The 54,281-nt window shown below is 64.1% G+C and carries 62 protein-coding genes and 1 tRNA gene (2 of these 63 cut by a window edge); 34 read left to right on the top strand and 29 right to left on the bottom strand.

Going from position 1 to position 54,281, the window contains the following annotated elements:
* On the top strand, positions 1-12 hold the 3' portion of the coding sequence (locus tag QQL28_RS25465; protein WP_284269743.1) for a hypothetical protein. The gene continues 153 nt to the left of window position 1, outside the view; 12 of the gene's 165 nt are visible here — the last part of the coding sequence; its start codon lies off the left edge, out of view; the stop codon is at positions 10-12.
* A 70-nt stretch (positions 13-82) separates the two neighbouring features.
* On the opposite strand, the gene QQL28_RS25460 is transcribed toward QQL28_RS25465, so the two are convergent.
* Entirely contained in the window at positions 83-355 is a 273-nt protein-coding gene (locus QQL28_RS25460) for a hypothetical protein (RefSeq protein ID WP_284269742.1), read from the bottom strand.
* 294 nt (positions 356-649) lie between these two features.
* Between QQL28_RS25460 and QQL28_RS25455 the strand changes: the two genes are divergently transcribed.
* On the top strand, positions 650-880 hold the full coding sequence (locus QQL28_RS25455; protein ID WP_284269740.1) for a hypothetical protein: 231 nt from the start codon (positions 650-652) through the stop codon (positions 878-880).
* 221 nt (positions 881-1,101) lie between these two features.
* On the opposite strand, the gene QQL28_RS25450 is transcribed toward QQL28_RS25455, so the two are convergent.
* Together QQL28_RS25450 and QQL28_RS25445 are read right to left on the bottom strand one after the other, a co-directional pair.
* Positions 1,102-1,302, bottom strand: coding sequence for a hypothetical protein (locus QQL28_RS25450; RefSeq protein WP_284269737.1), 201 nt, complete (start codon positions 1,300-1,302; stop codon positions 1,102-1,104).
* 165 nt (positions 1,303-1,467) lie between these two features.
* A complete protein-coding gene (locus QQL28_RS25445; protein WP_284269735.1) occupies positions 1,468-1,818 on the bottom strand; it encodes a GrlR family regulatory protein in 351 nt (116 codons plus the stop codon).
* A 172-nt stretch (positions 1,819-1,990) separates the two neighbouring features.
* Between QQL28_RS25445 and QQL28_RS25440 the strand changes: the two genes are divergently transcribed.
* Both QQL28_RS25440 and QQL28_RS25435 read left to right on the top strand, forming a co-directional pair.
* Positions 1,991-2,443, top strand: coding sequence for a VOC family protein (locus tag QQL28_RS25440; protein WP_284269733.1), 453 nt, complete (start codon positions 1,991-1,993; stop codon positions 2,441-2,443).
* 298 nt (positions 2,444-2,741) lie between these two features.
* Positions 2,742-3,386: a glutathione S-transferase family protein gene (locus QQL28_RS25435; protein WP_284269731.1), complete on the top strand. Its 645-nt coding sequence runs from the start codon at positions 2,742-2,744 to the stop codon at positions 3,384-3,386.
* A 3-nt stretch (positions 3,387-3,389) separates the two neighbouring features.
* Here the strand turns inward: QQL28_RS25435 and QQL28_RS25430 are convergent, their stop codons facing one another.
* The 3 genes from QQL28_RS25430 to QQL28_RS25420 are packed head-to-tail and all read right to left on the bottom strand — an operon-like array spanning position 3,390 to position 4,119.
* Entirely contained in the window at positions 3,390-3,557 is a 168-nt protein-coding gene (locus tag QQL28_RS25430; RefSeq protein WP_284269729.1) for a hypothetical protein, read from the bottom strand.
* 6 nt (positions 3,558-3,563) lie between these two features.
* Positions 3,564-3,809, bottom strand: a complete 246-nt coding sequence (locus QQL28_RS25425) for a hypothetical protein (protein ID WP_284269727.1) — start codon at positions 3,807-3,809, stop codon at positions 3,564-3,566.
* 55 nt (positions 3,810-3,864) lie between these two features.
* Positions 3,865-4,119: a PilZ domain-containing protein gene (locus QQL28_RS25420; protein ID WP_284269726.1), complete on the bottom strand. Its 255-nt coding sequence runs from the start codon at positions 4,117-4,119 to the stop codon at positions 3,865-3,867.
* A gap of 210 nt (positions 4,120-4,329) precedes the next feature.
* On the opposite strand from QQL28_RS25420, the gene QQL28_RS25415 reads away from it, so the two are divergent.
* The 3 genes from QQL28_RS25415 to QQL28_RS25405 all read left to right on the top strand — a co-directional run bounded on the left by QQL28_RS25415 (position 4,330) and on the right by QQL28_RS25405 (position 5,563).
* A tRNA-Glu gene (locus tag QQL28_RS25415) sits at positions 4,330-4,404 on the top strand.
* 601 nt (positions 4,405-5,005) lie between these two features.
* Complete coding sequence (locus tag QQL28_RS25410; protein WP_284269724.1) at positions 5,006-5,263, top strand: hypothetical protein; 258 nt, start codon at positions 5,006-5,008, stop codon at positions 5,261-5,263.
* 39 nt (positions 5,264-5,302) lie between these two features.
* The gene (locus QQL28_RS25405; RefSeq protein ID WP_284269723.1) at positions 5,303-5,563 is read left to right on the top strand and encodes a hypothetical protein; all 261 of its coding nucleotides are present in this window, start codon (positions 5,303-5,305) and stop codon (positions 5,561-5,563) included.
* Between the two features lie 242 nt (positions 5,564-5,805).
* Here the strand turns inward: QQL28_RS25405 and QQL28_RS25400 are convergent, their stop codons facing one another.
* Together QQL28_RS25400 and QQL28_RS25395 are read right to left on the bottom strand one after the other, a co-directional pair.
* Positions 5,806-6,030: a hypothetical protein gene (locus QQL28_RS25400; protein ID WP_284269721.1), complete on the bottom strand. Its 225-nt coding sequence runs from the start codon at positions 6,028-6,030 to the stop codon at positions 5,806-5,808.
* Between the two features lie 215 nt (positions 6,031-6,245).
* The gene (locus tag QQL28_RS25395) at positions 6,246-7,397 is read right to left on the bottom strand and encodes an amidohydrolase/deacetylase family metallohydrolase (protein ID WP_284269718.1); all 1,152 of its coding nucleotides are present in this window, start codon (positions 7,395-7,397) and stop codon (positions 6,246-6,248) included.
* Positions 7,398-7,772: 375 nt separating this feature from the next.
* Here QQL28_RS25395 and QQL28_RS25390 point away from each other — a divergent pair, with 375 nt between their 5' ends.
* The 11 genes from QQL28_RS25390 (at position 7,773) to QQL28_RS25340 (ending at position 18,999) form a co-directional block, all read left to right on the top strand.
* Complete coding sequence (locus QQL28_RS25390; protein WP_284269716.1) at positions 7,773-9,332, top strand: ABC transporter substrate-binding protein; 1,560 nt, start codon at positions 7,773-7,775, stop codon at positions 9,330-9,332.
* A gap of 97 nt (positions 9,333-9,429) precedes the next feature.
* Positions 9,430-10,371: an ABC transporter permease gene (locus QQL28_RS25385; protein WP_284269714.1), complete on the top strand. Its 942-nt coding sequence runs from the start codon at positions 9,430-9,432 to the stop codon at positions 10,369-10,371.
* Positions 10,372-10,385: 14 nt separating this feature from the next.
* On the top strand, positions 10,386-11,228 hold the full coding sequence (locus QQL28_RS25380) for an ABC transporter permease (RefSeq protein WP_284269712.1): 843 nt from the start codon (positions 10,386-10,388) through the stop codon (positions 11,226-11,228).
* 12 nt (positions 11,229-11,240) lie between these two features.
* Complete coding sequence (locus QQL28_RS25375; protein ID WP_284269710.1) at positions 11,241-12,248, top strand: ABC transporter ATP-binding protein; 1,008 nt, start codon at positions 11,241-11,243, stop codon at positions 12,246-12,248.
* Complete coding sequence (locus QQL28_RS25370; protein WP_284269707.1) at positions 12,245-13,222, top strand: ABC transporter ATP-binding protein; 978 nt, start codon at positions 12,245-12,247, stop codon at positions 13,220-13,222. Before QQL28_RS25375 ends, QQL28_RS25370 begins: the two co-directional genes overlap by 4 nt.
* Positions 13,219-14,181, top strand: a complete 963-nt coding sequence (locus QQL28_RS25365) for a MurR/RpiR family transcriptional regulator (protein WP_284269705.1) — start codon at positions 13,219-13,221, stop codon at positions 14,179-14,181. Before QQL28_RS25370 ends, QQL28_RS25365 begins: the two co-directional genes overlap by 4 nt.
* Before the next feature lie 371 nt (positions 14,182-14,552).
* Positions 14,553-15,119, top strand: a complete 567-nt coding sequence (locus tag QQL28_RS25360) for a hypothetical protein (RefSeq protein ID WP_284269703.1) — start codon at positions 14,553-14,555, stop codon at positions 15,117-15,119.
* Between the two features lie 125 nt (positions 15,120-15,244).
* Positions 15,245-15,514: a hypothetical protein gene (locus QQL28_RS25355; RefSeq protein WP_284269701.1), complete on the top strand. Its 270-nt coding sequence runs from the start codon at positions 15,245-15,247 to the stop codon at positions 15,512-15,514.
* 484 nt (positions 15,515-15,998) lie between these two features.
* A complete protein-coding gene (locus tag QQL28_RS25350; RefSeq protein WP_284269777.1) occupies positions 15,999-17,030 on the top strand; it encodes a PrsW family intramembrane metalloprotease in 1,032 nt (343 codons plus the stop codon).
* A 70-nt stretch (positions 17,031-17,100) separates the two neighbouring features.
* Positions 17,101-17,679 carry an HdeD family acid-resistance protein gene (locus QQL28_RS25345; RefSeq protein WP_284269699.1) on the top strand — a complete coding sequence of 193 codons (579 nt, stop codon included), beginning with the start codon at positions 17,101-17,103 and terminating at the stop codon, positions 17,677-17,679.
* A gap of 234 nt (positions 17,680-17,913) precedes the next feature.
* The gene (locus QQL28_RS25340) at positions 17,914-18,999 is read left to right on the top strand and encodes a 3-deoxy-7-phosphoheptulonate synthase (protein WP_284269697.1); all 1,086 of its coding nucleotides are present in this window, start codon (positions 17,914-17,916) and stop codon (positions 18,997-18,999) included.
* A gap of 55 nt (positions 19,000-19,054) precedes the next feature.
* Here the strand turns inward: QQL28_RS25340 and QQL28_RS25335 are convergent, their stop codons facing one another.
* Genes QQL28_RS25335 through epmA form a run of 3 tightly spaced genes read right to left on the bottom strand, consistent with a single transcriptional unit; the run spans position 19,055 to position 21,481 of the window.
* Positions 19,055-19,306 carry a hypothetical protein gene (locus QQL28_RS25335; protein WP_284269695.1) on the bottom strand — a complete coding sequence of 84 codons (252 nt, stop codon included), beginning with the start codon at positions 19,304-19,306 and terminating at the stop codon, positions 19,055-19,057.
* 31 nt (positions 19,307-19,337) lie between these two features.
* Complete coding sequence (locus QQL28_RS25330; RefSeq protein WP_284269693.1) at positions 19,338-20,432, bottom strand: lysine-2,3-aminomutase-like protein; 1,095 nt, start codon at positions 20,430-20,432, stop codon at positions 19,338-19,340.
* Entirely contained in the window at positions 20,429-21,481 is a 1,053-nt protein-coding gene (epmA, locus tag QQL28_RS25325) for an EF-P lysine aminoacylase EpmA (protein ID WP_284269776.1), read from the bottom strand. Before epmA ends, QQL28_RS25330 begins: the two co-directional genes overlap by 4 nt.
* A 162-nt stretch (positions 21,482-21,643) precedes the next feature.
* On the opposite strand from epmA, the gene efp reads away from it, so the two are divergent.
* From efp to QQL28_RS25310, 3 genes are all read left to right on the top strand, one after another.
* Positions 21,644-22,210 carry an elongation factor P gene (efp, locus tag QQL28_RS25320; RefSeq protein WP_284269691.1) on the top strand — a complete coding sequence of 189 codons (567 nt, stop codon included), beginning with the start codon at positions 21,644-21,646 and terminating at the stop codon, positions 22,208-22,210.
* Positions 22,211-22,263: 53 nt separating this feature from the next.
* Entirely contained in the window at positions 22,264-23,871 is a 1,608-nt protein-coding gene (locus QQL28_RS25315; protein WP_284269689.1) for a M23 family peptidase, read from the top strand.
* A gap of 133 nt (positions 23,872-24,004) precedes the next feature.
* Positions 24,005-24,913, top strand: coding sequence for an amino acid ABC transporter substrate-binding protein (locus tag QQL28_RS25310; RefSeq protein WP_284269687.1), 909 nt, complete (start codon positions 24,005-24,007; stop codon positions 24,911-24,913).
* A 142-nt stretch (positions 24,914-25,055) separates the two neighbouring features.
* Here the strand turns inward: QQL28_RS25310 and QQL28_RS25305 are convergent, their stop codons facing one another.
* Both QQL28_RS25305 and QQL28_RS25300 read right to left on the bottom strand, forming a co-directional pair.
* Complete coding sequence (locus QQL28_RS25305; RefSeq protein WP_431309641.1) at positions 25,056-25,535, bottom strand: cupin domain-containing protein; 480 nt, start codon at positions 25,533-25,535, stop codon at positions 25,056-25,058.
* A gap of 56 nt (positions 25,536-25,591) precedes the next feature.
* Positions 25,592-26,071, bottom strand: a complete 480-nt coding sequence (locus QQL28_RS25300; RefSeq protein WP_284269683.1) for a carboxymuconolactone decarboxylase family protein — start codon at positions 26,069-26,071, stop codon at positions 25,592-25,594.
* 56 nt (positions 26,072-26,127) lie between these two features.
* Here QQL28_RS25300 and QQL28_RS25295 point away from each other — a divergent pair, with 56 nt between their 5' ends.
* Entirely contained in the window at positions 26,128-26,628 is a 501-nt protein-coding gene (locus QQL28_RS25295; protein ID WP_431309637.1) for a MarR family winged helix-turn-helix transcriptional regulator, read from the top strand.
* Here QQL28_RS25295 and QQL28_RS25290 read toward each other — a convergent pair.
* Positions 26,625-26,777, bottom strand: coding sequence for a hypothetical protein (locus QQL28_RS25290; protein ID WP_284269679.1), 153 nt, complete (start codon positions 26,775-26,777; stop codon positions 26,625-26,627). The genes QQL28_RS25295 and QQL28_RS25290 overlap by 4 nt on opposite strands.
* A 114-nt stretch (positions 26,778-26,891) precedes the next feature.
* Here QQL28_RS25290 and QQL28_RS25285 point away from each other — a divergent pair, with 114 nt between their 5' ends.
* Entirely contained in the window at positions 26,892-28,118 is a 1,227-nt protein-coding gene (locus QQL28_RS25285; RefSeq protein ID WP_284269677.1) for a lytic murein transglycosylase, read from the top strand.
* A gap of 12 nt (positions 28,119-28,130) precedes the next feature.
* On the opposite strand, the gene QQL28_RS25280 is transcribed toward QQL28_RS25285, so the two are convergent.
* The 3 genes from QQL28_RS25280 to recJ all read right to left on the bottom strand — a co-directional run bounded on the left by QQL28_RS25280 (position 28,131) and on the right by recJ (position 31,698).
* Positions 28,131-28,922, bottom strand: coding sequence for an aldolase (locus QQL28_RS25280; protein ID WP_284269675.1), 792 nt, complete (start codon positions 28,920-28,922; stop codon positions 28,131-28,133).
* 93 nt (positions 28,923-29,015) lie between these two features.
* A complete protein-coding gene (locus QQL28_RS25275; RefSeq protein ID WP_284269673.1) occupies positions 29,016-29,825 on the bottom strand; it encodes an SDR family NAD(P)-dependent oxidoreductase in 810 nt (269 codons plus the stop codon).
* A gap of 31 nt (positions 29,826-29,856) precedes the next feature.
* Positions 29,857-31,698, bottom strand: coding sequence for a single-stranded-DNA-specific exonuclease RecJ (recJ, locus tag QQL28_RS25270; RefSeq protein ID WP_284269671.1), 1,842 nt, complete (start codon positions 31,696-31,698; stop codon positions 29,857-29,859).
* A 267-nt stretch (positions 31,699-31,965) separates the two neighbouring features.
* On the opposite strand from recJ, the gene QQL28_RS25265 reads away from it, so the two are divergent.
* Positions 31,966-33,054 carry a methyl-accepting chemotaxis protein gene (locus QQL28_RS25265; RefSeq protein ID WP_284269670.1) on the top strand — a complete coding sequence of 363 codons (1,089 nt, stop codon included), beginning with the start codon at positions 31,966-31,968 and terminating at the stop codon, positions 33,052-33,054.
* A gap of 250 nt (positions 33,055-33,304) precedes the next feature.
* The gene (locus QQL28_RS25260; protein ID WP_284269669.1) at positions 33,305-33,664 is read left to right on the top strand and encodes a hypothetical protein; all 360 of its coding nucleotides are present in this window, start codon (positions 33,305-33,307) and stop codon (positions 33,662-33,664) included.
* A 65-nt stretch (positions 33,665-33,729) separates the two neighbouring features.
* Here QQL28_RS25260 and QQL28_RS25255 read toward each other — a convergent pair whose 3' ends face one another.
* The 3 genes from QQL28_RS25255 to QQL28_RS25245 form a co-directional block, all read right to left on the bottom strand.
* On the bottom strand, positions 33,730-34,464 hold the full coding sequence (locus QQL28_RS25255; protein WP_284269668.1) for a hypothetical protein: 735 nt from the start codon (positions 34,462-34,464) through the stop codon (positions 33,730-33,732).
* 482 nt (positions 34,465-34,946) lie between these two features.
* Positions 34,947-35,183 carry a hypothetical protein gene (locus QQL28_RS25250; RefSeq protein ID WP_284269666.1) on the bottom strand — a complete coding sequence of 79 codons (237 nt, stop codon included), beginning with the start codon at positions 35,181-35,183 and terminating at the stop codon, positions 34,947-34,949.
* A 208-nt stretch (positions 35,184-35,391) separates the two neighbouring features.
* Positions 35,392-35,808, bottom strand: coding sequence for an ASCH domain-containing protein (locus QQL28_RS25245; RefSeq protein WP_284269664.1), 417 nt, complete (start codon positions 35,806-35,808; stop codon positions 35,392-35,394).
* Positions 35,809-36,024: 216 nt separating this feature from the next.
* Here QQL28_RS25245 and QQL28_RS25240 point away from each other — a divergent pair, with 216 nt between their 5' ends.
* A complete protein-coding gene (locus tag QQL28_RS25240) occupies positions 36,025-36,630 on the top strand; it encodes a glutathione S-transferase family protein (RefSeq protein ID WP_284269661.1) in 606 nt (201 codons plus the stop codon).
* A 60-nt stretch (positions 36,631-36,690) separates the two neighbouring features.
* Here the strand turns inward: QQL28_RS25240 and QQL28_RS25235 are convergent, their stop codons facing one another.
* From QQL28_RS25235 to QQL28_RS25215, 5 genes are all read right to left on the bottom strand, one after another.
* A complete protein-coding gene (locus QQL28_RS25235; protein WP_284269659.1) occupies positions 36,691-37,410 on the bottom strand; it encodes a haloacid dehalogenase type II in 720 nt (239 codons plus the stop codon).
* Positions 37,411-37,548: 138 nt separating this feature from the next.
* Entirely contained in the window at positions 37,549-38,550 is a 1,002-nt protein-coding gene (gene glpX, locus QQL28_RS25230) for a class II fructose-bisphosphatase (RefSeq protein WP_284269657.1), read from the bottom strand.
* Positions 38,551-38,686: 136 nt separating this feature from the next.
* Positions 38,687-40,003: a homoserine dehydrogenase gene (locus QQL28_RS25225; protein ID WP_284269655.1), complete on the bottom strand. Its 1,317-nt coding sequence runs from the start codon at positions 40,001-40,003 to the stop codon at positions 38,687-38,689.
* Between the two features lie 27 nt (positions 40,004-40,030).
* A complete protein-coding gene (locus QQL28_RS25220; protein ID WP_284269653.1) occupies positions 40,031-41,251 on the bottom strand; it encodes an LL-diaminopimelate aminotransferase in 1,221 nt (406 codons plus the stop codon).
* A 282-nt stretch (positions 41,252-41,533) separates the two neighbouring features.
* Positions 41,534-41,821 (bottom strand): hypothetical protein, encoded by a 288-nt coding sequence (locus QQL28_RS25215; RefSeq protein ID WP_284269651.1) that lies wholly within the window; start codon positions 41,819-41,821, stop codon positions 41,534-41,536.
* Positions 41,822-42,071: 250 nt separating this feature from the next.
* On the opposite strand from QQL28_RS25215, the gene QQL28_RS25210 reads away from it, so the two are divergent.
* Together QQL28_RS25210 and QQL28_RS25205 are read left to right on the top strand one after the other, a co-directional pair.
* Positions 42,072-43,895, top strand: a complete 1,824-nt coding sequence (locus QQL28_RS25210; protein ID WP_284269649.1) for a PHA/PHB synthase family protein — start codon at positions 42,072-42,074, stop codon at positions 43,893-43,895.
* A gap of 65 nt (positions 43,896-43,960) precedes the next feature.
* Positions 43,961-44,359: an MAPEG family protein gene (locus tag QQL28_RS25205; RefSeq protein ID WP_284269647.1), complete on the top strand. Its 399-nt coding sequence runs from the start codon at positions 43,961-43,963 to the stop codon at positions 44,357-44,359.
* 174 nt (positions 44,360-44,533) lie between these two features.
* Here QQL28_RS25205 and argC read toward each other — a convergent pair whose 3' ends face one another.
* The 4 genes from argC to QQL28_RS25185 all read right to left on the bottom strand — a co-directional run bounded on the left by argC (position 44,534) and on the right by QQL28_RS25185 (position 47,558).
* The gene (gene argC / locus QQL28_RS25200; protein WP_284269645.1) at positions 44,534-45,517 is read right to left on the bottom strand and encodes an N-acetyl-gamma-glutamyl-phosphate reductase; all 984 of its coding nucleotides are present in this window, start codon (positions 45,515-45,517) and stop codon (positions 44,534-44,536) included.
* Complete coding sequence (locus tag QQL28_RS25195; protein WP_284269643.1) at positions 45,514-46,194, bottom strand: FMN-binding negative transcriptional regulator; 681 nt, start codon at positions 46,192-46,194, stop codon at positions 45,514-45,516. The genes argC and QQL28_RS25195 overlap by 4 nt, the downstream gene beginning before the upstream one ends.
* A 392-nt stretch (positions 46,195-46,586) precedes the next feature.
* Entirely contained in the window at positions 46,587-46,886 is a 300-nt protein-coding gene (locus tag QQL28_RS25190; RefSeq protein ID WP_284269642.1) for a chorismate mutase, read from the bottom strand.
* Between the two features lie 141 nt (positions 46,887-47,027).
* The gene (locus QQL28_RS25185; protein WP_284269640.1) at positions 47,028-47,558 is read right to left on the bottom strand and encodes a DedA family protein; all 531 of its coding nucleotides are present in this window, start codon (positions 47,556-47,558) and stop codon (positions 47,028-47,030) included.
* Positions 47,559-47,833: 275 nt separating this feature from the next.
* On the opposite strand from QQL28_RS25185, the gene parE reads away from it, so the two are divergent.
* The 6 genes from parE to QQL28_RS25155 all read left to right on the top strand — a co-directional run.
* Positions 47,834-49,879: a DNA topoisomerase IV subunit B gene (gene parE / locus QQL28_RS25180; RefSeq protein ID WP_284269638.1), complete on the top strand. Its 2,046-nt coding sequence runs from the start codon at positions 47,834-47,836 to the stop codon at positions 49,877-49,879.
* Positions 49,880-50,100: 221 nt separating this feature from the next.
* Complete coding sequence (locus QQL28_RS25175) at positions 50,101-50,865, top strand: outer membrane protein (protein WP_284269636.1); 765 nt, start codon at positions 50,101-50,103, stop codon at positions 50,863-50,865.
* A 246-nt stretch (positions 50,866-51,111) separates the two neighbouring features.
* Positions 51,112-51,747, top strand: coding sequence for an outer membrane protein (locus QQL28_RS25170; RefSeq protein WP_284269634.1), 636 nt, complete (start codon positions 51,112-51,114; stop codon positions 51,745-51,747).
* A gap of 583 nt (positions 51,748-52,330) precedes the next feature.
* Positions 52,331-53,122, top strand: coding sequence for an outer membrane protein (locus QQL28_RS25165; RefSeq protein ID WP_284269632.1), 792 nt, complete (start codon positions 52,331-52,333; stop codon positions 53,120-53,122).
* A 332-nt stretch (positions 53,123-53,454) separates the two neighbouring features.
* A complete protein-coding gene (locus QQL28_RS25160; protein WP_254095324.1) occupies positions 53,455-53,640 on the top strand; it encodes a hypothetical protein in 186 nt (61 codons plus the stop codon).
* Positions 53,641-53,797: 157 nt separating this feature from the next.
* On the top strand, positions 53,798-54,281 hold the 5' portion of the coding sequence (locus tag QQL28_RS25155; RefSeq protein ID WP_284269628.1) for an SDR family NAD(P)-dependent oxidoreductase. 287 nt of this gene lie beyond the right edge of the window; only the first 484 of its 771 coding nucleotides appear in the window; it begins with the start codon at positions 53,798-53,800; its stop codon lies off the right edge, out of view.

Below are 54,281 nucleotides of genomic sequence, written 5' to 3'. Positions count from 1 at the left end.
CTTTGGCCGTAAGGCCGTTTTGAATTGAACAAGCAGAAGCCCGGAGCGCTGCTCCGGGCTTTTTTCGTTTTGGCTTTTGGTTTTACCAGTGGCGCCAGTGATGGTGCCGGTAGTACACCGGACCGCCGTAATAGGCATAAGGACCCGGTCCGTAATAGCTCGGACCATAGTCATAGTAGCCCGGGCCATAATAGTACGGCTGGGACGCAGCGATCGCGCCCGCCGTGAGTGCGCCGGCCGCGAGCCCGAACGCGAGCCCCGGTCCGATGCCGCGACCGCGCGCCTCTGCCGGTGCCGCAATCGCGGTCGCGCCGACGGTCGCAACGGTGGCCAAAACTGCCAAACTCTTTCTCATGCGCTTTCTCCTCCATCGCTCGTGCAGGGACCAACGCCCGCGTCGTTCGATGGTTGCGGACGATCGACGCCGGCGGAACCCGGGCCATTCGAAAAAAGTCGAGCCATCGTGGAACAAACGGGCTCGCCGGCGCATTTGACCTCCAAGTGCGGGAGCCTCCGCCATCCGGGTCGAGGCGAAAGCACGAAGACCCCGTCAGCATCCTCCGTGGTGTTGGCGGGGTTTTCAGTTTCATGGCGCGGTGGCAGCAGAGGCGCCGCTTTGCCAATGGGGATGGCATTTGAGGAGGTCCGTTTGCCGATATCCGCATTGCTGGCCCGCATCCGCAGGCTCATCCCCAGACGCCAAGATGAACACTATGAGGAGATCGTCCGCAGCTTCGGGGTTGGCGCCTTGCGCCCGCCACCGACGCCGATGAGCGACGGCGAACTTGCCCGCGCAATCGCCGAGTTCCTGAAGGACTCGCCTTCGGCAACCTCGGTCTCGAGCCTCGGGCGGCGGCTGGATCCATCCTCCGGGACCTGAGCGACTTTCCGGTCGCCAAGTCGGGAACATAACCGCCCTTAGCGCGTTGGCCATCCTCGTTCGCGCAAAGAGGCTGCGATGCCCGCGTGGCTTGAAGTCGTGCTCAACCTGGTTGGCTACGCCGGATTCCTGGCGCTCGCCGCGCGCAGCACCTCACGGGCCCGCGGCCCCGGTGACGATTCACATTTGCGGCGATAGGATTCGAACGAGCGGCAGCGCGCTCAGTGCGTCTGCGGTGGTTGCCCCGCCGTCCGCACCAGCCGGTCGGCCTTCACGAGCACGTGCGAGCCGTCTTCCATCTGCGGACGCAGCGAGAAGCTGATCACCACGAAGGCGGCGCAGAACAGCATGCCGACGACCACGACACGACGAAAGGTCTGTCGGTCGGCCTGGTAGAAGGACGGCATCGAAGGTGGCGTCATGGCCATTGTGTCTGGCTCTCTCGTGTGGCTTTGCCTGCGAGCCGACACCTATCGCAATGCGCCGCAAGTGCAACGCGATCCAGCTTTTAACCTAACCGAATAGGGTTATCTGATCTTGCGCAAGCTTTCGTTAGGCTTTGCCGCGCGGCGTTTTCCGGCACGCGATCAGATGTCGGCGAGCCGCTTCAACGTCGCGCGGAAGCTCAGGCTGCGGTTGCCGCCGACCAGGACGGTGCCGAACACCTCCGCCTCCTTATCGGTGAACGTCCCGGAGAACCCGCTGGTGACCTCGTGCCCGCCGAACAGCGGCCGGACAAAGGGATCGGCAAACGGCGTGTGCTGGTTGGTGGCAAGCTCGCCCTTCCAGGTGCCGTTGCCGACCGTGTACGTGCCTTGTGACCAGAAATACGGCCCGCCGCCGAGCAACACCCCATCGCGCAGCACCAGCACGCCGCTGTCGCGGCCCCTCACGCCGTCGAGCATGTGGATGTGGATGGAGTAGAGCCCATTTTTCATGGCGGCCGCAACGATACAACTTGGCGCCGACAGCGTCGAGCAGCGGCGTGAAGCGCGAGCCTGCCATGCAGCCGGTTGCACGCTCCTCCCCCTGCCCTCGCCGCGCGTTTGCTGCTATGGAACGGCCGAACCAGCCCACCTCAGTCAAAGACCGTCTAGGGAGAAAAAGACCATGCGTTACCTCCACACCATGTTGCGCGTGCGCAATCTCGACGTCGCGCTGAAATTCTATCAGGACGCGCTCGGCTTGACGGAGGTGCGGCGGATCGAGAACGACAAGGGGCGCTTCACGCTCGTCTTCCTGTGCTCGGCGGACGATCTCGAAGCGCTCAAGAAGCTGCCGCAGACGCGCGGCGCGCCGCTGGTCGAGCTCACCTACAATTGGGACGAGGAGAAGTACGGCGAGGACCGCTATTTTGGTCACCTCGCCTACGAGGTCGACGACATCTACGCGACATGCGATCGGCTGATGAAGGCCGGCGTCACCATCAACCGCCCGCCGCGCGACGGCAACATGGCGTTCGTCCGCTCGCCCGACCTGCACTCCATCGAGCTGCTCCAGAAGGGCGATCCGAAGCCGCCGCAGGAGCCGTGGCTGTCGATGCCGAACACCGGTCACTGGTAAGCAGCACGCGAATTCCGTCTGGAACGAGCCCTGCCCGTCGGCGTTCACTCCTCAACGAGGACATCTGGAGGAGGACGCAAATGGCGCGAGGGCTATTGCTGTGGTTGCTTGGCGTGCCGATCCCGGTGATCATTCTGCTGTGGCTGTTCTTCGGCCACTGACGGCTGTCACCGTCATCGGGTGTGTCTGAAAGCTCCGCCCCGAGGCGGAGCTTTTTGCATGAGACGGCTTCGCCAACGCTGCTCGCGCGGCGCACGATATTCCGCTATCACCCGCCGCAAAGCATGGGAGGAGCAACGTGCCGGAGCAAAAGCCGCAACTGACGGTCTGGGGCCGCGCCAACTCGGTCAACGTGCAGAAGGTGCTGTGGTGCCTGACCGAGCTTGATCTTGCTTTCGAGCGCATCGATGCCGGCATGCAGTTCGGCCGCACCCGCGATGCCGAGTACCTCGCAATGAACCCCAATTCGCGCATCCCGACGCTGGTCGACGGCGACTATGTGCTGTGGGAATCCAACTCCATCATGCGCTATCTCTGCCTCGCCTATCGTCAGGACACGCCGATCTATCCGCAAGCCGCGAAACGACGTGCGGGCGTCGACCGCTGGCTCGACTGGACGCTCTCGACGCTCCAGCCGGCCGATCGTCCGGTGTTCTGGGGCATCGTGCGCACGCCGCCGGCCGAGCGCGACATGGCGCGGATCCAGAAGGATGCGGACGCTGCGGCCGAGGTCTGGCGCATCCTCGATCAGCAGCTCGCGACACGCCGCTTCGTCGAGGGTGATGACTTCACCATTGCCGACATCGCGCTCGCTGCCTATGCGCGGCGCTGGCTCGGCGTCGAGGGCATCACCCGCCCGACGCTTTCCAATCTGAATCGCTGGTTCGCAGAGTTCGCGAGCCGGCCGGGCTTCGATAGATACGTCGCACCGCCGATGTCGTGAAGGTTAGCGCCAGCCGCGCTCGACCAGCAGCACGCAGACGATTAGCGCGAGTGTGACGGCGGCGGTCGCGAGGCGCGCGGTCCAACTCATGCCGCGTCCGACCCACAACAACAGCGCGCAATACACCAGAATTGGAACGATGATGTCGAGCGATAAGACGTTCGCCGACACGCGGCGCTAACGCCGGCTGGATGCGGCAACGCCGATATCGATCGTGCCGCCGATCTTCACGCAGCTTCCGGTGCTCTCGACCTTGACGAAGCCCGGGCCGTAGGCGGCGCAGGCATTCGCGCTCCCCGTGCTCTTCAGCGGCACCACCTTGCCGGTCTGGGGAGATCGATCCGAGGTGGGCAGGCGCGCCGTCTCAGCGGAAGCCGACGAGATTGCGAGACAGCCGATGGCGATGATGGAGAGAGCGCGCATGCTGCCTTGTAGCGCGGGCTCGGTCCGCTTTCCATCCGGACCACGGGGCCGAAGGTCAGATGAATTTGATCCCGGCGGACTTGCCTCGCCGCCAGACCACCTGGCAGCTCCGGCCGGTCCGTGCATCGCGCGCGAAGGCTAGCCGGATGACGCCTGGCAGTTGAGCTGCGTCCTCGTCAAGCGTGATGCGAGCGCCCGAGGTGGAGATGTCAGCCACGAGGCAATGCCGCGCGGCGAACCCGCCCTCGAGCGTGATCCAGGCATGCTGGGACAGCAGTTTACGTGCTTCCCGCTTCTTGGCTGCGGCCATCGGTTGGAAATCTCCTGCTCTAGCGCTAGCGCAGGGAACCCTAAGAAACCGTTGAAATTGCCCCCGAACTTTCCCGGGGGCGGGTTTCTCCACCGGTCCGAAAAGACGTTCCCGAATGGCTTGCCCCACCCGCGAAAGGCCACTATACGTTCGCCCGCCGCAGGGCATTCCGGGCACGACTCGTTTGGGCCCCGGCACGGCGCAAGTTTTGCTCCCTTCGTCTATCGGTTAGGACGCCACCCTTTCACGGTGGAGAGAGCGGTTCGATTCCGCTAGGGAGCGCCAAAGGCCCCCAACCTGCGCCTGCAATGCGCCTTGACGAAGTTCGTCTGTGGCGCCGTGAACCGCGCCGCACCCGACCAATGTTCGCCTGAGACACCAACCATCAGTCGTGGCTGCCCCGGGTTGGACGCGCCTTCAGCCCAATTCCTCGCCGTGCCGGGCCCGCTGGCCTGCACGAAAGCGGCACTTATGTCCGGCTCTTGGCGACAGAGGCCGCCAACTCGCGCACGGATTGGCGATAGCCTCGCCAGTCCAGCAATCTGGCCTCAGCCCCGCCAGTTCGAGTTGGGGCCATTTTTGTGCGGCACTCGCGAAGGGCATTAGACTCGAAAGACAAACGACCCCGGCCGGGGGAAGCTGGGGTCGTAGGAGTTCGACCGCCTTCGGTCATGGTGTGTCAGGCAGGACCGAAGCATCAGAACGAACACGGCCCGTTGCCGCATATTCCTGGTCGCTATGACGAGGAAGAGGTACCTCTTCAGAGGCACGGCAGCGTCACAAGCCTGTGGCATCGTCATTGCACATTCGAAACCAACTGAGATTTTCAGTGCTCAGCAAAAAAGAGCGATGCCGGGTCAGAAAAGCTTACTTGAGGAGCTACCCCATGCCATCGACGACCATTGAATTGATCGTTTCCGCTTATGTGCGTTTGAAGAACCGGCGAGCGCTGGACGATATGCGTGAACTTCGGCACCGGCTGCTCAAAGATCTGCAGGCTGCATCCGGCTTCGATTCGCGTCGGGCCCGGGAGCAGGTCCAGAAGGACCTGCGAGTAATCGAGCAAGGGCTGGAGCAACTTCGACTGCCCCAAGTAACTGCCCGAGAACGAGTGGCGCTGAATAGCGTGAACCGACGGGCCTAGCCGTCAGTGCCGTACGATGCAGACCATGACACCTACATTGTGCTGGACGCCTCCGGCATTTGGGTGGGGCGCTGCTGGTGTGACGACGAGGATGATTACAAAACGCTGATCCGCGACCTCCTGGACGGCCGGTATAGCGACCCCGCGCGCATCGTCTGTTTCAACACCACCGAGGGATGGTCACGCGTCGTAACGATGGATATCGCCGGTGAGCTGCAGCGGCGCTGGGCGGAAGGGGAAGCCATGCCAGCCTCTCTGCAACATTTGCTAGAAATGACCATCTCTCCCCAGAAGCGCTGATCTGGCGGATTCTTGAAACGAGTGGCTTACATCCCCGGGACATCGCCCACCGGAATAGCCCAGGAACAAGAGAAACCTCGGCACGTTGAGCCGCCATCACCGGCCGAGGCTGTGCCCGTAAGCGTCTGTGGCTGAGAGACCGAGCGCCTCCCGCCTGCACAACAGGGAGTGCGGCGATGCCGGAGGAACAAGGGATCGTTTGAAGACCCGTGCTTTGTAGCCCCCAACCTGGTTTCGGCAAGCTAGCTCCTGCCAGCGTCTCCGGATTGCAGCAGATAAGCAAGGCTGGCTCTGGCTCGACCTATTCTGCGAAGCGTTTCTGCCTGCCGCACGCAGAAGCCAGTAATAGTGAGGTCACGCCGCGCGGCCTGCACCTCGTGCAACGCATCGTCGATTGCCCCGGTAACATTTGCTGCCTTCTGCAGATATTTATCGTCCAAAGGAATGACGGCATTCTTGATGGCCAAAACGTGTCCTCCCGTTAGGTCTCCTTGTTCTCATTTGCGCTCGTTTGCTGACCCGCAAATTTGGTGAGAATTGGAAAACACTGTGACGATAAACCAACGTATATGCGCCGAAGTCTGGCAGGCCGAGGGTCGAGGAGAACGATCGCGAGGGCGTGGCGTTCGAATACGAGGTGATCGGATGCAGCGAATGAACCGCCGCTGCACGCTCCTTGATCTCAGGCGCGGCCTTGAGCGCTCCACCACTTGCCGCCGATGACGAGGCCCGCGGCCAGCAGCCGTTGTTCGGCGCTGACGGTCTCCCCGACGGAATCGGTCAGCGCGAACCGTCCGGCCGAGAGGTCGAGGATCGAGGCTTCGCCGGGACCGCCGATCGCCAACGTGCCGAGATCCGGCCGTCGCAGGGCCGCCGCCGCCTTGCATGTCGCCCGCGCGATCACATCGGCGAGCGGCATGCCGAGAAACAGGAATTTCGACAGGGTGGTCACGAGGTCATAGGCGGGACCATCGATGCAAAGCGCATGCACGTCGCTCGAAATGGTGTCGGGAGCAAAGCCGGCTGCGAGCATCGGGCGCGCGGTCGAGAATGCGAAAGACCCCATGCCGTGACCGATGTCGAAAAGAACGCCGCGACCGCGCGCCTCAAGCACCGCGTCGAGGACGCGCCCCTCGGCGGTGACCGGCGCATTGGGGAAGGCCCGGAAGCAATGGGTGAGAATGTCGCCGGAACGCATGCGCGCGAGCACGTCGGGCAGCGTGGGCGGCGGCTCGTCGATATGCACCATCATCGGCATGCCGACCTCGTCGGCGACCTGGCGGGCGATGTCGAGCGGCACCAGCCCTGCCGTGCCGCTGGCGTTGCGGCCGACGCGCACCTTGATGCCCGCGATCACATCGCGGTTGGCTCGGATCACCTCGGCGGTGTCGATCGGCGCGAGCAGGCGCTGATCGCCGCTCTCGCCGACCATCACCCGCTTCGAGAAGCCGTAGATGCCGGCAAACGAGACGTTGATGTAAGGGATGATGCGCACCGGCGAGCGCTCGATGACATGGGTGCGAAAGCCGGCAAAATTGCCGGGCCCGGCGCTGCCGGTGTCCACGTGGGTCGCGACCGCGCCGTTCCTTGACAGGGCCACGGCATCGACGCCGAGCGACGTGCCACCCCAATAGACATGGGTGTGGAGATCGATGAGGCCGGGCGTGACGATCTTTCCGGAGACGTCGCGCACCTCGGTACGGCCGCCTGTGTCGAGGTTCTTGCCGAGCGCAGCTATGCGGCCGTTGGCAAAGGCCACGTCGAGGGTGTCGTCGACGGCTTGGGAGGGATCAATGACCCGACCACCGCGCAAAACAAGATCATATGTCGTCATGAGATTTACCTTTGGCCCGCACCGCGCATCGACGGGATCTTGGACGTCCACAGCCGGTCGTCGAATTTCGATGTGAATATTATTTACACGCGCGGCCATCGAGCTCGCAAGGCGATTTTTCGTCCGGAGTCCAGAAATGCCATTATTATAGTCATTTTTGTTATGTTACCGATCTGGGGATTCTTGCTGGGACACAAATTCGTCATTGACAGCCGCGAATTTGTGTAAGTAAATTACACCACATCACGCATTGCCGATGTGCAAACAGAAGAAGCTCGCCCTGATCGCGGCGCTCCTGGCGCCGCATGATCGGAAAAAGGCCGATCGGAGATGCTGCGGGAGTTGCATCCACGCCAACCGCCAAGGGGAGCTGACATGACTATCTCGGGGATCACACTGCCGTTCGATCGGCGCACGTTCTTCAAGCTCGGCGGCGGCGCCGCTGCGCTGACGCTCCTGCCGGACGGACTGGTCCATGCCGCCGGCGGGACCAGCGCCAACCTCGCCATGGTCGGCGAGCCGCAATCGCTCGATCCGATGGCCTCCACCGCCGACCTGATCGGCACCATCATGCAGCACGTCTACGAGACGCTCTACACTTTCGACGCCAATTGGGCGCTTCGCCCGATGCTGGCGGCGGACATGCCGACGATCTCGGCCGACGGCAAGCTCTACACCATCGCGATCCGCCCGGACGCGGTGCTGCACAATGGCCGCAAGCTCGACGCCGAGGATGTCGTCATCTCCCTGAAGCGCTGGATCGAGCTTACCCCGCGCGGCAAGTCGGTCGGCACTACCGTCGATGCGATCACCGCCAAGGGCGCGGCGACCGTTGAGATCGCGCTGAAGGCGGTCAATCCGTCGCTGCTCAGCCATCTGGCGCTGCCCTCCGGCATGGCTGCGATCATGGCCAAGGAGACGATCGCCAATCCGCTCACCGAATTCGTCGGCACCGGCCCCTATCGTTTCGTCGAGCGCAAACCCGACCAATACACCCTGCTCGTGCGCCACGACGGCTATGTCGGGCGAACCGAGGCGCCGAGCGGCTATGCCGGCAAGCGAGAGGCCAGGCTCACCGAGCTGCGCTTCATTCCCGTGCCGAACGCCAACACCCGCGTCGAAGGCGTGATTGCCGGCCAATACCAGTTCTCCGACCAGCTTCCGGTCGAGTCCATGAAGAAGGTTTCGGGCGCGTCCGGCATCCAGCCAATCCTGACCATGCCCTACGGCTTTCCCTATGTGGTGACCAATACCAAGCAGGGCCCGATGGCGAATCTCGGGGTGCGCAAGGCGTTCCAGCTCGCGCTCAGCGAAGCAGACATGCTGCTCGCGGCCTTCGGTGACGAGAAGTTCTTTGCAACCTCGGCCGAGCATTTCCCAAAGGGGTCGCCCTTCTACTCCGATGCGGGGGCCTCGTCCTACAACAAGGCGGATGCCGCCGCCGCCAAGAAGCTGCTCGCCGAAGCCAAGTACGACAACACGCCGATCCGCATCCTCAACTCCAAGCAGTACGAGTTCCACAATCGCATGGCGCTCGTGATGGCGGAGAACCTGAAGGAAGCCGGCTTCAACGCCACGCTCGACGTGGTGGACTGGGCAACGCTGATCCAGCGTCGCGGCGACGCCGCGCTTTGGGACGTCTATGTCACGCACTCGGCCTTCCTGCCGGAGCCGATGCTGTCGCCTCCGCAACTCAGCGACGGTGCGCCCGGCTGGTGGAAGACGCCGGCCAAGGACGCCGCGCTCGCCGCCTTCAACGGCGAGACCGACGCGGCCAAGCGCGGCGCGCTGTGGGGCAAGGTGCAGCAGGTCGTGTCCGACGAGGTGCCGTACATTCGCGTTGGAAATTTTGCAGCGTTGTCGGGCGCCACGGGCAAGATGAAGGGCTACAAGCCGATGCCGTGGCCAGCCTTCTGGAACGTCGACCTCGGTTAAGGTCGGCTCGCGGGCCTGGCCGAGCCGACGAGCGGAACATCGCTCCGCTCGTCGCCGGACCGGCCTGCCGCCTCTCTGGATGCTTTAAGGGGGTGCCATGGCAAGTCGCTTGGCGAAGAGATTGGGTGGCCTTGTCATTGTCATGTTCATCGTGGCCGCGATCGTGTTCTTCCTGACACGACTCGCGCCGGGTGATCCGGCTGCGCTCATGCTCGGCGACCAGGCGACCGCCGACGATATCGCGCGGCTGAGGACAACCTACGGCCTCGACCGGCCGCTCTTCATCCAGTTCGGCCTGTGGCTCGCCGAGGTGGTGAAGGGCAATCTGGGCCACTCGATCTTCCTGCAGCGCCCGGTCACGCAGGCGCTGCTCGAGCGCGCCGAGCCGACCTTCTTCCTTGCCCTGTTCGCGCTTGCGTTCGCCACCCTGATCGGCATCCCCTGTGGCATCGCCTCGGCGGTCTGGCGCGGGCGGCTCGTCGATCAGATTCTCAGCGCCATCGCCATGCTGTCGGCAAGCATCCCGAGCTTCTGGCTCGGCCTGCTCTTCATCCAGTTCTTCGCCGTTCGCCTCGGCTGGCTGCCTGTCGCCGGCTATGGCGATCCCGGCGCCCCGCTCGCCGAACGGCTTGCGCATCTCATCCTTCCGGCGACCGTGCTCGGCATCGTCAACTCCGCCCTGATCGTGCGCTTCACCCGCGCGAGCATGTTGGACGTGCTCGGCGAAGACTTCATTCGGACCGCCCGCGCCAAGGGCATTTCGGAGCGGCGGGTGGTGCTGCGCCACGCCTTCGGCAATGCCCTCGTTCCGATCGTCACCGTCGTGGGCCTGACCGGCGCGCTGCTGATCGGCGGCGCCATCGTGACCGAGACGGTATTCGGCCTGCCCGGGATCGGCAATCTGATCGTATCGTCGGTGCTCCGGCGTGACTACCCGGTCATTCAGGGCGCACTGATCGTGGTTGCCGGCATCTACGTGATCATCAACATCGCCGTCGACCTCATCTATGCGCTGGTCGATCCGCGCGTGCGGACCTGACGGAGGACGATGCAGTGTTGGGCTTCGGTCTCTTTCTTCGCCGCCTGTTCCGTCGCCGGATCGTGCTGATCGGCGCGCTGATCCTCCTCGTCCTCATCGTCGTCGCGCTCGCCGCGCCATGGATTTCGCCGTTCGATCCGAACGCGGTCAGGGTCGCCCGCCGCCTCAGGCCGCCGAGCGCGGTCAACTGGTTCGGCACCGACGAATACGGCCGCGACGTCCTCTCACGCATCATCTACGGAAGCCGCGCCTCGCTCGGCATCGGCGCATCGGTCGTGATGATGTCGGTCGCCTGCGGCACCCTGCTCGGTATCCTCGCCGGCTACTTCCGCCGCCTCGACGGTCCGATCATGCGCGTCATCGATGCCTTCATGGCGCTGCCAGACATTCTGCTGGCGATCTTCCTGGTGGCCGTGCTCGGCGCATCCGCCACAAACGTGGTCCTCGCGCTCGCCATCGTCTACACCCCGCGCGTGGCGCGCGTGGTGCGCGCCTCCACGCTGGTCGTCCGCGAGCTCCCCTTTGTCGAGGCGGCGCGGGCGCTCGGGGTCTCGACGTGGCGGATCATGAGCGTGCATGTCCTGCTCAACGTCACCTCGCCGGTGCTGGTCCAGGCGACCTTCATCTTTGCCTATGCAGTGCTCGCCGAAGCAGGCCTGTCGTTCCTCGGGGCCGGCGTGCCGCAGGAGGTCCCTACCTGGGGCACGATGATTGCCGCCAGCCAGTCCTTCAGCGACCAGGCGATTTGGCTTGTCGTGTTTCCGGGCCTCGCGATCGTGCTGGCCGCCCTGTCGCTGCAGCTTGTCGGCGACGGATTGCGCGACATGCTCGACCCCAAGCTGCGCAAGTCGCTGTAAGGAGGCGACATCTTGACCGACACATCGCCCCTTCTGGACATCGCCGATCTCAAGGTCGCCTTCGACACCGAGACCGGCACCGTCACGCCGATCCTCGGCGTGAACCTCAAGGTTCATGCCGGCGAGACGGTCGCGCTCGTCGGCGAATCCGGATCCGGCAAATCCGTGACCAGCCTCGCCGTGATGGGTCTTCTGCCGCGGCCCGCCGGGCGCGTCGCCGAAGGTCGCATCCTCTTCCGACGGCGCAGCGGTGACTCGGTCGATCTTGCGACCCTGCCGCGCGAGGCCATGCAGCAACTTCGGGGCGGCGAGATCGCCATGATCTTCCAGGAGCCGATGACGAGCCTCAACCCCGTTCTGTCCGTCGGCGAGCAGATTGCCGAGGCCGTTCGTCAGCATATGAAGCTCGATCGTCGCGCAGCGCAAAAGCGCGCCATCGAGATGCTCGAGCTGGTCGAGATCCCGGCCGCCGCGTCCCGCGCCCTCGAATATCCGCACGAGATGTCGGGCGGCATGCGCCAGCGCGTGATGATCGCACTGGCGATGTCCTGCAATCCCTCGCTCCTGATCGCCGACGAGCCGACGACGGCGCTCGATGTCACGGTCCAGGCGCAGATCCTGGCGTTGATCGACCGGCTGCGCCACGACACCGGCATGGGCGTCCTTTTCATCACCCACAATCTCGGAGTGGTCGCCGAAGTCGCAGACCGGGTGACGGTGATGTATGCCGGTCAGGTCGTCGAGGCGGGACCGGTGCGCGCATTGTTCCGCGGAGCGCGCCATCCCTACACGCGCGGCCTGATGGACTGCCTGCCGGCGCGGGCCCATCGCGGCGCCGATGGTCGTCGCGTCGTCAAGGCCATACCGGGCACGGTTGCGAGCGCGCTTGCGATCCATGACGGTTGTCGCTTCGGGCCGCGCTGCGAACACGCGGCCGATGCCTGTCGCGCCGCGCCCCCAGGGCTGGAATTCGCCGAGCCGGAACACCTCACCCGCTGCATCAGATGGAGGTCATTATGACTGTCCAGGGAGATCCCCTGCTCTCCGTCAATGGCCTATCCAAATGGTTCGGTTCGCCATCGCAAGGGGTGCGCGCCGTGAACGACGTGTCGTTCTCGGTCGGCGACGGCGAGGTGCTCGGTCTCGTCGGAGAATCCGGGTCGGGAAAGAGCACGATCGGCCGCCTCCTGCTACGGCTTCTCGATCCGACCAACGGAACGATCCGCTTCGAAGGCAAGGACATCTCCGCGCTCAACGAGCGCGCGTTGCGCCCGCTTCGCCGCCGCATGCAGATGGTGTTCCAGGATCCCTATGCCAGCCTCAATCCCCGCCTGCGGATTCGACAGATCCTGGGCGAAGCGCTCGACGCCCACGGCCTGGCCCGCGGCAAGGCGAGGGCTGCGCGGATCGCCGAGCTGCTTGAACTCGTGGGCCTCTCCGCGGACCACGCCGACCGCTATCCCCACGAATTCTCCGGCGGGCAACGGCAACGCATCGGCATCGCCCGCGCGCTTGCCGTGGAGCCGCGCCTGATCGTCGCCGACGAGCCGGTGTCGGCGCTCGACGTATCGGTGCAGGCGCAGGTGCTGAATCTCCTTCAGGACCTCAGGCGTAAGCTTGGTCTGTCCATGGTGCTGATCTCACACGATCTCGACGTCGTCGAGCTGATGTGCGACCGCATCGCCGTGCTCTATCTTGGCCGGCTGATGGAGGTCGGCACGGCCGAAGAGGTGAACCGCAACCCGCGACATCCCTATACGCGGGCGCTCCTGGCGGCGGCGCCGAAGCCCGATCCCGACGCGCCGAAGGCACAGCGCCTGCTCAAGGGGGATCTGCCCAGTCCGAAATCGCCGCCCTCGGGCTGCGTATTCCGCACGCGCTGCCCGCTCGCCATCGAGGCTTGCGCGACGACCGTTCCTGCGCTTGAAACGGTGGCCGAGGGCCACGCTGTGGCCTGCATCCGCAGTGATGTCCAGGAGCTCATGACCTCATGACGCGCGACGGGGACAAGCCAGCGCCGGAAACCGATCGGCATGCCGGTTCGGGTGCGACGGACATCATCACCACGATCCGCCTGGCGTCGCCGAAACTACCCGCCTCGCAGCAGCGCATCGCTCAGCTCGTGCTCGATGACCCCGATTCGATCCTGCGGACGAATGTCGAGGTGCTTGCCGAGCAGGTCGGCGTCAGTGCGCCCACCATCATTCGCTTCGCCCGAAGCGTCGGCTGCGAGGGCGTGCGCGACCTGAAGCTGAAACTGGCCGCAGCCCTGGCTCTGGGCACGCCTCATCTGCATCGCAGCCTCAGGCCTGGCGACCAAACCGAGGCCATTGTCGGCAATCTGATCGGCAGCACGATCGCCGCGATCGCCGAGTGGCAGAAGTTGGTCGATCCGGCCGTGATCGAACAGGTCGCAACGGCATTCAACCAGGCGCGCCGGATCGACTGCTTCGGTACGGGCGCAACATCGCATTTCATGGCGCAGGATCTTCAGGCTCGCCTCTTCCGGCTGGGGTTGACGGCGAACGCGTTCTCGGATGCTCATTTCCAGCTGGTCTCCGCCTCGTCGATGACCAGTCGAGACGTTGTCGTCGCCATCTCCTATGTCGGCCGCATGCCGACCTTGCTCGAGGCAGTGAAGCTCGCGCGCGAGCGCGGAGCGACGGTCGTGGCGATGACGCGCGCCGGAACGCCACTGGCAGGACTTGCGCGCTGGGTCCTGCCGCTTGACGTGCCCGACGACGCCACCATGCGGGTCGGTACCGATGCCTATATCGCGCAGTTCATCCTGGTCGAAATCCTGACCGTCGCCACTGGGCTACGGCGGGATCCAGCCGTGATCCGCAGGCTCGGCCAGATCTATCGCGATCTTCAAACGCGCAGCGTGGACAGCGATGCCGTGTCGGGCCTTGCCGCCAACAACTGGCAGACGATCTTCGGACAATCCGGCTAGGCGGCGATCCCTCCCTATGTTCGCGGACGCAAAGCTTGGGGGTTGACGTTGTGCATCAACGGGAGAATCCGCCTTCAAAAATACAGACAACAGATTGATGTAATTAAGATATCTATCTTTGTCAGGGGCGCCGCAGCAGGCCTCGCTCAAACCAACGTATAGCTATCGGAATACCGCAAATTTCTGCCTCATCACTGCATGAGGAACGAAACCGTCTGGATCATTGTCCCCGCTATTGGCTTCGCCATTTTCTTGGCGACGGTCGTCCTGCTCATCGGCCGGTGAAGCCAGGGTTCCGCCCGCCAACCCGTGACCTCATCCGGACTGTCTCAGACCTGAAAATGTATTAGAGTTCGACGAGAGGATATTTCATGCCGCCTTCCGTCGATCACGTCCGCCTTCGTCCGGTCGCGCCGCGCCATGCAGCGGCGTTCTATTTCGCGCTGCTGACCACCTCATGCGCCCTTGCGAGCTTCGCGCTCGCCTGCGCGACGCCCTTTGCGGCGTTCGCCGTCATAGCCGCGGCCACGCTGGCGCTGCGGCCGGCTCTGCTCGTCGTCGCCGGTGCGTGGCTCGTCAACCAAACCATCGGGTTCGCCGCGCTCCACTATCCCGTCGATGCGGCCACGCTGGCCTGGGGTGTTGCAATCGGCGCCGCAGCGCTCGGCGCAACCGCGGCGTCATCAGCTCTTCTCCGTGCCCTGCCCTGGAACCGCATGCCACTGGTGCTTGCTCTCACTCTTGTTTGCGCCTTTGGCGCCTACGAGTTCGCGCTGTTCGCCGTCACGCCTGTCCTCGGCGGCGCCAGCGCTTTCACGACGGCGATCGTGACCCGCCTCGGACTGCTCAATGTCGCGTGGCTGCTCGGCCTCTTGGCCGCCTGTGAGATCGTTCGGCTGATCGCCCCCGTCCGCCGCGGCCACGCGCTCGCGCAATGACTGCCGCACCTTAACCGCGTTCGACTGATCGCCTTGCCTTGGCCCGAATTGCCAATGCAAACTGATGCCGACCGTGCCTTGTGCGCGGCCTTCGCTGTCATTGCTCGCTTGCGATCGGAGACCGAATGGCTGTCAACAAGATCACCTGGGAACGCGTCGGCCGGGTCACCGAGCCCGGACGCTATATGTACACGTTCGGCTGGCTGACGATCACGGAGGGCGACCTCCAAGTCTGGAAGCAATATCCCGACGCTGCCTTCACACTCCTCGCGCAATTGCCGTCGGCGGATGCGGTCGGCGATGAATTCCATCTCGGCGCTTTCGACATCTCGCCCGACACTCAATCAGCTTCCGACAGCGCATATGCGGATACGGCGACAGGCGGGCTGCACTAGTAGCGTGTCTGCATACCCGGGCGCGGAGCACCGCGGGGAACAGATGGCATAGGTGTTGCTTTGTCAGGGGCATGATCCATCTTGCCGCTCCCGATCAGGTCGTCCTGCTGCTGCTCATCATAGTTTGCCTGGGCTCATGTTTTGTGCGCGTCTTCTGGCAGCTTGAGCAGGTTCGCGCACGCCGCAACCATCCGCCGTATCGGCGATAGGAGCTCCGAGCGGCGGTCTGGATGCGCGCGCCGTGAAGCGAAGATGCGATCGGAACTCATTGATTTTTCTGACTAATAGCGCCCCCACAAGATGCGCGATCCTTGATGTGGCTGTCGAGCGGAGACTGTTATGCGATTGATTGCGCTGGCGCTTTCGAGCACGGATGAACGGACGCTGTCGGGACCGTTAAGCGTTGCGATAGCAAGCGCATGACACATCGTCGCATCGCTACAAGTGGATAAGCTGACCAAGGGAACCTATTGTCCAGCCGATGTTGACCCTGCTTGAAGCATTGCCGACCGTGATCGGGACGGCCGCCGTCGCCCCGGCCCTGTTGATGCTCTGGCTCGTCATCGCGGCCGAGGAGCGCCCGGGGCCGCCTGCCCAGGTCTGGACCGCTTTCCTGCTCGGTGCAGCCAGCATCTCGCTGCTGGGGCTCGCCCGTGCGCCGTTCGCCAAGATGGTCGCAGCCCCCGACGATCCCTGGGCAGCGATCGCAATGCATTCGATCTTCGGCGTGGCGCTGCCGGAGGAAGCCGTGAAGGTCATCGCCATCGTGCTGGTCTCCTCGACCAAGCGGCGGACCTTTGCCAATCCGATGGACACGGTGGTCTACGGCGCCGCGGTCGGGCTCGGCTTTGCGGCCTACGAAAACCTCGCTTATCTCGTGCAGCATGCCGACATGTGGCGCTCGCTGGCGGCCTTGCGCAGCGTGCTCACGGTGCCCTTCCACGGCGCGCTCGGCATCATTGCGGGGGCCTATCTCGCCATCGCCCGCTCGGGCACGGCGCTCGGCGCGCATCGCCATCATCGCGACTGGGCGCGTTTCTCGAGCCGCGTCCTGATGCTGATGGGCCCGCTCGCGCTGCATGCGAGCTTCGATTTTCCGCTGCTGACCTTGCAGCGGATGCCCGACCTCGATCCGAATCTGCGGATGTGGCTCGGCGTGGCGAGCCTTGTGATCGGCTTCAGCTCGATCGCTTTCGCCATCCGCCTGGTGCGGCGCGCCGCGCGCCACCACGCACCGCGGACCGAGATCGCGCGTGAGCGCCTCAGCCAGCTGCGCCGCATGTGGGCGCTGCTGGTGATCGGCGGCGGCGTCGGCTTTGTCGGCCTCGCCTTCGTGCTGACCTCGATCCATCACTGGCTGGTCAATCCCGATCACAACGTGACGCTGGTGCTGATCCCCATCGGTCTGACTTCGATCCTGCTCGGCATCGCTCTACTGGTTGTCACAACGGCGATCTACGTTCTCGGCCGCAACCGCATCCGCACCAGTGCGGAAGGGTTTTCATCGGCGCCCTGAGGCGGGTGGTCACCGCGGAACGCACATACTAGAGTGAGCCGCATCTGGTCCTTGCGGCCTGGAGGCCTCCATGACGTCGCCCGAGCCATTTGCGCGCTTGCAGTCCGCCATGAGCCGAGCGGTCAAGGCGCATTGGAAAGCCTTCCTGTTCGAAGGCATCCTGCTCGCCATTCTCGGCATCGCTGCGCTGATCCTGCCGCCGCTCGCAAGCCTCGCAATCACGATCTTCCTCGGCTGGATGTTCCTGATCAGCGGCATCGGCGGGCTGGTCGTGACCTTCTGGGCGCGCAACATGCCGGGATTCTGGTGGTCGCTGATCTCGGCGGCGCTGGCCGTGCTCGCCGGCATGGTCCTGCTGGCGCGGCCGATGCAGGCGGTGCTGACGCTGACGATCGTGCTCGGGGCGTATTTCCTCGCCGAGGGCGTAGCCACCATCATGTATGCGCTGGAGCATCGCCGCGAGCTGACCGGCCGCTGGTCGTGGCTCGTGATCTCCGGCCTCGTCGACATCGTGATCTCATTTCTGGTCATCACGGGCCTGCCGAGCTCGGCGGAATGGGCGATCGGTATCCTCGTCGGGATCAACCTGCTGTTCGGCGGCGCCACGCTGATCGGCATCTCGCTTGCGGCGCGCAACAGCAACACTTGACCGGCGCGTCGCACTCACCCCCTTGTTGGGGGGTGACAAGCCCCAAATGCTGCGCTATAGAGCCCGCCATGATCACCTTCGCCACCAGCTATTTTTGGTACTTTAGCTACGACAGCTCGCTGGCGGCGGGAGGATCGCGCTCAATCTGACACATTGCAGCAAGACATCCGAACAGCCGCCAGACCTGGCGGCTTTTTTATTGGCCGGCAGGTTCTCTAACAACAGGAGCCCGCCGTGCTGAGCACGACCGACGATCTTCGTATCCGCGAACTGAAAGAGCTGAGCACGCCGGAAGAGGTGATGCGGGAGATCCCGCGCACGCTCACCGCGACCCGCGTGGTGATGGCAGCGCGCAACGCCATCCACGCCATCCTCAATGGCCAGGACGACCGGCTTCTGGTCGTCGTCGGTCCCTGCTCCGTGCACGATCCCAAGGCCGCGATCGACTACGCCGAGAAGCTCGCACGCCTGCGTGAGGATCTCGCCGACCAGCTCGAGATCGTGATGCGGGTCTATTTCGAGAAGCCGCGCACCACCGTCGGCTGGAAGGGGCTGATCAATGACCCCGACCTCGATGGCAGCTTCGATATCAACAAGGGCCTGCGCCTTGGGCGTAGCGTGCTGTCTGCGGTGAACAATCTGGGCCTGCCCGCCGGCGCCGAATTCCTCGACATGACGACGCCGCAATACATCGCCGACCTCGTGTCCTGGGCTGCGATCGGCGCGCGCACGACCGAGAGCCAGATCCATCGCGAGCTGGCGTCGGGGCTGTCCTGCCCGGTCGGCTTCAAGAACGGAACCGATGGTAATATCCGCATCGCTGCGGACGCGGTGAAGTCAGCCGCCCATCCGCACCATTTCATGGCGGTGACCAAGCGCGGCCGCTCGGCGATCGCGTCGACCGCGGGCAATGAAGACTGCCACATCATCCTGCGCGGCGGCAGCAAGCCGAACTACGACGCCGCGAGCGTTACGGCGGCCTGCAACGAGCTAGCCAAATCCGGCGTCGGGCCGCGCCTGATGGTGGATGCGAGCCACGCCAATTCGAGCAAGAAGCCGGAGAACCAGCCGATCGTCACCGCCGACATCGCCGGCCAGATCGCCGGCGGCGAGAGCCGCATCATGGGCGTGATGATCGAGAGCAACCTCGTCGCCGGCCGCCAGGACGTGGTGCCGGGCAAGCCGCTCACTTACGGCCAGAGCATCACCGATGGCTGCATCGACTGGACGACGACGGCGAGCGTGCTCGAGCAGCTTGCCGACGCGGTCGACGTCCGGCGCAACGCGCAGCGCTCCGGGGTCCACGAGCGCTCCGCCTGAACCCAAAAGACCTGCGGGCGGGGCGAGCTGTCGCGTCCCGCCCGCACACGAAGCTTCAGCACCCGCGGCAGATGCTCTTGATCTTCTTGTCGAGCGCCTGGTTTTCCTTGCTCAGGGGATCGCTGGGATCGCTGAGGTTCTTCTCGTTCGGCACGTCGGAAGCGCGCGGCTGGCGATGGCCGACCGGTGCGGGCGGCACCGACCCTGACGTTGCTCCTCCCGATGAAACTCCCTTGCTGCCTGTCTGGGCGATGGCCGCACCATCGAGCAGGACCAGAAGCGACAGGGCCACTACGATTTTTTTCATTCTGCTCCTCCGTAAGCCGGCGTGTCCCCGCTCAACCCTCTGGCGGATAGAGATGAACGTCGCCGCAATAGTCGACGATACGATAGCGCGTTTCCGCCGCCGCATCACCTTTGGTGGGTGCGGTATTTTGCGCCGCCAACACGTAATTCGGGCCAACCGGCGATTTGCCGGCGCCGCCGGGAAGATCGAGCACGAACTCCGGCTGGCACAGCCCCGACACCCGGCCGCGTAGCGCGCGCATCAAATCCTGCCCCTCTGCGAGCGTGGTGCGCAAATGCGCGGTGCCTGGCGCAAGATCGCCATGATGCAGATAGTAGGGCTTGATCCGACATTCGACGAAAGCACGCATCAAATCCGACAAAGCTGCGACGTTGTCATTGACCCCGCGCAGCAGCACGGACTGGCTCACCATGGGAATGCCGGCATCGACGAGGCGGGCGCAGACGGCACGCGCCTTGTCCGTCAGCTCGCGGGCGTGGTTGGCGTGCAGCGCGACCCAGGTCGTCGCGCCCTCGACCCTCAGGGCCGAAACCATCTCCTCGCTGACGCGATCGGGATCGGCCACCGGCACGCGGGTGTGCAGGCGGATGATCTTGACGTGCTCGATCTCGGCGAGATCGGCCATGATCTCGCCCATGCGACGCGGCGACAGCATCAGGGGATCGCCGCCGGTGAGGATCACCTCCCAGATCTCGCTGTGCGCGCGGATATAGTCGATCGCCGCGCGATAGGCGCTCTCCGACAGCGCGTTCTCCTTGCCCGGACCGACCATCTCCCGGCGGAAGCAGAAGCGGCAATAGACCGCGCAGACATGCACGAGCTTGAACAGCACCCGGTCGGGATAGCGATGCACGATGCCATGAACCGGCGACCAGACGTGATCGCCGATCGGATCGGCGTCTTCGCCCTGCCGCACCTCGAGTTCCGCAGCATTCGGAACGAATTGCCGCGCGATGGGATCATCGGAATCCGAGCTGTCGATGAGATCGGCGAGCTCGGGCGTGATCGCGACTGCATAGCGCGAGGCGACACGCTCGAGCGCAGCGAGTTCGGAGGCCGGCGCGAAGCCGTGCTCCACGAGCTCGGCCGGCTCGCGCAAGGTGCGCGCAAGGTTGGTCTTCGTCATGTCTCTCCTTGAGGCGGCGTCCATACCACCTGATCAATCCGCAATGCGCCGCTCGCCAGCATCACCAGCCGGTCGAAGCCGAGCGCCACGCCGCTCGCCTCCGGCATTTGGCCGACGGCGGCGAGAAAGTCCTCGTCCAGCGGATAGGCCTCGCCATAGCGGCGCTGCTTCTCCGCCATCGACAGTTGAAAGCGCCGGCGCTGCTCCTCGGCATCGGTCAATTCGCCGAAGCCGTTGGCAAGTTCCACCCCGCAGGCATAGACCTCGAACCGTTCGGCCACCCGCGGATCGTCCGCCGTCGCCCGTGCTAGCGCTGCTTCGGGAGATGGGTATTCGAACAGAATGGTCAAACGCCCCTGCCCCAGATGCGGCTCGACATGCTCGACCAGGACCTTGCTGAAGATGTCCGACCAGGTGTCGTCCTCCGCCACCCGCACCTTCGTCTTGGCGGCAGCGGCGAGCGCATCGCGGTCGCCCTCGTCGCCTGAAATGGTCGACAGCACATCGATGCCTGCAAACTGCTCGAAAGCAGAGGCAACCGTCAGAAGCTCCGGCTCCGCAAAGGGATCGGCGGCCCGGCCACGGAACGAGAACTGCCCGATCCCGGTCGCCTGCGCGGCACGTGCGATCAACACGATGCAGTCGGCCATGATGGAATCATAGGGGGCGCCTGCGCGGTACCATTCCAGCATAGTGAATTCGGGCAGATGCAGGTCGCCCCGCTCCCGGTCTCGAAACACCCGCGCCAGCTCGAAAATCCGGGGCTCCCCGGCCGCGAGCAGCTTCTTGCAGGCGAACTCCGGCGAAGTCCGTAAATACCGCGTCACCCGGCTGCCGTCAGGGCGCACGATCTCGGTCCGGGGCGCGTGCAGATGGGTCTCATTGCCCGGCGAGACCTGCAAAACCGAGGTTTCGACCTCGACAAAGTCCTGTTCTGCGAAAAAGCCCCTGACGGCCGCGGTGATCGCCCCCCTTGCCTGGAGGAACGGTCGCCGGTCGATATGCCGGTTGGGCGCCCAGAACGGACTGATGGGCTTGTCCCCAGCCATTAACTGACCGCTCCAGGGACCAGCAAAATGCTGGCATCCAACGGCAAAATCAGTATGTTGCGGCCCGAAACGGGCGCCGTGGCCCCATTTGAGGCCCCAAGTCCCCCCGAAATCAGACCATGACCTGGCCGGTGCCGGGCCAAGCAAGCAGGAAATATAGCTTTGAGAGTCATCGCCAGTTCTATTCGCAAGGGCAACGTGATCGAGCAAGACGGCAAACTTTACGTCGTCGTGACCGCCGAGAACATCCATCCCGGCAAGGGCACCCCGGTCAGCCAGATCGAAATGCGCCGAATCAGCGACGGGGTAAAGATCTCCGAGCGCTACAAGACCACCGACCAGGTCGAGAAGGTCACGATAGAAGAGCGCAACTATACCTTCCTCTATGAGGATGGTGACGGCTACCACTTCATGAACCCGGAGACCTACGATCAGGTCCAGGTTTCCAAGGACATCATCGGCACCTCGGCCGCCTATCTCCAGGAGAGCATGACCGTCAAGCTGTCCATGCACGACGCCAACCCGGTGTCGATCGCGCTGCCGCAGCGCGTGACGCTGGAAGTGGTCGAGACCGAGCCCGTGACCAAGGGCCAGACCGCCTCCTCCTCCTACAAGCCCGCAGTGCTCTCCAACGGCGTCCGCACCACCGTGCCGCCGCACATCTCGGTTGGCACCCGCGTCGTGGTGATGACGGAAGACGGTTCGTACGCCGAGCGCGCCAAGGACTAGGCAAAGCGACCGAACGGTCGGAACAGGCAAGGTCGCCGGGGGGCGAGACAACAGTGGGCAGACACAGCTTCCGCTTCGTCTCGTCTCTCCTTGGGTTGCTTACGCTTCTGGTCGCCGGCTGTCCGCCGTTGTCCGCGGACGAATTCCGCACCCCCTCGCTCACGGCCCTGCGCGTCGACTGGCGCGTAGCGCTCGACCAGCTCCGCAGCGAAATCAACGCGCATCCCGCGGTCGCCGGTGACTTCGTGTTCACGCAGCGCCGCTCGGTCGGCCGCTTCGATCCCCGCGCGCTGCCGGCGCTGGTACAGCTCAACGGGGTTTCCTCGCAATTCTTCTCAGGTATCGCGCGCAGCTCCGTTCCGGTGCTGCTGCCCTTCGACGCCGCCGCCTATCTCGACGCGCAGCGCAGCGGCGCGCCGGCGAACATGTCGCTGGTCCGCTACCAGTTCGACTTCAGCCCGGCTGACCTGTTCGATGCCGGCCCTGCCGGCTACGACGCCGTCTTCTCGCTCGAGCCGGGCGCCGGCGACGGTCTGCCGCAACGGGTGTTCGCAAAGCCGGTCGAGGTCCAGATCACCGGCTCCGCGCTGATCTACGATCTCGCCGATCCCGCCGGCGGCAAGGGCGAGCCGGTCAAGTCGCTCGCCGGCCAATATCCGGATCTGCGCCGGTTCATCCGTGAAGGCTATGTGCGCTACGCCTTCAGCCGTTTCGGCGCCGCCTATGTCGTGTCCATCCAGTGCCTCGACAGCGTCGCAAAACCGCGGCGGCTCGCCTGCAAGGAGGCTTATCCGGTTGCCGAGCGTTTCCTGAAGGCATTGCATGTCGCGGGCGGCCAGCGCACGCGTCCGCTGACGGACGTCGCCTCCGAGATGGTCGATCGGCCTTTGGGGCGATCGGCGGATTTCGGCTACCGGCCGAGCGGCGACATCATTCCCAACACCGGCTACCGCAAGCAGGCGGGCCATCCCGACGTCATGGCCTATGCCCAGATCCGCTTTCCGCTCGCGAAGGCGCCGGCCTTCGTCCGCTCGCAATCCTACGGCAAGCGCGACAAGATGGAGGGGCCGGCCGCCTATCCCTGGCGTGATAATTTTTGCGAATCTCGCAGCTTCGAGGTCTGGCAGTGCCCGGGTGGCTATGGCCACCAGGGTGAGGACATCCGCGCCGCCGATTGCGCAGCGAATACTGATGCCGGCGAACGTTGCGACCCTAAGCAACGAAGCGTCGTCGCCGTACGCGACGCGACCGTGATCCGCGGGCCGAAGGACCAGGCGGCGACGCTCCAGATCAACAGCCGCACCGAGCATATCCGCTTCCGCTACATGCACATGAACCCATCCGCGATGAACGCCGACGGTCTCGTCAACGGCCGTATCGTCAGCGAGGGCGAGAAGATCGGCGTGATCTCCAACTATCTCGACCATCCCGGCGGCACGTCGCTTCACCTGCATTTCGACGTCCAGGTGTTCACCCGCGACGGCTGGATCTGGGTCAACCCCTACATCACCCTCGTCTCCGCCTATGAACGCCTGATCCGCGGCCGCGGCCGCGAGATCGGACCGGAGGTCGCTGGCGCGGCGCAGCCGCTTGCGCACGCGCTGCCCGAAGATGCGGTCAAGCCGGACCAGCGAGAAGGCGCGAGCAACGAGGAGAATTGAGGCGAGCGAGGGAAGGCCAGGACGCGCCCTCCCTTTATTCCCCCGCCTCTATCTGGCCTCAGAATTGCTTGGGTGCTTGGCAGGCGCAGCGGCCGCGCGCGAGCGCCGCAGTGAAACGGAATAAGGGAAGCACATGCGTTTTCTGACCACGGCGGCCATGCTGGCCGTCGCGTTCGCCGCCCCTGCCGATGCGCAGGAGCTGAGCGGCACGTTAAAGAAGATCAAGGATACCGGCGCGATCACGCTCGGGGTGCGCGACGCAGCACCGCCTTTCAGCTATATCGACGATCACCAGAAGACCGTCGGCTACGCGATCGACATCTGCATGAAGATCGTCGACGAGATCAAGGCCGAGCTCAAGCTCGACAAGCTCGAGGTCAACGAGAGCGTCGTCACCTCGTCCAACCGCATTCCGCTGATGGCCAACGGCACCATCGATCTCGAATGCGGCTCGACGACCAACAATGCCGAGCGCCAGAAGCAGGTGTCCTTCACCAACACGCATTTCCTCACGGCCAGCCGCTTCGTGTCCAAAAAGGCGCTTAAGCTCGATCAGATCGACGACCTCAAGGGCAAGGCCGTCGTCTCCGTCTCTGGCTCGACCAATCTGGTGCAGCTCAACAAGGCCAATGCCGCCCGCTCGCTTGGCATCACGGTGATGAATGCCAAGGACACCCCCGAAGCGTTCCTGATGGTCGAGACCGACCGGGCCCAGGCCTTCGTCATGGACGACATCCAGCTCGCGGCCATGATAGCGTCCGCAAAGGAGCCGTCGATCTACGCGATCAGCTCTGGCGCCTTCTCCGATCCGGAGCCCTACGGCATCATGCTGCGCAAGGACGACGCGCCATTCAAGACGGTGGTCGATCGCGCGACTGCCAAGCTCTACAAGAGCGCCGAGATCGAGAAGATCTACGACAAGTGGTTCATGGAGCCGGTGCCGCCGCGCGGTCTGAACTTCCACGTCCCGATGCCCGCTTCGATGAAGAAGTCCTTCGCGAGCCCGTCCGACAACCCGGATCCGGCCTCGTACGGAGGTTAATCGCTACGCGGGTCCAGTTGCGATGTTCGCAATCCTCATCATCGTCGGCATTTTCAGCGCAGGAATGGCCGCAGGCTATGGCATCCGTGACGCGATATCGCGGCGCCGGCGCAGGAGGTCAAGGCACGCCGGTTAGCCCGCGCTAGTTGATGAACGTCGTGAGCTGGGCACCTTCATCCGCCACGAACACGGCGATCAGCTCCGCCGGCTCCGTGTTGCTTGCGTTCGCCGACACCAGATGCGTCGAGCCCGGCGGCTCGAAGAAGGACTGCCCGACCGTGAAGGTCTCGACCGGGCCGCCGCCGAGCTGGGAGCGGATCTCGCCCTTGGTGATATAGGCGGTGACGGAGCCGGCGTGCCGGTGTGGCCGCGAGAAGCCGCCCGGGCCGTAAGTGACCCGCACGATAGTGACGCGCTTGCCCGGCACGTTCGGCAGCGCGTAGGAGCCGATCGGCTCGACCTTGTCGAGCGGCGATCCTTCCGCTGCGTTGGCACAGAGCGGCGCCAGCGCGCCGGAGACGGCGTCCATCGTCGACGGCAGCGCCTTTCCGAGGGCCAGTGCGCAGGCGAGACCCGCGACGATCGCGAGCGACAGCGGTCGCGATTGAGGCCGCCAGGGCATGGCGGAGATGACTGATATCGTTGACGACATCCTGTGTCCTCCCGAAGGTTGTGGGATCACGACGCCTTGGCGTGCGTCACGGCCGGCCGCTGCGGCGGCGTCCAGCGGTAGGCGGCCCCAAAGCGGTTCCAGACGTTGATCGAGGCGACCGCCGAGGTCAGGTACATCAGCTCCTTTTCGGAGAATTCGCGGCTCGCCTCGGCGTAGACGTCGTCGCTGACACCTTCCGGCAGGAAAGTCAGCGCCTCGGTCCAGGCGAGCGCGGCCCGCTCGCGCGCCGAAAAGATCGGTGCCTCGCGCCACACCGCGACCAGACTGAGCTTGTCGACGGGGACGCCCAGCCGCTCGGACAGCAGGATGTGATGCTGCACGCAGAAGGCACAGCCGTTGATCTGCGAGGCGCGCAGCTTGATCAGCTCGAGCAGCTGCTTGTCGAGACCGGCCTTGGCCGCAAGCTGGCCGAGCGCGAGCGTCAGGTCATAGGCATCGGGGGCAAGCGCCTTGAAGTCTTCATATTCGCTGCGGGCGTGTGACATGGACCTCACCTCGTGATATTATAAGTGTACTTACAAGTTATCAGGGCTCTGATATTATGCGCAAGCCTCGCCAGATCACAAATATGCAACCGGAACGGACGGTCGTTCCGCCTGCCCCCGGCGAAGGCAAACGCGGCGAAGAGGGTTATCTCGGCTATCTCTTGCGCCAGGCGCAGGCCGCAGTGAGGCTTAGCATGGAACGGAGCCTTGCCGATCTCGGCGTGACACCGCCGCAATTTGCGGTGCTCACCATGCTGAAGGCCTATCCCGGTCTCTCCGGCGCCGAGGTTGCCCGCCTGACCTTCCTGACGCCGCAGACCGTCGGCGTGATCATCGGCAATCTCGAACGCGACGGCGCGATCCGCAAGTCGCCGCATCCCGTGCACGGCCGCATCCTGCAATGGACGTTGACGGCGCGCGGCAAGGCGCTTCTGAAGACGTGCCGGGAGCGTGTTCTCGCTTTGGAGCAGCGCCTCGCCGCGGGGCTGGACGCGAAGGCGGAAACTGCTATCCGCCGCTGGCTGGCTCGGATCGCGACGGATCTGCAGGAGGGTTAGTCGCCGCCCCGGTCGAAATCGGCAAAGTCCCCGCCGGTGCTGTAATGCCCGCCGCCAAGGGTTTCCGCGATGATCGCCACGATCACAGCGAACAGCTCGCCGGCAAAGGGCAACGGATTGGCGCGGATGAGGTCGAACAGCTCCTGCATGCCGCCATTCTGCGCAATCACATGCGAAGGTTCCGTAAACCGATGGGCCGAAAGTCGTCCCTCCGGCTTCAGGTTTCACCAACGAGAACGCCTGCTTCCGGCTAAACTGTCTGCATGAACAAGCCTGATTCCTCACCCCATCCGACCCGCCGCGCCGCGCTGCAATCCGTGCTCGGCGCAGCCGCCCTCATCGCCTCGCCGGCCCTTGCAGCCGCTCCGCCCGGCTTCGAGGAATGGCGCGAGAGTTTTCGCGCGCGCGCGATGGCCAAGGGCATTTCGGCCGCCACCTGGCAGCGCGCGATGGCGCGTGTCGAGCCGGACATGAGCGTGTTCAAGGAGATCCGCAACCAGCCGGAGTTCAACGAACAGGTCTGGCAATACATCAATCGCCGCGTCTCCGACTGGCGCATCATCAACGGCAAGATCGCGCTGAAGAACAACGAGGCGCTGTTCGCACGCATCGAGCGTGATTTCGGCGTCGAGCGCGGCACGTTGCTCGCGTTGTGGGGTGTGGAATCCGCCTATGGCGATCCACTGGTGCAGCAGAACCACATGAAGCCGGTATTTCCCTCGCTTGCTGCGCTCGCCTGGAACGAGCCGCGGCGAAAGGCCTATTGGGAAACCGAGCTGATCAACGCGCTACGCATCGTCGACAAGGGCTGGGGCACGCCGGACGAGATGCAGGGTTCCTGGGCCGGCGCGATGGGACATTCGCAGTGGATGCCGGAAGTTTGGCTCAATGTCGGCATCGACTATGACGGCGACGGCAAGGTGTCGCCGTTCGGCAAGCCCGACGATGCGCTGGGCTCGACCGCAAAATATCTCGTCAACCGCGGCAAGTGGCACCGCGGCGAGCATTGGGGCTACGAGGTGCGCGCGCCCGGCAACATGAGCGGCGGGCGAACCTATGCGGCTTGGCAAGCCGCCGGAGTCACGCGCGCCGACGGCCAGCCGTTTCCGCAACCCAATGCGTCGGCGCAGATGTGGACGCCGGTCGCTGGCGGGCCGACGTTTTTGCTGGGACCGAACTTCTATTCGGTGAAGAGCTACAATCCATCGATGAACTATGCGCTGGCGATCTGCCACCTCGGCGATCGCTGCCTGGGCGCGCCGCCGTTCATCCAACCCTTCCCCGGCTCCGAGCGCGCGCTGACCCTCGCGGAAGTGCAGGAGATGCAGACGCGTTTGACGAAAGCCGGATTCGACACCGGCGGCACCGACGGCCGCGTCGGCAACGACACCATGAAGGCAATCAAGGATTTTCAGCAGAGGACCGGCATAACGCCCGCAGACGGCTATGGCGGACTGAAGGTGCTGGCGAAACTGCGGCAGGGCTCCTGAAGCGATCCCGCCTCAATGCCGGTACTGAGGCTCTTCCGCGTCGAGCTGGCGGCGGATTGCGGCGAGATGCAGCCGCGCGGATTCGGAATCACCCTCGCGCATCTGCCTGTAGGTCGCGGCCGCAATCGCGGGATCGACGGGGAGCACCTTGCGCCCCGTCGACATCGCCAGCACCTGCACCTCGGCGGCGCGCTCGAGATAATAGAGATCGTCCCAGGCCTCCGCGATCGTCGGGGCCAGCACCATCACGCCGTGATGTTTCATGAAGACGATGTCGGCATCACCAATAGCGGAGGCGATGCGCGCGCCCTCGCGATTATCGAGCGCGAGGCCGTTGTAGTCGCGATCCACCGCCGTGCGGCCGTAGAATTTGAGCGCGGTCTGGCCGGCCCAGATCAGGGGATCACCCTCGGTCATCGACAGCGCCGTGGCATAGGGCATGTGAGTGTGGAAGGCGACCTTGGCGCGCGGCAGGCGCTTGTGAATCTCGGCATGGATGTAGAACGCGGTCGCCTCGGGCTGGCCGTCGCCGTCGAGCACATTGCCGTGGAAGTCGCAGATCAGCAGTTTTGACGCCGTCAGCTCACGGAAGGCGTAGCCATAAGGATTGACGAGAAAGAGGTCGTCATGGCCCGGCACCACTGCGGAGAAGTGATTGCAGATGCCCTCCTCAAAGCCGTTCCGCGCCGCCATCCGGAAACAGGCGGCGAGATCCTCGCGGGCGGAGCGGATCGCATCGGTGGCGAGGTCCGGCCGGTTCGAGCGAACGGGCGCGGGCGCGTCGGAATGCAGGCTATGGGCCATGGCAATGAGGTCTCTTCGGGGAGGTCGTTGCCCGGCTTGTACAGGGGCGAGGCGCAGGCGTCAGCCCCTCGCCCCGCCACCCTGCCCTGCGCCTCACGCCCGCCGCGGCGCGCTGCCGGCGTTCATGCCACCGTCGATGACAAGCTCCGTGCCGGTGACGTAGCGCGAGGCGTCGGAGGCGAGATAGAGCACGCCGCTGGCGATCTCCGCGGCCTGCCCCGCACGCGCCAACGGGGTTGCAAGCTTGGCGCGTTCCTCCGGATCGATCGGTGCATTGCCCTGGTTGCCGGCGGCGCTCGTCGGGATCTTGCCCCAGATCGGCGTGTCGATGATGCCGGGATGCACGGAGTTGACGCGGATGCCGTCGCCGGCGCCGGCACATTCCATCGCAATCGATTTTGCGAACAGCCGCACGCCGCCTTTGGTGGCCGAATAGGCCGATAGCCCCGGCGCACCGCGCAGACCCGCAAGCGAGGACATCATGATGATCGAGCCGCCGCCGATTTTGCGCATCAACGGCAGGCAGTGCTTGACCGAGAGAAACACGCCGTCGAGGTTAACCGCGTTCTGCTTGCGCCAGTCGGCAAGCGTCATATCGACGATCGAGGGGACGGCGATGCCGATGCCGGCATTGGCGACCAGTACGTCGAGCCGGCCGTAGCGTTTCGCGATCTCGGCCGCGATCTCCACCCAGCGCTCCTCGCTGGTGACATCTTGCTCAAGAAAGATCGCCTTGCCGCCGGCTTTGGTGATCCGCGCCACCACCTCGGGGCCACGAAGATCATCGACGTCGGTTGCGATGACGGTTGCGCTCTCCTTCGCCAGCAATTCGACGACGGCTTCACCGATGCCCGAAGCGCCGCCCGTCACCAGCGCGACCTTGCCCTCTACCTGTCCTGTCATTTGCACTCCCCTTTTTGTTGTTGGTTTAGGCTTATCGGATGGTTTGTGGCCCCTGGTCGGGCAAGGCGACGTCGATCACGCGGAGTTGCACACGCTCGGCACCCTGGTAGCGGTCGAGCGACAGCGCGCCCGCGACATGCAGCTGTTGGCCGCGATTGGCGAGAAGCGCGTTGCCGAGCTTCTGGCCGACCGAGCGGAACGCGATCCCGTTGACGATCGCGCCATCGCCCGATTTGAAGCGCAGCCACAAATGGGCTTGCCCGACCTCATCGGCATAGACGAGCTGATGCGCCGGCAGCGCCAGCACGGCTTCCGGATTGCCGCTGCCGAAGGGGCCGGCGCGATTGAGCGTGTTGGCGAGCTCCGGCGTCACCGCGCGCGCGGACACCGCGCCGTCGATGAAGAGCTCGTTGACGTGGCGCGCTTCCGCGACGTCGCGCGCGAGCGCACTTTCGAGGTAGGCGCGGAATTCGGCGAGCTTCTCCTTGCGCAGCGTGACGCCGGCGGCCATGGCGTGCCCGCCGCCTTTGAGCAAAATGCCGTCGGCAACAGCCTGCCGCACCGCCTTGCCGAGATCGACGCCGGCGATCGAGCGCCCCGAGCCGGTGCCGATGCCGCCGGGCTCGAGCGCGATGGCAAACGCCGGCCGTGAAAACTTCTCCTTCAGCCGGGAGGCGACGAGGCCGACCACGCCGGGATGCCAGCCTTCGGAGGCGGTGACGATCACGCCGAGCTTGTCCTCGAGCCCGATCGAGGCGAGCGCCTCGGCTTCGGCCTGGGCTTCGGCCGCCTGCTCGATGACGCGGCGCTCGCCGTTGAGGCGGTCGAGCTCGGCGGCGATCCGCGCGGCCTCGACGCTGTCGCCTTCCAGCAGCAGCCGAACGCCGAGATCGGCGCGGCCGATGCGCCCGCCTGCGTTGATGCGCGGTCCCAGCATGAAACCGAGATGCCAGGCCTCCGGCGGGCCATTGAGCCGCGCCACATCCATCAGCGCGGTATGGCCGACATGGTCGCGCCGCCGCATCGCGATCAGCCCTTTGGCGACGAAGGCGCGGTTGAGGCCGATGAGCGGCGCCACATCGGCCACCGTGCCGAGCGCGACGTGATGCAGCATGCCCAGGAGATCGGGCTCGGGCACCTCGGAAGTCCAGAAGCCGCGCTGGCGGAGCTCGCGGTTAACGGCAACGAGCGTCACCAGCACGAGGCCCACGGCGGCGAGGTGGCCAAGGCCCGAGAGATCGTCGAGCCGGTTCGGATTGACCAGCGCGTCAACCGCCGGCAGCTCCGTGCCGGCCTGATGGTGATCGATCACGACCACGGACATGCCGAGCCGTTTTGCTTCCGCAAGCGGCTCGATGCTGGTGGTGCCGCAATCGACGGTGACGAGCAGCGTGGCGCCCTTCGCCGCCAGCGCGCGCACGGCCTCCGTGTTGGGGCCGTAGCCCTCGAAAATGCGGTCAGGAATGTGGATCAGCGGATCGAGCCCGCAATGGCGCAGATGCCAGGCGAGCAGCGCGGCCGAGGTCGCGCCGTCGACGTCATAGTCGCCGAAGATCGCGACCTTCTCGCCTCGTACCGCTGCCTCCGCGATGCGTTTGGCGGCGGCTTCCATCTCCGTCACGGTGAACGGGTCCGGCAGCAGCTTGCGGATGGTCGGATCGAGGAAATCGCTGACCGCGTCGACGTCGACGCCGCGCCCGGCCAGCACCCGCGCCAGCAGCTCCGGGAGCTGATGGCGCTGCACGATGGCGAGCGCCCTCGCCGCTCCGCGCGCGTCCAGCCGGTCACGCCAGAGCTTGTCGGTCAGCGAGCGCGCGACGCCGAGGAACGCCTGGGGCAGCTCGACGGGCAAGGCGGTGGCAGGCGGCGTCATGATTCGAAGGCTTCGATGGGTCCAGATCAGGTCGGTCGTCTCGGGCGGTTAGGATTCCGCCGGGAATCTCGGGGGATTTGCAATGTCCGGACCGAACAAAGCGGTGGATTGCCGTATCCGTATGCGGTCTGACTATCATTTGAGCAGCCGCGCCGACAGCAAATTAAGCGGGCGTTAGGTGGAATCCTCGAAAAAGGCTCGTATTCGATCTGTATTTCTGGTTCCGGATCATTGCAGATCAGACTTCATTGCAAGGGAATGCCCTCGATGTCTGCTGCGCTGGCCCTGAAGACCAAGCCGCTTTCCACCGGAACCAACTCCGAAGCTGCCGACGACAATTCCGACATCTCCGCGCTGATCAACCGGCTGACGGCCGAGGTCAACCAGATCGCAGTCGACAAGACCAAGTCGATCCAGCAGATCACCAACCAGATGAAGATGCTGGCGCTGAACGCGCTGATCGAGAGTTCGCGCGCCGGCGCGCAAGGCGCGGGCTTCGCCGTGGTGGCGCAGGAGGTGCGCGGCGTCGGCCAGCAGGTCGAGACCATCGCGCGCGAGCTCGAGACGCAACTGACGAAACGCACCGGCGATCTCGTCTCCTCGATCGAGCGGATGAGCCAGCGCTCGCGCGGCGAGCGCATGGTGGATCTGTCGCTCAACGCCATCGAGTTGATCGACCGCAACCTCTATGAACGCACCTGCGACGTGCGCTGGTGGGCGACCGATTCGGCCGTGGTCGACTGCGCCGCCTCCCCAAGCGCGGCGGCGGTTTCGCACGCCGCTCAGCGTCTCGGCGTCATCCTCGGCGCCTACACCGTGTATCTCGACCTTTGGCTCTGCGACCTCGACGGCAACGTCATCGCCAATGGCCGTGCCGACCGCTTCCGTGTCGTCGGCCAGAACGTCGCCAACACGAAATGGTTTCGCGAGGCGCGCTCCTTGCGCAGCGGCGACGACTATGTCGCTGGCGACGTCGAGAACCAACCGCTGCTCGGTAACGCGCAGGTTGCGACCTATTGCGCCAGCGTGCGAGCCGGCGGCCAGGCCAACGGCGCGCCAATTGGCGTGCTCGCGATCCATTTCGACTGGGAGTCGCAGGCCCGCGCGATCGTGCAGGGCGTGCGCGTCGGCGACGGCGACAAGGCGCGCGTGCTGCTGGTCGACTCGAACTTTCGCGTCATCGCGGCCTCCGACGGCCAGGGCATTTTGTCTGAGCGCGTGTCGATCTCGCTGAACGGCCAGCGCTCCGGCTTTTATCACGACCGCACCGGCGCATTGGTCGCCTTCCATGCCACGCCCGGCTACGAGACCTATCGGGGGCTCGGCTGGTACGGCGTGATCGTCTGCGGGGCCTGAGGCCGGAGCCGGTCGATACGACGCCGGCGCAAGGTCGGCCGGTTCGCCTGCCCGATCAAAAATTGCGAAAACAACCCCATGCAAAGGAGCCGGGGTTGCGAACCCGCTCTTACGAATTTCGGAAAAACAGTTGACGCGTCGGGCAAATCAGGTGTATTAGTCGATCATCGCGAGGTTTGCGGCAGGCTGCGAAGAGGCTTGCACTTTGATTTGAATCGCCTCCCCGCAATCGACTGTCTATGGTCTGCTGATGTCGCGTCTCGTGTGTCTGTCGATTACCGTCATTCTGTCGCTGCTCCCGGCCGTCGCGCCGGCGGCGCCAGTTCACAAGCGGCCGGCGCCCGTCTGGCATGGCTACGGCTTTTTGCCGGGCTATCGCCAGCCGCTGAGCAACAGCCTCCCGCCTTATGCCCAGAAAGACGCGATGCGGCGCATGGCGCGCAGCAACCGACGCCCTTGGTATATCGACCCGGTCCCCTACTACTACGGCTACGACGGCAACTGGCACTATTTCGGCCGGCCTGGCTTTTACGGCGGGCACTACAATGGTGGCGGTTTTGGTCCGTGCTGGACGCGGACACCGATCGGAGCGATCTGGAATTGCGGCTGATCAGCCGATCGCTCATCGGTTGACGACCGTCGCCGAGCCGCCCCCGATAGAAATTGCCGGACCTGTCAGACGGCCAGCATACCGCCCCGAAGAGTACGGCTCGAGCCTAAGAGGAAAACGACGCCCACGGCCATCAACAGCACGCCCAGCCAGCTTGCCATCCACCCCGGCCCGTCCTCGTCCGCCTTGGCAGCGGGATCTGCAACGGCCAGAGGGACAACCGCGTCGCCGTCTGCCGACGCAGCAGCCAGGAGCGTCTCCACGTCGACCTGGCGCGCCTGGGGATTGGGGGCCGTGAGTTGATCGGCCGGGAGCTTAATCATATCGGGTGCAGATCGCGCGAGCGCCGCGGCCGTGGCGGCGACGGGGCTGGCATCGGCCACCTTGAGCTCGGGCGCGGGCGGCGCCAGACCGTTGCCGTCCGTCCGCGCGGAGGGCAGTAGCTCCGCATGCACATCCACGACGGACTTCAGCCTGCGAGAGGTGGCTTCGCGTTTCTTCGATGCGGCGACTTTCTTCGCGGCCTGACGGTGAACCAACTTCTTCACGATCCGAGTGTCCTCCGCGACCTGGAACCAGCATTTGCGATGGCCGTCGACGCGATAGACCCAATGCTGGCCCTCGGCGGCCGACTTGCCGGGCCGCGACGCGCAATCCGTTTTGGCAGGAGTTGGCGGCGAGGCTTCCGCCGGATCGGCTTCGCCCAACAAGGCAGAGAAGGGATTCGAAGATGCAGGTGTCGATAGACCTGCCACAAGGAGAAAAGCAGCGGAGCAAAAAAATCGCAAATGACCGGACATGAAAACCCCCGGTGTTGCGCCCCGCCCTACACGATCCCTGACACGATCCTTGGCCCCAACCTAGGTCGCAATGCGACTCAAATTGGGCAACGCGGAGGCTTCATTCCGCTCCAACAACGAGAGTCCCAGCCCGAATTCAGAACCACCAGGCGGCCTGTAGCTCGCCACCTCTTCTGCGTCCGCAGGGTCCAACGCTCTCCAGAGATCGTCAGGTATCGATGCCGTACGCGGCTCGATTTCGCGGCCAGATTCATTCAAATCGAATCGATCGGGTGATACTTCAACTCCCGACGGTTCAATTCCGAGCGAAGCAATTCAGCATATGCGCGTAGGCTACGACCAACACAGCGGGAGCGACCGCCGCTCGCGCTGTCTGCCATCACTTGCCGCCGAACACTTTCCCATAGCCACAACAAGCTTTCATCCTTGGAGCTTGAAAAATCCATTCGTACAGAACCCCTGGCTCGTCTTGCAGAAGATGATCACCCCACTCCTTCGATCAGCGCTCTCCAGCCAAGCGCATCGTCACTCATCAACAGCGAAACCCCAAGCGCCGCCAAGTGGGGTGGCAATTCGCAATCGGGGCGGGCGTTCATATCATTGAAAAACACGGCGGCTGCTTTTCTGAGATCGCCTCGGTTGAGATAGTCGAATGCTCGTTGCTTGCACCGCGCGACATATTTGTCGCGGGGCATGCCAACAATCAGGGAACGATCCATTTAGTCTGCAATCCATCCAGCAAAATAAGCAGGGCAGATTTGAACCTGTCAGCTACCGACCGTCTGTTCGAAAGACGACAAACCGACTCTTTTGTCGTTGGAGTGTGTGAGGAAGGACACAGGCGCGCGGAACAGGCCGGCAGATGTCAGGTTTCAGGCCGGATGTCCGTTTGCGCTGGCCGACGCGAGGCAGTTTGCGGATACTGCGCTATGGTTCCGCGTGCGGGAGATCGCCGAAAACCTCGACCAGGCGGAAGCGCTCGCACATCAGCATCATGTCCTCGCTGAATCGTCCGAGTCGGCCGAAATAGGCCCTATGGGCGCCGCGCCAATAGGCCAGGCTCCGATCGCCTTCCCCTTCATCGCAGGCAAAGGCGGCGTCAACTTCATGGAAGCCCCGATATGTGACCTCGGTGGTTTCGATGACACAGCGCGGTTCTCCACGTCCGTCGAGCACGACCCAGCGCTCGCCGGGCGTCGAGGTGTTCGGCTCGTCTTCCGTGCTGCACGTTGCGGTCTTGAGGCCCTTGATGACGAGTTCGACCAATTCATCTGCGAGTGCAGGACCATCGCCGAAGGCGAACGTCCGGAGGTGCCGATACCGTTCGGGAACCGTCTTGCTCATGGTCTTCCGAATTCCTTGGGGAATGCCGATGTTACACGAACCCGCTCGACGCGCGGAGACGATACTTGCCTGGCAAGATCGCACCTGATCTAAACGCAATCCTATCACAACCTGATCGCGAATACGGGACTTGGTCAATGCCTGAGGTCATCGAGTTGGACACCACGCCCAACCCCTGTTTTTTTGCGTGAGTTGCGGCCTTTCATCGAGGACGAGATGCTGCTCATCGGGGTAAATCGATCACCGTTCACGCGGCGCGTCGCCATAACGCTCAAGATCTATGACATGCCGTTCGAGCAGCGGCCTCTTTCAGGCTTCGGCAATCGGGACGACGTACGCGCAAGCAATCCGCTCGGCAGGATCCCCGCACTGATGCTCGACGATGGCGAGTCGCTGGTCGACAGCAACGCCATCATCGACCATCTCGACGAGGTGTATGGCCGCCATCGCGCCCTGACGCCTGCCAGCGGCCGGGACCGCCGCGCCGTGCAAAAGGTTGCAGCGCTAATGATGGGCGCCTGCGAGAAAGGCCTTCAGGCCGCCTACGAGCGCAATCATCATCCACCGGAAAAGCTGCACCAGCCGTGGATCGACGACTGCATGGCGCAGATGACAAATGCGCTATCTACGATTGATGCCATGATCGAGCAGGACTCGCCCTATTTGCTGCTCGGCCGTCTCACCCAAGCCGATGTCACCGCTTTCGTCGCGGAACGGCTCGCCAGGGGGCTCGGCGTTGACACGGCTGCGCGTATGCCCCGTCTGCGCGAACTGGCAATGCGCCTTGTCGAGGAGGACGCGTTCCGCTCGACCGAGCCTTGAACGCAACCGCATCACTGGCAGGGCAAGGCAGGCGTTACCAGAGCCTGCTAGTGCCCTGCCCTAACACCCCAGCCTGTCGGCAATCCCGCCAAAATCCTTGGCGACGATGTCCCACTTGCCGGTGGCTTCGAAGTCGACCTTTTGGGGCGGGCCGTATTCGGTCGGCCGCGCAACGAACGCGGTCTTGAGGCCGTTCTTCTGCGCGGCCAGCAGATCGCCGTTGTGGGCGGCGACCATCATGACCTCCTCCGGCTTGAGGCCGAGGAGCCGCGCTGCGCCGAGATAGGTTTCGGGATCTGGCTTGTAGTGCTCGAACAGCTCGGCCGACATCACGAGGTCCCAGGGAAGGCCAGCGAACTTCGCCATGTTGGTGAGCAGCGCGACGTTGCCGTTCGAGAGCGGCGAGATCACGAATTTGGTCTTGAGCCGCGTGAGGCCGGCGACGCTGTCAGGCCAGGGGTGCAGGCGATGCCAGCCCCTGGTGAGGTAATCGAGATCGGCTTCGGTGAGGCCCTTGATGGCGAGCTTCTCGACCAGCTTCTCCAGCGAGCGGCGATGCAAATCGTCGAGGATGACATAGCCGCGCTCGGGGTGCTTGCGCACGTCATCCATCGAGGCGATGTACATGCCGCGCCACCCGTCGACCAGCGCAGTCCAGTCAGCGGCGATGCCGCGGCCCTTTGCCCACCACATGAAATCGGTGATCAGGCTGGTGCGCCAGTCGACGACCGTGCCGAATACGTCGAAGACCAGAGCTTTGACGGCGGAGAGATCGGACATGTGCGCTTCCTCTTGTTGTCATTCCAGGGCGCGACGCAGTCGCGAACCTCAGATGCGCAATTGCGCATCGGGGAATCCAGAAGTTATCGCGCGAGATTCCGGGTTCTCGCTTCGCGAGCCCCGGAATGACAGAGAGCATTAGTCCAGATGGAACTTCGCCAGCTCGCGGTGCTCGGCCTTGATGTAGCGCACGGTGCCGGTGACCGAGCGCATCACGACGGTCTCGGTCTCGATCACGCCGTCCTTGCGGAACTTGACGCCCGAGAGCAGCGAGCCGGTGGTGACGCCGGTGGCGGCGAACAGGCAGTCGCCGCGCGCCATGTCCTCGATGCCGTAGATCATCTTCGGATCGTTGACGCCCATCTTGGCGGCGCGCTCGCGCTTCTCGTCGGAGTCGAGAATCAGGCGGCACTGCATCTGGCCGCCGATGCAGCGCAGCGCCACCGCGGCGAGCACGCCCTCCGGCGCGCCGCCGGTGCCGAGATACATGTCGACGCCGGTGTTGTCGGGGTCGGCGCAGTGGATCACGCCGGCGACGTCGCCGTCGGTGATGAGGCGCACGGCCGCGCCCGTCGAACGCACGCTCTGGATGATGTCGGCATGCCGCGGACGGTCGAGCACGAGCACGGTGATCCCCTCCGGCCCAACGCCCTTGGCCTTGGCGAGCCGGCGGACGTTGTCGGCCGGCGAGGCATCGAGCTCGACGACGCCCTTGGCGTAACCCGGGCCGATCGCGAGCTTCTGCATGTAGACGTCGGGCGCGTGCAACAGCGTGCCGCCGTCGGCCATCGCCATGGTCGCGATCGAACCCGGCATGTTCTTGGCGCACAGCGTGGTGCCTTCGAGCGGGTCAACCGCGATGTCGACCTGCGGACCGGCGTTCAAGCCAACCTTCTCGCCGATGAAAAGCATCGGCGCCTCGTCGCGCTCGCCCTCGCCGATCACGATCGTGCCTTCGATCGGCAGCTTGTTGAGCTCGCGCCGCATGGCGTCGACGGCGGCCTGGTCAGCTGCCTTTTCCAGCCCGTGTCCGCGCAACCGCGCCGACGACACCGCCGCCCGTTCCGTCACGCGCACGATCTCCAGCGTGAGAATGCGCTCGAGCAGCATCTGCGGGGGGACTGAAATATGGGTCGACATCGGCTCACTCCTTCAAAACAGCTCAGGCAGAAATCCCTGCCCGCTCAACTCGCACGCACGCGTTCCGGTTCGAACCGCGCTTTGGTTTGAGCATGATCGTTCCGGCAAACCGCTTCACACTTTGCCGGATCATGCTCTAGTTCTTCTCGATCCGTATCACCTGCGGCCGCCCGCTGATCACCTTGTCGTGCTGCACGGCGGCCAGCGCGCGGCGCACGGCGTCCTCGTGGGTCGCGTAGGTGATCAGGATGACGGGCACGGGCACGGCCTTGCCGCTCGTCTGCGCAGGAACGCCGTTGGGGTGGCGCTGCACGATCGATTCGATCGAAATCTTCTGCTCGGCGAGCCTCGTGGCGATTGCAGCCGCAGTGCCCGGGAAGTCGCGCGCCAGGAGGCGGATGTAGTAGCCGCCCTCGTGCCGCTCCATCGGCGCCTTGCTGGTGTCGCGCAGTTGCGCGACCGGCCGTCCGAACGGATTGGCGCGAATGCCGCGCGCCACATCGGCGATATCGGCGACGACGGCGGATGCGGTTGCAGCTCCGCCCGCACCGGGGCCGACGAGCGTGATCGGCGGAATGCCCTCGCCATCGATCGTGACCGCATTGGTGACGCCCATCACCTGCGCAATCGAGGACGACTTTGGAACCATGGTCGGATGCACGCGCTGCTCGATACCCTTCGCCGTGCGCACGGCAACGCCGAGCAGCTTGACGCGGTAACCGAGATCGGCGGCCGCGCGAAGATCTTCCGGAGCGATCGAGGAGATGCCTTCGACATACACGGCGCGTTGAGCAACTTTCGTGCCGAAGGCGAGGCTTGCGAGGATCGCGAGCTTCTGTGCGGTGTCGTGGCCGTCGACGTCGAAGGACGGATTGGCCTCGGCATAGCCGAGCCGCTGCGCATCCTTCAGGCATTCGGCGAACGACAGGCCTTCCTGCTCCATCCGCGTCAGGATGTAATTGCAGGTGCCGTTGAGGATGCCGTAGACGCGGTTGATGCCGGTTCCGGCAAGACCCTCACGTAACGTTTTGATGACGGGGATCGCGGCGCCGACGGCTGCCTCGAAATTCAGCGCACCGCCGTGCTTTTCGGCGGCTTTCGCCAGCTTGATGCCGTGCTTGGCGAGCAGCGCCTTGTTGGCGGTGACGACGGACTTGCCCGCAGTCAGCGCGGCCTCGACGGCGGACAGCGCGGGGTCGCCTGCCCCGCCCATCAGCTCGACGAAGCAGTCGATGCCGGGATGCGTGGCGAGCGCGAGCGGATCCTTGGCCCATTCGACGCTGCGCAGGTCGATGCCGCGCTTCTTCGCCTTGGAGCGCGCGGTGACGGCGACGACGCGAATGCCACGGCCGCTGCGGCCTGCGAGCACGCGGGCCTGGGTTTCAATCAAACGGACAACTTCGGCGCCCACAGTGCCGAGCCCCGCGATACCCACTTTCAGGGGTGCGACCATAATGCTTCGAAAACCTGCCGGAAGGAATTAACGCCGATTGGCGAGCGGAACGACGTTGTGCAACGTTTCGATGCCGCTTTCAAGGAAGCGGCGCACGCCGCGCGCGGCCTGCCTGATCCGTTGCTCGTTTTCCACCATGGCGATACGGACATATCCTTCGCCATGCTCGCCGAAGCCGACGCCGGGCGATACCACCACGCCGGATTTCTCGACCATCAGGGTCGCGAACTCCATGCTGCCGACGCTGCGGAAGGCTTCCGGCAGCGGCGCCCATGCGAACATAGACGCATCCGGCGGCGGAATCTCCCAGCCGGCGCGGCCGAACGACTCCACCAGCGCGTCGCGGCGCTTGCGGTAGGTGTCGCGCATCTCCTTGATACAATCGTCGGGACCGTTCAGCGCCGCGGTCGCGGCAACCTGGATCGGCGTGAACGCGCCGTAATCGAGATAGGACTTCACGCGGGCGAGAGCTGCGATGACGCGCTCGTTGCCGACCGCAAAGCCCATGCGCCAGCCGGCCATCGAATAGGTCTTCGACATCGAGGTGAACTCGACGGTGACGTCCATCGCGCCAGGCACCTGAAGCACGGAGGGCGGCGGGTTGTTCTCGTCGAAATAGACCTCGGCATAAGCGAGATCGGACAGGATCAGGATCTCGTGCTTCTTCGCGAAGGCGACGAGGTCCTTGTAGAAGTCGAGGCTCGCGACATAGGCGGTCGGGTTCGAGGGATAGCAGACGACGAGCGCGAGCGGTTTCGGGATCGAGTGGACGATCGCCCGCTCGACCGCTTCGAAGAACTGCGGTGTCGGCTCCGACGGCACCGAGCGGATTACGCCGCCCGCCATCAAAAAGCCGAAGGCGTGAATCGGATAGCTCGGATTGGGACAAAGGATGACGTCGCCCGGCGCGGTGATCGCCTGCGCCACGTTGGCGAAGCCCTCCTTCGAGCCGAGCGTCGCGACGACCTGGGTGTCAGGATTGAGCTTCACACCGAAGCGCCGGGCGTAATAGCCGGCTTGCGCCTTGCGCAAGCCGGGGATGCCGCGCGAGGCGGAGTAGCGGTCGGTGCGCGGCTTGCCGAGGGTCTCCTTGAGCTTCTCCAGCACATGCGGCGGGGCCGGCAGGTCCGGATTGCCCATGCCGAGGTCGATGATGTCGGCGCCGGCGTTCCGCGCGGCCGCCTTGGCCCGGTTGACCTGTTCGAACACGTAAGGTGGCAGACGGCGGATACGGTAAAATTCTTCCATGGGTTCCAGGCTCCGAGCAGCCGGCCAGGGCAGAATCGGGCGGCCTCGACAATGCAAATCGAGAGGATGCCGGACCCCGCCTGAAAATCGCTCCAAATCAAAAGCTTAGAGCAAGATCCTTAAGGCGGGGACTGAACTCCCTCACCCTGACTTTCGGCTGAATGAGGTCTTTTAGCACGGAGACGCGGGCACGCCAGCGATTACGTTGGCGCGCGGTTACTCAATCTCAGGGGGTACCTGGCGCAAGGGGGTACCTTGCTCAAGGGGGTACCTTGCTCAAGACTACTTGCCGCTTGCATCCTTGGCGGCCGCCGCCGTCGCCTGGCGGTCGCGCGCGGCCGTCAGCTCGGCTTCGATCTTGGCGCGCTGATCCGGTGGGATCACCGCCTCGTCGCGCGCCGGCGGCAGATCATGCACGGGCAGATAGCCGCCCGCCTCTTTCGGATGCGGCTGCGTGTCAGCCGGTGTCAGATCGGCAATCTGGCTTGAGCAGCCGCCGAGCGTCAACGCAATGATGAGCAGCGCGCACGGCGCAAGCCGCCTCGTTTGTCGGTCCCTCAACGCCAACACTTGGGAATCCCCTACTCGTCCCAACAGCACGGCCGATGGAGCTTACCCCAACAGCGTGCCTCAGCTCAAACCATTGCTGCCCCAATGGCGCGAGCCCACCACATCCAAGACCCCTGTCGCCGTTGGTGAACCCTGATTGTGACAGAACCAAGAACTATATCGCAGTGCAACACATGTTCGCGGGCGATTAACCCTGGATGGTGCGAGCTTCGCGGTGACGAATGCGGAATGAATCGTTACTGTTCTGTCCATGAGTATCGTCACGACCAATACCCCCAAGTCCGGGACAAACGCGTCCGAAACGAAGTTCGATGCGGAAGCTTTCGCGATGAACGTCGCGCGGGCCATGGAGAGCGGAGGCAAGGCGCTCGCCGCCTACCTCAAGCCGCGCGAAACCGGCGAGGTGCAGGACCGCCCGCCGCCCGAGCTTTCCGAAATGGTCAAGACCTTCACCAAGGTCGCCGAATACTGGCTGTCGGACAATGAGCGTTCCTCGGAGCTCCAGACGCGGCTCGCCAAGGACTATCTCGACCTCTGGGGCTCGGCGTCCCGCCGCATGGCCGGCGAGGACGTGCCGCCCGCGATCGCGCCCTCGCCGCGCGACAAGCGCTTCGCCGATCCGGAATGGAAATCGAACCAGTTCTTCGATTTCATGATGCAGCTCTATCTGCTCACCACCAAGCGCGCGCAGGAACTGGTGAACGACGCGGAAGGGCTCGATCCGCACACCCGCCGCAAGGCGGAGTTTTACGTGCAGCAGGTCACCAACGCGCTGTCGCCGTCGAATTTCGTGCTGACCAATCCGGAGGTGCTGCGCCAGACGGTCGCAAGCTCCGGCGACAACCTGGCGACGGGCCTGCAAATGCTGGCCGAGGACATCGCGGCCGGCAAGGGCATGCTGAAGATCCGCCAGTCCAATCCGGACAATCTCGAGCTGGGCGTCAACATGGCGAAGACGCCCGGCAAGGTGATCTACCAGAACGAGATGATGCAGCTCATCCAGTATGAGCCGACCACCGAGAAGGTGCTGCGCACGCCGCTCCTGATCGTGCCGCCCTGGATCAACAAGTTCTACATTCTCGATCTCAAGCCGGAAAAATCCTACATCAAATGGTGCGTCGATCAGGGCATCACGGTGTTCGTGATCTCCTGGGTCAATCCGGACAAGCGGCTCGGCAACAAGAGCTGGGAAGACTACATGAAGGAAGGCCCGCTCACGGCGATGGACGTGATCGAGCGGGCGACCGGCGAGATGAAGGTGCACACCGCCGGCTATTGCGTCGGCGGCACGATGCTCGCGACCACGCTGGCCTGGCTTGCCGAGAAGCGCCGCCAGCGTGTCGCTTCGGCGACGTTCTTCGCCGCGCAGGTCGACTTCACCCATGCCGGCGATCTCCTCGTGTTCGTCGACGAGGACCAGATCTCGGCGCTCGAGCACGACATGAAGGCCGCCGGCGTGCTCGAAGGCTCCAAGATGGCGATGGCATTCAACATGCTGCGCTCCAACGACCTGATCTGGTCCTATGTCGTCAGCAACTATCTGAAGGGCCAGCAACCGAGCGCGTTCGACCTGCTGCACTGGAATTCGGACGCAACCCGCATGACGGCGGCGAACCATTCCTACTACTTGCGCAACTGCTACCTGGAGAACCGGCTGTCGACGGGCAGCATGGTGCTCGACAACACGCTGCTCGATCTCTCCAAGGTCAAGGTGCCCGTCTACAACCTCGCCACCCGCGAGGACCACATCGCGCCGGCCGAATCCGTGCTGTACGGCTCGCAGTTCTTCGGCGGTCCGGTGAAATACGTGCTGTCGGGCTCGGGCCACATCGCGGGCGTCGTCAACCCGCCGGCCTCGAACAAGTACCAGTACTGGACCAACGACAACATCAAGGACGTCAACGTCGCGCAGTGGATGAAGGGCGCAGAGGAGCACAAGGGCTCGTGGTGGCCGGACTGGCGCGAATGGCTGGGTGGGCTCGATCCCGAGGAGGTCCCGGCACGCGCCGTCGGCAGCGCGGCGGTCCCGCCGATCGAGGACGCACCCGGCAGCTACGTCCGCGTTCGCGCATAGCGGAATCTCTCGCGCTTTTGTATAAGCTCCCTCTTCAGCACGGCGAATAAAATGGGGATCGGACTATGACGCGCGAATTGTTCTGGCTGACCTTGACGGTGATCCTGACCGGCATCCTCTGGATCCCCTACATCCTCAACCGCTGCCAGGTCCGCGGCCTCTCGGGCGCGATGGCCAACCCGTCCCGCAACGACAAGCCGCATGCCGAATGGGCGAACCGGCTGATGTTCGCGCATGACAATGCGGTCGAGAACCTCGTGATCTTCGCACCGCTGGTGCTGATCCTGAACGCAATCGACTACTCGAGCAAATGGACGGTGCTGGCCTGCGCCGTCTATTTCTGGGCCCGCGTCGCGCATCTGATCGTGTATTCGCTGGGACTTCCAGTGTTCCGCACCCTGGCCTTCACCGTTGGATTCCTTGCGCAGGCCGTACTGGCGCTGGCGATCTTCAAGGTGCTTTGAGGCGCTGCTCGCGGCCTCCTCATCCACAGCCGTCATCACCCGCGAAGCGGCTGATCCAGTATTCCAGAGACGGCGAAGCTAGGACCGAGAAGTCACGGCGTACTGTCATGCCCCGCTTTCCGCGGGGCATGACAGCGGATGTGGTAGCCCGGCCACGAGTTGGAGAAGCTTCCCCTACTCCTCCGGCAATCCCAGCATCAGCCGCATGTTCTGTACGGCAGCGCCGGACGCTCCCTTGCCGAGATTGTCGAGCCGCGCGACCAGCACCGCCTGGTGATACTTGTCGCTGGCGAAGACGTAGAGCTCGAGCATGTTGGTCTCGTTGAGCGCCTCCGGCTCGATCCGGCCGCTCTTGGTCGCCTCGTTCTGAAGCGGCATCACCGAGACGTATTTCGAGCCGGCGTAGCGCTTGGCAAGCGCGGCTTGCAGGTCCGCGCCGGTCGGCTTGCCCGGCAGCGTGTCGAGCTGGAGCGGCACCGAGACCAGCATGCCCTGCCGGTAGTTGCCGACCGAGGGAATGAAGATCGGCCGCCGCGTCAGGTTCGAATAGAGCTGCATCTCCGGCAGATGCTTGTGCTCGAAGCCGAGCCCGTAGAGCTCGAAGGACGATGCGCTGCCGTCTTCAAAGCTCGCGATCATCGACTTGCCGCCGCCGGAATAGCCGCTCACCGCGTTGACGGTGACGGGATAGTCTTGCGGCAACAGGCCGGCATCGACGATCGGCCGCAACAGCGCGATCGCGCCGGTCGGATAGCAGCCCGGGTTGGAGACCTTTTTCGCGGCCTTGATCTTGCCGGCCTGATCGGGCGTGAGCTCGGGAAAGCCGTAGGCCCAGTCGGGCGCGACGCGGTACGCAGTCGAGGCGTCCAGCACTTTCGGCCCCGATGCACCCATGGTGTCGACGAGCGCGACCGTCTCCTTGGCGGCGTCATCGGGCAGGCACAGGATGACGAGATCAACCTCCTCCATTAGCGCCTTCTTGGCCGCCGGATCCTTGCGCTTGTCGTCGGCAATCGTCTTCACCGCGACGTCGCCTTGCAGCTTGAGCCGCTCATTGATGCCGAGGCCGGTCGTGCCTGAGCCGCCGTCGACGAAGACGACCGGCTTCTTGGTGGCAGCGCCGACATTCGGGGCTTGTTTGGTCTCGGCGAGGCTCATGTCGCGCTCCTTTCGAGCTTGGTCGTGTCATCTGCAAAGGCTTGATCAGTGAAGATTTGCGGCCGGGTCTGCCGCATCAGTTGCGAAATCGCTTTCGCGTCGGCATCGCCATCGCCAAGCGCATTGGCGATCGCGGCATAGTCGGCTTCGGATTTGTGCTGGTTGAGCTTGAAGCTGCCTTCGACCTCTTCAACCGTCATGACCAGACCCACGATCGCCTTCTTCATCGCCTCGAGTCGCCCTGCCGTCATCTTCGCCGAGGTCCAGGGCTTCTTCGGCAGCAGCCAGTCCTCGAACTTGGCACTGAGCGTGTCGATCTGCACCGCGAGCTCCGCGTCCGACAAGACCCGCACCGGCCCGGTCAGATGCACCGACTGGTAGAGCCAGGTCGGCACCTGGTCCGGTGAGACGTACCAATCCGGCGATACATAGGCATCCGGGCCATTGATCGCGAGGAGCCACGACGTGGACCCGTCCGCAAGCTTTACCAGCGGATTGTGACGGGCAACATGAAAGGCCGCGTGCGGCGTGCCGTCATCGGCATAGGTCAGATAGAACGGCAGTGAGGACGCGACCGGCTTTTTGCCGTCGAAGGCGCACATGGTCGCAAAGCCGCGCTCATCCGCGAATTTGAGGCTCGCGGCGCGGTCCTGCTTGAAGAGGGGTGGCGTGTACATCGTGGTCTCCTGCTGGGGCTCCTTGTGGGGGCCGCCGGATCAGATCGCGCTGACAGGAGAGAGAATGCCGCGGATCGGGTCCAGCGGCAAAGACGATGATCTCAAACGCGATCGACCGCCCAAACCGCTAAAATGCGGCGGCGGCGACGGGCGAACAGAATGGTCGCGGCGTTGATCATGGCGCGCGGCTATAAAGCCGGTCGGTTCTCCGGTCAAGCCAAAACTGCGGCGACAAGGTTGCCAATAGGTGGCCGCGCAACCCAGGCTAAATTGGAGGTTGCGACGAAATTTCCCTGAGGCGACGGTCCCGAGAACGACGGATGCCAAGCGCATCAAACCCATGCGTTCGACGACGTGCTGCAAGGCTTGAGGACGGCTAACCGCAATATTCTCTACGGCGTTTGCCGAGCTTCGTTGTGGTGCCTTATGACCTCCTCGATAATGAACTTGAGGAACTTCTCCGCAAAAGCTGAATCCAGATTGGCGGCATCGGCAAGTCGCCGAAGTCTGGATATCTGCTCTGCCTCCCTGCCTGGATCTGCCGCCGGTAAGCCGCTCGTTGCCTTGAGCTCTCCAACCAGACGGGTGCATTTAAAGCGCTCCGCGAGCATGTAGATCAAAGCTGCGTCAATGTTATCGATACTCTGACGCAGCCTGATAAGAGCCTCCGGTAGATCTGCTCTGTCGCTCATCCGGCATTTACTCCCTCGGACCATAGCGTAGACGATCAAAATCTCGCGCCACAACTTCTGGATTCCCCGATGCGCAATTGCGCATCTGAGGCTCGCTCGCTTTCCGCGAGCGCCCCGGAATGACGGCGGAGAGATTGCGCCTCATACCAGGCGCCAGATCCATTCCATGATCCGCGCCATCACATCGCCGAACAACAGCAACGCCGCCGCCCATACCAGCGCCGAGATGAAATTGGCGGCCTGAAAGCTCCAATACGGCATCTCGAAAATGCCTGCGGCAAGCGGCACTGAGGCGCGCAAGGGGCCGAAGAAGCGGCCGATGAAGATGCTCGGCACGCCCCAGCTCCTGACGAACGCCTCGCCGCGCGGCAAGATCTCCGGGTAGCGCGACAACGGCCACATCTGCGCGACCTGCTCCTTGTAGCGGAACCCGAACCAGTAGGAGACCCAGTCGCCGAGCGCAGCGCCGATCGCTCCCGCAATCCAGACTGGGTAGAAGCTGATGCCGCTCACCCCGATCAGGGCGCCGATCGCAACCAGTGCGCCCCAAGCCGGGATCAGAAGCGAGATGAAGGCGAGCGATTCACCGAACGCCAAAAGGAACACGATCGGTGCTGCCCAGATCTGGTGAACACGCACGAATTCGGTCAGTGCGTGCGCAAACTGCTCCATACTCAAAAATGCCTTCCCCGCCCCGCCGCGCGTCCTTGATCGTGAAAAGGACTGGTAAGCCAACGCCTTGCGTGACATCAAGTCACAAAGACCGGCTCGGTACGGGCCACGATGTCAAATTGCCGGGAACAAAGGGCCGGGGCGGCGTAAAATCGCCGGGATTGGCTCGCAACGACACCGGCGACCGGTCCAACGGTCACTTTTTCAGGCCAGCCGTGGCATAGTCGGCCTAACCGATTCGCCGCCTTCGCGGCCCTCAAAACGCATCAAGATATATGTCCAAGCAGTTGAAAACCAAAGCAAAAGACGACCTGTTCGGCGCCAATGAGCCAAAGCCCCGCGCACCCGCCAAGGCGGCGTCGCGTGCGGGCGGCGGCGAGGCCGACTACACCGCGGCCGACATCGAGGTGCTGGAGGGTCTGGAACCGGTCCGGCGCCGGCCCGGCATGTATATCGGCGGCACCGACGAGAAGGCGCTGCATCACCTCTTCGCCGAAGTCATCGACAACTCGATGGACGAGGCGCTGGCCGGGCACGCGACCTTCATCGGGGTCGATTTGAGCGCGGACGGTTTTCTCACCGTCACCGACAACGGTCGCGGCATCCCGGTCGATCCTCATCCGAAGTTTCCGAAGAAGTCGGCGCTCGAAGTCATCATGTGCACGCTGCATTCGGGCGGCAAGTTCGACAGCAAGGTCTATGAGACCTCGGGCGGTCTGCACGGCGTCGGTATCTCCGTCGTCAACGCCCTCTCCTCCCTTCTCGAGGTCGAAGTCGCGCGCAGTCAGAAACTCTATCGCATGACGTTCGAGCGCGGGCACCCGAAGGGCAAGCTCGAGGATCTCGGCAAGATCAACAACCGCCGCGGCACGCGCGTGCGCTTCAAGCCGGACACCGACATCTTCGGCGCCAAGGCCGCGTTCAAGCCGCAGCGTCTGTTCAAGATGACGCGCTCGAAGGCGTATCTGTTTGGCGGCGTCGAGATCCGCTGGAATTGCGCGCCCGAGCTCTTGAAGGGCGTCGAGGACGTGCCGGCGGAAGCGACGTTCCACTTCCCAGGCGGGTTGAAGGATTATCTCGCCGCCGCAATCCACGCCGACACGCTGGTGCATCCCGATATCTTCTCCGGCAAGTCAGGCCGCAACGGCGCGCACGGCGCCTGTGAGTGGGCTGTGGCATGGACTGCGGACGCCGACGGCTTCCTGTCCTCTTACACCAACACCGTGCCGACGCCCGATGGCGGCACGCACGAATCCGGCTTGCGCAGCGCGCTGTTGCGCGGCCTGAAGGATCACGCCGAGCGCGTCGGCCAGGGCAAGCGCGCGGCCTCCGTCACCTCGGAAGACGTGATGGTGGGCGCGGCCGTGATGCTCTCGGTGTTCGTGCGCGAGCCTGAATTCCAGGGCCAGACCAAGGATCGTCTCGCCACCGCCGAAGCGCAGCGCATCGTCGAGCAGGCGATGAAGGACCCGTTCGATCACTGGCTCTCCGGCAATCCGAACCAGGCCAACAGGCTGCTCGACTTCGTGATTGATCGCGCCGAGGAACGCCTGCGCCGCCGTCAGGAGAAAGAGACCGCGCGCAAGACGGCCGGCAAGAAGCTGCGCCTGCCCGGCAAGCTTGCCGACTGCACCGAGCCCGGCACCGCAGGCTCCGAACTCTTCATCGTCGAGGGCGACTCGGCCGGCGGCAGCGCCAAGCAGGCGCGCGATCGGGCCACACAGGCGATCCTGCCGCTGCGTGGCAAGATCCTCAACGTCGCCTCCGCCGGCAAGGACAAGCTGATGGCAAACGCCCAGCTCTCGGATCTTGTGCAAGCGATTGGCTGCGGCATGCTCGCAAGCTATCGCGAGGAAGACCTTCGCTATCAGCGCATCATCATCATGACGGACGCCGACGTCGACGGCGCCCATATCGCATCGTTGCTGATCACCTTCTTCTATCAGCAGATGCGGCCGCTAATCGACCAGGGCCACCTCTTCCTCGCGGTGCCACCGCTCTACAAGCTCACTCACGGCACCAAGTCCGTCTACGCCCGCGACGACGCGCACAAGGAAGCGCTAATCAAGAGCGAGTTCAACGCCAACGCCAAGGTCGAGGTGAGCCGCTTCAAAGGCCTTGGCGAGATGATGCCGGCGCAGCTCAAGGAAACCACCATGGACCCGGCACGGCGGACGCTCCTCAAGGTGGTCCTGCTTGCCGACGACCGCGACACCACGGCCGATTCGGTCGAACGGCTGATGGGCACGAAGGCGGAGGCACGATTTGCCTTCATTTCGGACAAGGCCGAATTCGCCAGCGAGGACATGCTGGACGTGTGAGTCCAGCTTCCATCTCTCAAATCATTGATATTACAATAGTATTTTTCTCGACCGGAGGGCGCAGCCGAAGTGTGTCCTCCGTACAACTGCGGAGGCTTTTCCGGCTGTTGTGTCCGCCCCGCAACAGCTTTTTCGCAACAAGCCGCTATAGTTCGGGCATCAGATTTGACTTGGAACGGCGCTCGCGCCTCGTACGCAGACCAAAGTTGGGGATTTGGATAATGAAAAAGATTGCACTCGCTCTGACGGCGGTCGTTGCGATGACCGGTGCGGCCTCCGCGGCTGACCTGGCTGCGCGGCCCTACACCAAGGCTCCGGTGGTTGCGGCCCCGATCACCAGCTGGACCGGCTGCTATCTCGGCGGCGGCGGCGGCGCCGCGATGACCAACAACGACAGCAACCTCTACGATCCCGTGGCCGGCGTTGCTCTCACCAGCAATGTCACCACTGGCGCGCGGGGTTGGTTCGGCACCGTTCAGGGTGGCTGCGATTACCAGTTTCAGAACTGGGTGGTCGGCGCCTTCGCCGATTACGACTTCATGGACGTCCATGGCGATACGGCGCTCTTCCCCGGCCTCAGCGGCCAGCAGAAGCAGGACTGGCAGTGGGCCGTCGGCGGCCGCGTCGGCTACCTCATTCTGCCGCAGCTCCTGACCTACGTCTCGGGCGGCTATACCCAGGCGCACTGGAAGGATACGACCCTGAACGCCTTGGGCTTCGGTCCCGTCCTCACCTCGCCCGGCTTCACCAAGAGCGGCTGGTTCATCGGCACCGGCGACGAATACGCTCTGACGACCTTCCTGCCCGGCCTGTTCTGGAAGACCGAGTATCGTTACTCCGAGTTCGACCGGCAGAACGGACCGATCAACGACACTGCCGGAGTTTTCACCGGCATCAACTCGACCCAGAAGCTCCGCGAGCACAGCGTGCGCAGCGAGCTGGTCTACCGCTTCAACTGGGGCGGTCCGCTGGTCGCCAAGTACTGATCTGAAATTCGACATCGACTTCGAAAGCCCCGGCATCGTCCGGGGCTTTTTCGTTGTGGCCTCCCCCCGTCAGCAGGGGTCGCCCCGCGCTGCCGCCCAAGTCTTGATCCGTCGTTTCAGGACGTGAAGTCGTGTTGCGTGTGTGTCCGCATAGCAACAGCATTTTCCCGGGAACCCGCTATAAGCAACCCATCGGTTGAATCGTTTGGGGCACTCGCGCTCCTTGGCTAGGGGTTGGAATTCGAAATGAAGAAGTTTGTGCTTGCTTTCACGGCGATCGTGGCAGTTACGGGCGCGGCCTCGGCGGCTGACCTGGGCGCGCGGACCTACACCAAGGCGCCGGTTGCAGCTCCGGTCGCGAACTGGACCGGCTGCTACGTCGGTGCCGGCGGCGGCGGCGCGATGACCAATAACGACCACAACGACACCTTCCCCGCGGGCTTTGTCCCTCCGGGCGGCCCGAACACCACAGGCGGTGCGCGCGGCTGGTTCGGCACCGTTCAAGGTGGCTGCGATTATCAGTTTGCCGGCACCAACTGGCTGGTTGGCGGCTTCGCGGATGCCGATTTCATGGACGTAAGGGGCGACTTGGGTGTCGGCGGGAGCATCCCACCGCTCTCGACCGGTAGCCAGAAGCAGGACTGGCAGTGGGCCGCCGGCCTGCGCGTTGGCTACCTCGTCCTTCCGCAATTGCTGACCTATGTGTCGGGTGGTTACACCCAGGCGCATTGGAAGGACACCACCTTGACGTCGTTCCGGGGCACGTCGGTAACCTTGCCTGGCGCAACCAGGGGCCGGCTGGTTCATCGGCACCGGCGACGAATACGCCCTCACCGGCTTCCTGCCCGGCCTGTTCTGGAAGACCGAGTATCGCTACTCTGAATTCGACCGCGTCAACTCGAACATCGACTATACGAATTTCGGTGGCCCGACGACCGGCTTCGGCGTGACCCAGAAATTCCGCGAGCACAGCGTGCGCAGCGAGCTGGTCTACCGCTTCAACTGGGCCGGCCCGGTCGTCGCGAAGTACTGATCTGATCTCGATACGAGAGTCTCAAAAGCCCCGGCATCGTCCGGGGCTTTTTCGTTGTGGGGCTGCTTGGCACAGACGGTGAGTCGGCGCACATCGACCGTCTACCTTTCCAACTCGGCTACCCAATCGCTCTCCAGCATGCGTGTCGATCGTCGATCGCCAATGCCTCGGCGCGGCAAGACGTGGTTTTACGCGCCGGGGTGTTGCTAAACGCTCGGTTCGATTGGCGTTGGCGGCACTGGAGGGTGCTGAATCGGCAACACCTGTGCGCAATACTCCACTGAGTTCGCCACAGACCAATCGAACGTCGCCACAGAACAAGACGACAAGATGCGCGGCGATTATTCCCGATCTTGCGCCGAACACGCCGGCCGCACGTTTTGGGACGCGAATCTGCTCGCGTTAGGGCTTGGAGAGGGGTTGGAGATTGGCATGAAGAAATACCTGTTTGCACTCACGGCAGTGGCCGCAATGATTGGCTCCGCCTCGGCGGCTGACTTGGGGGCACGGCCCTACACCAAGGCGCCGGTGGCTGCTGCTCCGGTCGCCAACTGGACCGGCTGCTACATCGGTGGTGGCGGCGGCGGCGGCCTGCTCAACCAAAACACCCGTGAGTTCACCTTGGCAGGAGCTGCTGACTCCGCCGTCTGGGCAAACTCAGGTGGAAAGGGTTGGTTCGGGACTGTCGGTGGCGGTTGTGATTACCAGTTCGCGCTTGGCAACTGGAATATGGTCGTCGGAGCGTTGGCCGACTATGACTTTTCCGATATTCACGGCACGCGCAACGCCTCGATCGGAACTTGGCCGTACTTCGGGGAGGAGAAGCTTGACCAATCCTGGTCCGTTGGCGGCCGCTTCGGCTGGCTGGTGACGCCGAACCTGCTGACCTACTTCAGTGGCGGTTATACTCAGGCACATTTCACTGGCTACAACCTCACCCGGAATGTCGTTCCGACCCCGGCACCATTCTTTGGTGTGAACTCGCGCTGGCGGGACGGCTGGTTCATCGGCAGCGGTGTCGAATATGACCTGGGCTGGATTCCGGGCCTGAAGTGGAACACCGAATATCGGCTATCGGAGTTCAACACCGAGCGCGACACGTACTACGTGTATGGCACGACCACTCCGGCTGGATACACCGACTCTCACAAATATGTTCAGACGATCCGAAGCACGCTGGTCTACCAGTTTAACTGGGGTGGCCCGGTGGTCGCGAAGTACTGATCCGGTCATCATACGAGGTTCAAAGCCCCGGCACTGCCCGGGGCTTTTTTCTTTCGGCATTCGATTCCGCACGCTTGCGTTCGGCGCCTCGCAGGCATCCTCGAGCTGCGTCTCGATCGCGCCGAAACGGCATGCGTGATCACCTCGCGCGTCGCGATATGACATCGCCTCGCCCGACGCCCGATTGATAGACCCCCTCTTCTCGTCACTCCGTCAGCCCGGCGGCCATTGTCTGCGCACCAAAGCTACGGCTAGTCTGGCTCCAAGGTTTTCGCGACCGCCGGCATCGTCGATGCTGCAGCGCGACAGAAGCAGGCCGATCGGAGGGACGCATGCGCAGATTTCTGCTGACCGCAGGCCTGTTGGCGACTGCCCTCGGCCTGATCTGGATCGGACAGGGCACGGGCACGTTTCCGTGGCCGAGATCGAGCTTCATGGTCAACCAGCTGCAATGGGCCGGCTATGGCGCGGCCATGGCCGGGTTCGGGCTGGTCCTGATCTGGGAAAGCAGCCAGTAGAGCATGATCCGGAAAAGTGTGGAGCGGTTTTCCCTCCCAACAAACGCGGAACGCGATTGCGCGGAGATCATGCTCAAACAACAACCTAAAGCGCGATGACGATTCATCCCAATCTCATCGCTTTAGAAGAAACCCAACAAGAAAAGGACATCACAGCATGACATCCAGCCGGTTCGATCTCCGCGGCAAGGTCGCGATCGTCACGGGAGGCAATGGCGGCATCGGGCTCGGCATGGCCCGGGGGCTTGCCGATGCCGGCGCCGACATCGCCGTGGTCGGTCGCAACGAAGCAAAGTCGAAAGCGGCGGTCGAGGATCTCCGCCAGCGCGGCGTCAGGGCGATCGCGGTCGCGACCGACGTCACCGACAAGGCCGCGGTGGAGGCGATGGTCGCGCGTGTCGCGAAGGAGTTCGGCCGCATCGACGTCCTCGTCAACAATGCCGGCATGAGCATCCGCAAGCCGCCACACGAGCTCGAACTCGAGGAATGGAACAAGGTGATCGACACCAACCTCACCAGCGCCTTCGTGTGCTCGAAGGCGGCCTATCCCGCGCTGAAGGCGTCGGGCCGCGGCAAGGTGATCAATATCGGCTCGATGATGTCGATCTTCGGCGCGAGCTTCGCGCCGGCCTATGCGGCCA

It is taken from the genome of Bradyrhizobium iriomotense (assembly GCF_030160715.1).
In the GTDB taxonomy this organism is placed as follows: domain Bacteria; phylum Pseudomonadota; class Alphaproteobacteria; order Rhizobiales; family Xanthobacteraceae; genus Bradyrhizobium; species Bradyrhizobium iriomotense.
The sequence above is the reverse complement of the archived record's forward strand: the minus strand, read 5'-3'. Positions and strand labels throughout refer to the sequence as shown.

Excerpts from the sequence above, each read along its gene's own strand:
- QQL28_RS25460 (WP_284269742.1), bottom strand. The coding sequence starts at position 355 with ATGAGAAAGAGTTTGGCAGTTTTGGCCACCGTTGCGACCGTCGGCGCG.
- QQL28_RS25450 (WP_284269737.1), bottom strand. The coding sequence starts at position 1,302 with ATGACGCCACCTTCGATGCCGTCCTTCTACCAGGCCGACCGACAGACC.
- QQL28_RS25445 (WP_284269735.1), bottom strand. The coding sequence starts at position 1,818 with ATGAAAAATGGGCTCTACTCCATCCACATCCACATGCTCGACGGCGTG.
- QQL28_RS25440 (WP_284269733.1), top strand. The coding sequence starts at position 1,991 with ATGCGTTACCTCCACACCATGTTGCGCGTGCGCAATCTCGACGTCGCG.
- QQL28_RS25425 (WP_284269727.1), bottom strand. The coding sequence starts at position 3,809 with ATGCGCGCTCTCTCCATCATCGCCATCGGCTGTCTCGCAATCTCGTCG.
- QQL28_RS25420 (WP_284269726.1), bottom strand. The coding sequence starts at position 4,119 with ATGGCCGCAGCCAAGAAGCGGGAAGCACGTAAACTGCTGTCCCAGCAT.
- QQL28_RS25410 (WP_284269724.1), top strand. The coding sequence starts at position 5,006 with ATGCCATCGACGACCATTGAATTGATCGTTTCCGCTTATGTGCGTTTG.
- QQL28_RS25395 (WP_284269718.1), bottom strand. The coding sequence starts at position 7,397 with ATGACGACATATGATCTTGTTTTGCGCGGTGGTCGGGTCATTGATCCC.
- QQL28_RS25390 (WP_284269716.1), top strand. The coding sequence starts at position 7,773 with ATGACTATCTCGGGGATCACACTGCCGTTCGATCGGCGCACGTTCTTC.
- QQL28_RS25385 (WP_284269714.1), top strand. The coding sequence starts at position 9,430 with ATGGCAAGTCGCTTGGCGAAGAGATTGGGTGGCCTTGTCATTGTCATG.
- QQL28_RS25370 (WP_284269707.1), top strand. The coding sequence starts at position 12,245 with ATGACTGTCCAGGGAGATCCCCTGCTCTCCGTCAATGGCCTATCCAAA.
- QQL28_RS25365 (WP_284269705.1), top strand. The coding sequence starts at position 13,219 with ATGACGCGCGACGGGGACAAGCCAGCGCCGGAAACCGATCGGCATGCC.
- QQL28_RS25360 (WP_284269703.1), top strand. The coding sequence starts at position 14,553 with ATGCCGCCTTCCGTCGATCACGTCCGCCTTCGTCCGGTCGCGCCGCGC.
- QQL28_RS25355 (WP_284269701.1), top strand. The coding sequence starts at position 15,245 with ATGGCTGTCAACAAGATCACCTGGGAACGCGTCGGCCGGGTCACCGAG.
- QQL28_RS25345 (WP_284269699.1), top strand. The coding sequence starts at position 17,101 with ATGACGTCGCCCGAGCCATTTGCGCGCTTGCAGTCCGCCATGAGCCGA.
- QQL28_RS25335 (WP_284269695.1), bottom strand. The coding sequence starts at position 19,306 with ATGAAAAAAATCGTAGTGGCCCTGTCGCTTCTGGTCCTGCTCGATGGT.
- QQL28_RS25330 (WP_284269693.1), bottom strand. The coding sequence starts at position 20,432 with ATGACGAAGACCAACCTTGCGCGCACCTTGCGCGAGCCGGCCGAGCTC.
- epmA (WP_284269776.1), bottom strand. The coding sequence starts at position 21,481 with ATGGCTGGGGACAAGCCCATCAGTCCGTTCTGGGCGCCCAACCGGCAT.
- QQL28_RS25310 (WP_284269687.1), top strand. The coding sequence starts at position 24,005 with ATGCGTTTTCTGACCACGGCGGCCATGCTGGCCGTCGCGTTCGCCGCC.
- QQL28_RS25305 (WP_431309641.1), bottom strand. The coding sequence starts at position 25,535 with ATGCCCTGGCGGCCTCAATCGCGACCGCTGTCGCTCGCGATCGTCGCG.
- QQL28_RS25300 (WP_284269683.1), bottom strand. The coding sequence starts at position 26,071 with ATGTCACACGCCCGCAGCGAATATGAAGACTTCAAGGCGCTTGCCCCC.
- QQL28_RS25295 (WP_431309637.1), top strand. The coding sequence starts at position 26,128 with ATGCGCAAGCCTCGCCAGATCACAAATATGCAACCGGAACGGACGGTC.
- QQL28_RS25290 (WP_284269679.1), bottom strand. The coding sequence starts at position 26,777 with ATGCAGGAGCTGTTCGACCTCATCCGCGCCAATCCGTTGCCCTTTGCC.
- QQL28_RS25285 (WP_284269677.1), top strand. The coding sequence starts at position 26,892 with ATGAACAAGCCTGATTCCTCACCCCATCCGACCCGCCGCGCCGCGCTG.
- QQL28_RS25280 (WP_284269675.1), bottom strand. The coding sequence starts at position 28,922 with ATGGCCCATAGCCTGCATTCCGACGCGCCCGCGCCCGTTCGCTCGAAC.
- QQL28_RS25275 (WP_284269673.1), bottom strand. The coding sequence starts at position 29,825 with ATGACAGGACAGGTAGAGGGCAAGGTCGCGCTGGTGACGGGCGGCGCT.
- recJ (WP_284269671.1), bottom strand. The coding sequence starts at position 31,698 with ATGACGCCGCCTGCCACCGCCTTGCCCGTCGAGCTGCCCCAGGCGTTC.
- QQL28_RS25265 (WP_284269670.1), top strand. The coding sequence starts at position 31,966 with ATGTCTGCTGCGCTGGCCCTGAAGACCAAGCCGCTTTCCACCGGAACC.
- QQL28_RS25260 (WP_284269669.1), top strand. The coding sequence starts at position 33,305 with ATGTCGCGTCTCGTGTGTCTGTCGATTACCGTCATTCTGTCGCTGCTC.
- QQL28_RS25255 (WP_284269668.1), bottom strand. The coding sequence starts at position 34,464 with ATGTCCGGTCATTTGCGATTTTTTTGCTCCGCTGCTTTTCTCCTTGTG.
- QQL28_RS25250 (WP_284269666.1), bottom strand. The coding sequence starts at position 35,183 with ATGGATCGTTCCCTGATTGTTGGCATGCCCCGCGACAAATATGTCGCG.
- QQL28_RS25245 (WP_284269664.1), bottom strand. The coding sequence starts at position 35,808 with ATGAGCAAGACGGTTCCCGAACGGTATCGGCACCTCCGGACGTTCGCC.
- QQL28_RS25240 (WP_284269661.1), top strand. The coding sequence starts at position 36,025 with ATGCTGCTCATCGGGGTAAATCGATCACCGTTCACGCGGCGCGTCGCC.
- QQL28_RS25235 (WP_284269659.1), bottom strand. The coding sequence starts at position 37,410 with ATGTCCGATCTCTCCGCCGTCAAAGCTCTGGTCTTCGACGTATTCGGC.
- glpX (WP_284269657.1), bottom strand. The coding sequence starts at position 38,550 with ATGTCGACCCATATTTCAGTCCCCCCGCAGATGCTGCTCGAGCGCATT.
- QQL28_RS25225 (WP_284269655.1), bottom strand. The coding sequence starts at position 40,003 with ATGGTCGCACCCCTGAAAGTGGGTATCGCGGGGCTCGGCACTGTGGGC.
- QQL28_RS25220 (WP_284269653.1), bottom strand. The coding sequence starts at position 41,251 with ATGGAAGAATTTTACCGTATCCGCCGTCTGCCACCTTACGTGTTCGAA.
- QQL28_RS25210 (WP_284269649.1), top strand. The coding sequence starts at position 42,072 with ATGAGTATCGTCACGACCAATACCCCCAAGTCCGGGACAAACGCGTCC.
- QQL28_RS25205 (WP_284269647.1), top strand. The coding sequence starts at position 43,961 with ATGACGCGCGAATTGTTCTGGCTGACCTTGACGGTGATCCTGACCGGC.
- argC (WP_284269645.1), bottom strand. The coding sequence starts at position 45,517 with ATGAGCCTCGCCGAGACCAAACAAGCCCCGAATGTCGGCGCTGCCACC.
- QQL28_RS25195 (WP_284269643.1), bottom strand. The coding sequence starts at position 46,194 with ATGTACACGCCACCCCTCTTCAAGCAGGACCGCGCCGCGAGCCTCAAA.
- QQL28_RS25190 (WP_284269642.1), bottom strand. The coding sequence starts at position 46,886 with ATGAGCGACAGAGCAGATCTACCGGAGGCTCTTATCAGGCTGCGTCAG.
- QQL28_RS25185 (WP_284269640.1), bottom strand. The coding sequence starts at position 47,558 with ATGGAGCAGTTTGCGCACGCACTGACCGAATTCGTGCGTGTTCACCAG.
- parE (WP_284269638.1), top strand. The coding sequence starts at position 47,834 with ATGTCCAAGCAGTTGAAAACCAAAGCAAAAGACGACCTGTTCGGCGCC.
- QQL28_RS25175 (WP_284269636.1), top strand. The coding sequence starts at position 50,101 with ATGAAAAAGATTGCACTCGCTCTGACGGCGGTCGTTGCGATGACCGGT.
- QQL28_RS25170 (WP_284269634.1), top strand. The coding sequence starts at position 51,112 with ATGAAGAAGTTTGTGCTTGCTTTCACGGCGATCGTGGCAGTTACGGGC.
- QQL28_RS25165 (WP_284269632.1), top strand. The coding sequence starts at position 52,331 with ATGAAGAAATACCTGTTTGCACTCACGGCAGTGGCCGCAATGATTGGC.
- QQL28_RS25160 (WP_254095324.1), top strand. The coding sequence starts at position 53,455 with ATGCGCAGATTTCTGCTGACCGCAGGCCTGTTGGCGACTGCCCTCGGC.